Source organism: Streptomyces shenzhenensis, assembly GCF_003688995.1.
GTDB classification, from domain to species: Bacteria; Actinomycetota; Actinomycetes; order Streptomycetales; family Streptomycetaceae; genus Streptomyces; species Streptomyces shenzhenensis_A.
On record NZ_PENI01000005.1, the window covers coordinates 1 to 56,702 of the forward strand.

Genomic DNA, 56,702 nt, shown 5'->3' on the forward strand with positions numbered 1-56,702 from the left:
TGCCGGAGACGAAGACGATGTTCTCCCGGGCCAGGCCGAGTTCGGGCATGAAGCCCTGCACGGCCGCCAGGATCGCGTAGTCGCCGCAGCCCGGGCACCAGCGCACCTCCTGGTCCGACTTGAAGTCGCGGGCCGAGAGCGGAACGTCCGCCTTCGGCACCAGGGACAGTGCCTCAACGGGCATGGACGGCCTCCTTGAGAACGGTGACGAGCCGCTCGACCTTGAACGGCGTTCCGTCGACCTGGCTGTACGATTCCGCGTCGACCAGGTACCTGGCCCGCAGCAGGCCGGCGAGCTGGCCGAGGTTCATCTCGGGGACGATCACCTTGTCGTAACGCGCCAGCACCGCCCCGAGGTTGGCCGGGAACGGGTTGAGATGGCGCAGGTGGGCCCGGGCGACCGGCTCGCCCGCCGCGCGCAGCCTGCGGACGGCGGCGGTGATGGGGCCGTAGGTGGATCCCCAGCCCAGGACGAGCGTGCGGGCGTGGTCGGGGTCGTCGACCGTGAGACCGGGGACGGCGATCCCGTCGATCTTGGCCTGGCGGGTGCGGACCATGAGGTCGTGGTTGGCCGGGTCGTAGGAGATGTTCCCCGTCCCGTCCTGCTTCTCGATGCCGCCGATGCGGTGCTCAAGACCCGGCGTGCCCGGGACCGCCCAGGGGCGGGCGAGGGTCCGCGGGTCGCGCTTGTAGGGCCGGAACACCTCGGTGCCGTCCGCCAGCGTGTGGTTCGGTCCGGTGGCGAACTCCACGCGCAGATCGGGCAGTTCCTCGATGCCGGGGACGCGCCAGGGTTCGGAGCCGCCCGCGAGGTAGCCGTCGGAGAGCAGGAACACCGGGGTGCGGTAGGTCAGCGCGATCCGGGCTGCGTCGAGGGCGGCGGCGAAGCAGTCCGCGGGGGTCTGCGGGGCGACGACCGGCACCGGGGCCTCGCCGTTGCGGCCGTACATGGCCTGGAGCAGGTCGGCCTGTTCGGTCTTGGTGGGCAGGCCGGTGGAGGGCCCGCCGCGCTGGATGTCCACGACCAGCAGCGGCAGTTCCAGGGACACCGCGAGTCCGATGGTCTCGGACTTCAGTGCCACGCCGGGTCCTGAGGTGGTGGTCACGGCGAGGGCCCCGCCGAACGCGGCGCCGAGCGCGGCGCCGATGGCGGCGATCTCATCCTCGGCCTGGAAGGTCCGTACGCCGAAGTTCTTGTGCCGGGACAGCTCGTGCAGGATGTCCGAGGCCGGGGTGATCGGATACGACCCGAGGTAGAGCGGCAGGTCCGCCTGCCGGGACGCGGCGATCAGTCCGTAGGACAGCGCCAGGTTCCCGGAGATGTTGCGGTACGTGCCGGCGGGGAACGCCTCGGCTGCGGGCGCGACTTCGTAGGAGACCGCGAAGTCCTCGGTGGTCTCGCCGAAGTTCCAGCCGGCCCGGAACGCGGCGACGTTCGCCTCGGCGATGTGCGGCCGCTTGCCGAACTTGCGCCGCAGGAACGCCTCGGTGCCCTCGGTCGGCCGGTGGTACAGCCACGACAGCAGGCCCAGCGCGAACATGTTCTTGCTGCGCTCGGCCTCCTTGCGGGTCAGACCGAAGCCCTTCAGCGCCTCCACCGTCAGCGTGGTCAGCGGCACCGGATGCACCGCGTACGCCGCCAGCGAGCCGTCCTCCAGCGGGGAGGCGGCCCAGCCGGCCTTCGTCAGCGCGCGCCCGGTGAACTCGTCGGAGTCGACGATGATCTCGGCGCCGCGCCGCAGATCGCCGAGGTTGGCCCGCAGCGCGGCCGGATTCATCGCCACCAGCACGTCCGGTGCGTCGCCGGGGGTGAGGATGTCGTGGTCGGCAAAGTGCAGCTGGAAGGAGGACACGCCGGGCAGGGTGCCCGCGGGCGCCCGGATCTCGGCGGGGAAGTTCGGCAGCGTCGCCAGGTCGTTGCCGAAGGACGCCGTCTCCGAGGTGAAGCGGTCACCGGTGAGCTGCATCCCGTCGCCGGAGTCCCCCGCGAACCGGATGATCACCCGGTCCAGGCGGCGCACCTCGGGAGCCGGACGAGCCGATGCGTCCGTGCCCCCGGGGGCGCTCGTGTCACTCGTATCAGTCGTGTCAACGGCCACCGGCCGCTCCTTCCCGTCGACGCAGCTGGCTGCCTGCCGCCGCACGGTAGTGAGCGCCGCTTGTGACCGGCCAAAGCCGGTCCGTGAGGCCGTGCGGCCCGGTGGGCACGCCCGGACGCCGTCACGGCAGCCAGTCCGCGTCCCTCGCGATGCGGATCGCGTCGACACGGTTACGCGCGTTGAGCTTGCTGACCACGGTGGTCAGATAGTTGCGCACCGTCCCCGCCGACAACCGCAGCATGGAGGCGATCTCCCGGGCCTCGGCGCCCTCCGCCGCGAGCCGCAGCACCTGGGTCTCCCGGTCTGTGAGGGGGCTCTCGAACTCGCCCCAGGCGGCCAGCGCCAGTTCCGGGTCCACGGCTCGGTGACCGGCCGCCACGCGCCGTACGGCCAGGGCGAGTTCGCCGGACGGTGCGTCCTTGAGGAGATAGCCGGAGACCCGGGCCTCCAGGGCCCGGCGCAGGGTGCCGGGGCGGCCGAGGCTGGTGAGGATGAGGGTGCGGCACTGGGGCAGCCGTTCGCGTAGCTGAGTGGCGGCCGACAGCCCGTCGACGCCGGGCAGGTCGATGTCGATGATGGCGACGTCGGGCCGGTGCTCGAGCGCCATGTCGACGATCTCGTCCCCGCGTTCGACCTCGCAGATGACGTCGAGATCGTCCTGGAGGTTCAGCAGAGCGACCAGGGCGCCGCGGACCATGTTCATGTCTTCGGCGAGCAGTATGCGTATCACTGAGCTCCCGTCTGCGGTCCGTGAGGGGCCGGATCGTGGCGAGGTGTCGTGGTCCGTACTGTTGCCGCTAAGACGTGCGATCATGCGGCCGATCCGTTGGGCGGGAACAGGATGTCCCGTGTTTCCGGTGATGTCTCCGGTGGTTTTCTGGCGGGCGCCTCGGCGATGAGGCGGAATGTGCCGTCCTTTCCGAGGTCCGATTCGAGGCGCCCGCCTATTGCGGTCATACGGGTGCGCAGGTTGCCGAGTCCGTTGCCGCTGTCCGGCGCGGGGTTGTGGTAAGCGGGGTCGACGCCGTCGTTTTCCACCGAGAGCCGGATGACACCGTCGTGTTGGGCGGCTTTGATGCGGCAGTGCGTGGCCTTGCTGTGGCGCAGGAGGTTGGTGACGGCTTCGCGCAGGGTGGTGGCGAGCGCGGTGTCGATGAGCGGTGGCAGCGCGCCGAGTTCGAATTCGGTGTGCACCTGGATGCCGGCGGCGTGCAGCATGGACTGTGCGGTTCTGATCTCCTGCCGGAGCGAGAGGGTGCGGTAACCGCTCGCGGCTTTGCGGACGTCGGTGAGGGACTGGCCGGCGATGGCCAGGATGTCGTCCATCTCTTTCATGGCGCGGGTGGGCTGGGTGGGGATGAGCTGGTGGACGAGTTCGCTCTTGAGCGTGATGGCGGAGAGGCTGAAGCCGAGGAGGTCGTGGAGGTCGCGGGCGAAGCGGAGCCGTTCCCCGGTGACCGCCTGGCGGGCCAGTTCGCCGCGGGTGGTGTGGAGGTGCGTGATGAGCCGGGTGAGCCGGGTGAGCCCGTACAGGACGAGCCCGGTGAGCAGGGTGGTGAGCGTGAGGTGGACGCTCTGGAGCAGGGGCCGGCCCTGGAGGAGGGCCGGGACGAGGACGCTGAGCCCCACCGTCGCGTAGAGGGGCCAGGCTGCGCGGCGCGGCAGCAGGAGCAGGAGCGAGGCGGCGAGACAGCCGGCCATGGTCTCCCAGAGGGCCTGGAAGATCAGGAACGGCAGGTAGGTCAGGAGCGCCTGGAGGGCCAGGGTCAGGCAATTGCGCCGCAGGGACGCCCGGTTGCCGCCCGCTGCGCAGTGCAGGAGCTGCAGGGCGAGGAGCGCCGGCAGCAGGACAAGGCCGGTCGCCTCGGCCGCGGGGGACACCCCGGCGGTCAGGATGCTGGTGGTGCTGAGGAGCGCGCAGCCCAGCAGCGCGGTGCCGAGGACGGTGCGGGCGATCCGCGGAGCCGGGAGACGATGGACGAGTGCGGGCGGGGTCACCGCCCCGGGTCTGCTGCCCCTCGACTCGTCCGCACTGTCGGAACGGTCGTGACTGTCCATCATCCGCACGGCCTCTCGCAACTATGTGCGCCATCCTGCCTGCGGGGGATGATAAGTCACCGTCGTAAAGACTGTGCTGCAATCAGGGACTGGCGAGCTCAAATTTGCGGAACCAACGGCCCTTGGGCGAAGAGTAGAAACGGATTCACCTTTTCCGGTAGTGAACCCGCCGCTTCTCGCTAAGGGTACGGATAGACGAAATGCCGGCCCGGGCGCAAGCGCGCCCAGGAACTTCCGTACGCGGGAACGGCCATTTCGGCCACGGGAACGCCGGGCCCGCGTCCGCTCCTGCCGGGGGAGTCCGGGTCGGCGTGACACCCGGGAGCCGCCCGCCCCGCCCTGCCCGGCGTCGTGCCGGCACGGCGCCCGCGCGCAGACCCGGCCACCGCACGGACCGCCGGCGGGCCGCTCCTGCCCGCGGTGCACAAGCGGCTCTTTAGAGCCCCCTCACAGGATGCGAGCCGAACAGCACGCGTCGGCGTCGGGCCGGCAGTCTCGGAGAGGTCAGCGATGCGCGTTCTTTTCACCATCTTTCCGACATCGGCACACCTGTATCCGGCCATCCCGCTGGCCTGGGCGTTGCAGAGCGCCGGTCACGAGGTCGTCCTGGCGAGCCCCGAGGGCGTGGTCGACCCCAAGGTGATCCCGAACATCACCTCGGCCGGCCTCACCGCCGTGTCGCTGGGCGGCAAGGAGGAGCTCACCGCCTCCCTGGCCCCGCTCATGGCCGCCGCGGGCCCCGACCGGCCCACGCTGGCCCTCGACCCCGACGACGAGCACGCCTGGCGCACCACCAGGGCCGTCCTCGCGGGCATGTTCCACGCGTACTACCCGCGCGAGGCGGCCGAGGGCGGGCGGCGGCCGGTCCTCGACGCGCTGGTGGAGTTCGCCCGTGACTGGCGCCCGGACCTGGTGCTGTGGGACCCGCTGGCGCCGACCGGTGCCGTGGCCGCACGCGCCTGCGGCGCCGCGCACGCGCGGCTTCTGTTCGGCATGGACAACATCGGCCTGATCCGTTCCAGGACGCGGCAGGAGCTGGCCGATCCGTCCTCGGAGCTGACCGAGGACCCGTGGATGCAGTGGCTGGGCCCGGTCCTGGAGCGCTACGGCCTCGACTTCACCGAGGAGACGCTGGTCGGCCAGTGGACCCTGGACCTCACCCAGTCCCGGATGCGCAACCCGCTGGATCTGACCTACGTCCCGGTCCGCCGGGTCCCGTACAACGGGGCCGCCGTGCTTCCCCGGTGGCTGCACTCCCGGCCCGAGCGGCCCCGCGCGGTGCTCACCCTGGGGGTGAGCCGACGGCTGCTCGCCGGCCGGCACAGCGGCTTCCCGATGCGGGAGTTCTTCGACTCCGTGTCCGGCCTGGACCTGGAACTCGTCGCGACGCTCAACAGCGAGCAGCTCGCCGCCGTGGGCACGCTCCCGGACAACGTCCGCGCCATCGAGTACGTACCGCTCAACCAGGTGCTGCCCACCAGCTCGGCCATCATCCACCACGGCGGCGGCGGGACGTTCGCGGCGGCCGTGGCCTTCCAGGTGCCGCAGCTCGTCGTGCCGCTGCCGATGTGGGACGAGATGGTCACGGCCCGCTACGTCGCCCGCCGGGGCGCAGGACTGACCGCCGACCCGGCGGCGATCGACGTCGCCGACCTGCACAAGGACCTGGTCCGGCTGATCGAGGAGCCGTCCTTCCGGCTCGGGGCCCGCGGGCTCCACGAGGACATGCTGGCCGCCCCGGCGCCCAAGGACGTGGTCCCCGTCCTGGAGCGGCTGACCGCGGAACACCGCGGCTGAGGCCCGCACCGTACGAGTCGAATCCAGGACGGGAGGGCGAGCGAGCCGTGCGCATCGAGGAAACCACCATCCCCGGCACGTTCCTGATCGAGCCGGACCACATATCCGACGACCGGGGCGTGTTCTACGAGTCGATGCGGTCCGACGAACTGGAGCGGTCCGCGGGGATCGCGTTCCGGCCCCGGCAGATCAACTACTCGGTGTCCAGGCGGCACACCCTGCGCGGCATCCACAGCGTGCGCATCCCGCCCGGACAGGCCAAGTTCGTCACCTGCGTCCGGGGCGCGCTGCGGGACATCGTCGTCGACCTGCGGGTCGGTTCGCCCGCCTTCGGGCGGCACCAGGTGAACGAACTGGACGCCGCCTCCGGCCGGTCCGTGTACGTCCCGGAGGGCGTCGGCCACGGCTTCCTGGCGCTCACCGACGACGCCTGCATCTGCTACGTCGTCTCCAGCACCTACGTCCCCGGCACCCAGATCGACATCAACCCGCTCGACCCCGACCTGGATCTGCCCTGGGACTGCGCCGGGACACCGCTGCTCTCGGACAAGGACGCGACGGCACCCTCGCTGGCCGAGGCCCTGGCGACAGGCATGCTGTCCGATTTCCAGGCCGCCTGACGCGGCATCACCCCTGTCCCGCCGGCCACCGGCGCACCGGGGCCACGCGTGCACGGCCGAGCGGCCGCGCACCGCGCACCAGACCGAAGAGGCACCACCACATGAACCGAGAGGACCTGCCATGAAGGCTCTGGTGCTGTCCGGCGGATCGGGCACCCGCCTACGGCCCTTCAGCTACTCGATGCCCAAACAGCTCATCCCCATCGCCAACACCCCCGTCCTGGAATACGTCCTGAGGAACATCCTCGACCTGGGCGTGACCGAGATCGGGGTCATCGTCGGCGACCGCGCCCCCGAGATCCGCCAGGCACTCGGGGACGGAGCGCGGTTCGGGGCCCGGCTGACCTACATCCAGCAGGACGCCCCGCTCGGCCTCGCCCACACCGTCGCCATCGCCCGGGACTTCCTCGGCGACGACGACTTCGTGATGTACCTCGGCGACAACATGCTGCCCGAGGGCATCGCCGGCATCGCCGGGGAGTTCGCCGCGCACCGCCCGGCCGCCCATGTCGTGGTGTACAAGGTCCCGGACCCGCGCGCCTTCGGCGTGGCCGAACTCGGTCCCGGCGGCGAGGTGCTGCGCCTGGTGGAGAAGCCGGAGCAGCCGCGCAGCGACCTCGCCCTGATCGGCGTGTACTTCTTCACCGCCGCCATCCACGAGGCGGTGCGGGCCATCGAGCCCAGCGCCCGCGGCGAGCTGGAGATCACCGACGCGATCCAGTGGCTGGTGTCGGCGGGCGCGGACGTACGGGCCGGCCAGTACGAGGGCTACTGGAAGGACACCGGGAACGTCGAGGACGTCCTGGAGTGCAACCGGCACATCCTGGAGAGCCTGCGGCCCCACATGGCCGGTGCGGTCGACGACGCCAGCGTGCTGGCGGGACCGGTCGTCGTGGCGGAAGGGGCGCGCATCGTGCGCTCCCGCATCGAGGGGCCGGCGATCATCGGCGCCGGCACGGTCGTGGAGGACAGCCACATCGGTCCGCACACGGCCATCGGGCGCGGCTGCACGGTCACCGGAAGCCGGCTGGAGTACTCCATCGCCCTGGACGGCGCGTCGGTCACCGGCGTCCAGGGCCTGCGCAGTTCCGTCATCGGTCGCTCCGCCTCCGTCGGCACCAGCGAGCAGAGCACGGACGGTTACCGCCTGGTCGTCGGAGACCACACCCGAGTGGAAGTCGCGGCATGAGGATCCTCATCACCGGCGCGGCCGGTTTCATCGGCTCCAACTTCGTCCGCAACCTCCTCGCGGACCACTACGCGGGCTGGGAGGGCGCCGGGGTCACCGCCCTGGACAAGCTCACCTACGCCGGCAACCGCGCGAATCTGCCGGCCGCGCACCCGCGCCTGGAGTTCGTCCGCGGTGACATCTGCGACGCGGGTCTGCTGCGCGAACTGCTGCCCGGACACGACGCCGTGGTGCACTTCGCCGCGGAGTCCCATGTGGACCGCTCGCTGGAGGGCGCCGGGGAGTTCTTCCGCACCAACGTCCTCGGCACCCAGACACTCCTCGACGCCGTCCTGGACAGCGGGATCGAGCGGGTCGTGCACGTCTCCACCGACGAGGTGTACGGCTCGATCGAGGCGGGCGCCTGGACCGAGGACTGGCCGCTGCTGCCCAACACCCCCTACGCGGCCTCCAAGGCCTGCTCCGACCTGGTCGCCCGCACCTACTGGCGCACCCACGGGGTGGACCTGTCCATCACGCGCTGCTCCAACAACTACGGGCCGTTCCAGCACCCGGAGAAGCTCATCCCGCTGTTCGTCACCAACCTGCTGGAGGGGCGGCAGGTGCCGCTGTACGGCGACGGACGCAACATCCGCGAATGGCTGCACGTCGACGACCACTGCCGCGGCATCCACCTCGTGCTCCAGGGCGGCCGGGCCGGCGAGGTCTACAACATCGGCGGCGGCAACGAGCGGACCAACCGCGCCATCACCGAGCGGCTGCTCGAACTGACCGGCTCGGGCCCGGAGATGATCCGCCACGTCGCCGACCGCAAGGCACACGACCTGCGGTACTCCATCGACGAGTCCAAGATCCGCGAGGAACTGGGCTATGCGCCGCTGACCGGGTTCGACGCGGGACTGGCCGCCACGGTGGCCTGGTACCGGGACAACCCCGACTGGTGGAAGACCGTCAAGTACGGGGCCGAACGTGCGGACGGCTGACAGCGGCGGAGCGGCCGGGCTCCGTGTCGTGGTGCTCGGCGGCACCGGCTACCTGGGCCGCCGGATCGGCGCGGCGCTGTGCGCCGACGGCGCCCTGGTGCACCAGGTGTCCCGGACCCCGGCCCAGGACGGACCGGCGGACCGGCAGCACGTCAGCATGGACCTGCTGGCCGCCGGGCCGCGCGAACTCACCGCATTCTTCCGCTCGGTGGGGCCCGACGTAGTGATCAACGCCGCCGGCCGGGTCTGGCGGGGCGACGAGGCCGAGATGACCGCGGGCAACGCCGACCTGGTCGCGTGCGTCACGGCAGCACTCGCGGGACTGCCCCGCCCGCCGCGGCTGATCCAGCTCGGCACCGTCCACGAGTACGGCGCCGGCACACCGGGCGCCGGCACCACCGAGGAGCAGGAGCCCGCTCCCGTCACACCGTACGGGCGCACCAAACTGCTCGGCACCCGGACCGTGCTGGCCGCGGCCGAAGGCGGCCTGGACGGCGTGGTCCTCCGCCTCGCCAACGTGATCGGCGCCGGGGTGCCGGCCGGCAGCCTCTTCGGCCGGGTCGCCGCGCACCTCGGCGCGGCCGCCCGCGCCCGGCACCTGGGCGAGCGGCCGGACGAGCTGAGGCTCCCGCCGCTGCGTGCCCGCCGCGACGTCGTCGATGTGCACGACGCCGTCGACGCGGTGCGGGCCGCCGCCACCGCGCCCGGGACCGGCCTCGGCGGCCAGGTGATCAACATCGGCCGCGGCGAGGCGGTCGCGATGGACGCGCTGATTCACCGCATGGTCGAACTCAGCGGTGTGGACCTCCCGGTCGTCGAGACCGTTCCCGACCAGCCCGCGCGCACCGACGCGCAGTGGCAGCAACTGGACGTCTCACGGGCGCAGCGGCTCCTGGGATGGCAGCCGCGGCGCACCCTCGACGCCTCGCTGCGCGATCTGCTCTCGGCCGCGGTGCCGACGCCCGTCAACGGAAGGACATGACGATGAGCGACACCTCCCCCAACAAGGAACGGGTGCTGGACGAGGTCCGCAGATACCACCGGGAGACCGCGCCCGACCGGGAGTTCGTGCCCGGCGTCACCGAGATCTGGCCCTCCGGCGCGGTCCTGGACGAAGCGGACCGGGTCGCCCTCGTCGAGGCCGCGCTGACCATGCGCATCGCCGCAGGGCCCAGCTCCAAGAAGTTCGAGTCCGCGTTCGCCAAGCGCCTGAAGCGACGCAAGGCCCATCTGACCAACTCCGGTTCGTCGGCGAACCTCCTCGCCGTCACGGCCCTCACCTCGCACCAGGCCGGGGACCGGCCGCTGCAGCCGGGCGACGAGGTGATCACCGTCGCCGCGGGCTTCCCCACCACCGTCAACCCGATCCTGCAGAACGGGCTCCTGCCGGTCTTCGTGGACGTCGACCTGGCCACGTACAACACCACGGCCGACCGGGTGGCGCGGGCCATCGGCCCCAAGACCCGGGCGATCATCATCGCGCACGCCCTCGGCAACCCCTTCGAGGTCGCCGAGGTGGCCCGACTCGCCGAGGAAAACGGCCTGTTCCTCATCGAGGACAACTGCGACGCGGTCGGCTCCACCTATGACGGACAGCTCACCGGCAGCTTCGGTGACCTCACCACGGTCAGCTTCTACCCGGCGCACCACCTCACCATGGGCGAGGGCGGCTGCGTGCTCACCTCGAACCTGGGCCTCGCCCGCATCGTGGAGTCGCTGCGCGACTGGGGGCGGGACTGCTGGTGCGAACCCGGCAAGAACAACACCTGCTTCAAGCGGTTCGAGTACCAGATGGGCGACCTGCCCGCCGGATACGACCACAAGTACATCTTCTCCCACGTCGGTTACAACCTGAAGGGAACCGACATCCAGGCCGCCCTCGGCCTCGCGCAGCTCGACAAGCTGGACGGCTTCATCGACGCGCGGCGACGCAACTGGCGCCGGCTGCGCGAGGGACTGGACGGCGTGCCGGGCCTGCTGCTGCCCGAGCCGACCCCGCGGTCCGAACCGAGCTGGTTCGGGTTCGTCATCACCGTCGACCCCGAGGCCCGCTTCACCCGCGCCGAACTGGTCGCCCACCTGGAGGAGCGGAAGATCGGCACCCGGCGGCTGTTCGCCGGCAACCTCACCCGCCAGCCCGCCTACATCGGCCGGCCCCACCGCATCGTCGGCGACCTCACCAACAGCGACGTCATCACCGAGCACACCTTCTGGATCGGCGTCTACCCGGGGCTCACCGACGAAATGCTCGACTACATGACCGCCACGATCAAGGAATTCGTGGCCCAGCGCGGCTGAGCCCGACGGACCGCCTCCCACCCAGAGATCAGGACGACGACGATGGAGATAGTGGGAACCGGATTCCTGGCGCGGAGCCTGCGTCCGCTGGCCGGCCGGCATCCGGGCACCGTGGCCCTCGCGGCGGGGGAGTCCAGGACGAGCGGCGCCTCCGACGCGGACTTCGCGCGGGAGGCCGCACTGCTGCGCGACGTCGCCAAGCAGTGCGCGGCCACCGGACAGCGGCTGGTGTTCTTCTCGACGGCCGCGACGGGAATGTACGGGCGCGCCGAGGGGCCCGGCAGGGAGGACACCCCGGTGACCCCCTACACCCCCTACGGCGCGCACAAACTCGCCCTGGAGGAGCAACTGCGCGACTCCGGCGTCGACCACCTCATCCTCCGGCTGGCCCACCTGGTGGGTCCGCACGGGCGGTACCACCAGCTGATACCCACGCTGTTCCGGCAGGTCCGCGAGGGAGCGGTGGCGATGCACCGGGGCGCCTCCCGTGACCTGATCCGGGTCAGCGACGCGATCACGATCATCGACCTGCTGCTCGCCGCGGGCCTGCGGGCCGACACGGTCAACGTGGCCTCCGGATTCGCCGTCCCGGTAGAAGACATCGTCGACCACCTCGCCGGCGCGCTGGGGCGCACACCGCGCAAGGAGTACGTGGACACCGGCGTCCGGTACGACATCTCCACCGAGAAGCTGCGCGCCCTGGTCCCCCAGGTGGCGGACATGGGCTTCGGCCCCGACTACTACCGCCTGGTCCTCAACGACTTCCTCGCGGCCGACCATGCCTGACCCGGCCGCGTACGCAACACGAGAAAGGCGGGGAGTCTCTCCGATGCCGTCCCACATCCTCCAGACGCGTGAGAACAAGAGCCTGCCCGCCCGCATCGCTCTGTCGGCCGCCCACACCCGGGGCGCGCACCTGCGCACCGAGCACTTCGGCGACTGGCTGGCCGAACGGGGCAGGGCCCATACCTTCCGGGTGGAGCGGATACCGTTCGCGGAGCTGGACGGCTGGTCGTTCCAGGTGTCCACCGGGAACCTCGTGCACCGCAGCGGCCGGTTCTTCACCGTCGAGGGCCTGCACGTCACGGAGGAGGGGGAACCGTACGGCGACGGCCCGTACGCCGACTGGTGCCAGCCCATCATCAAACAGCCCGAGGTGGGTGTCCTAGGCATCCTCGTCAAGGAGTTCGACGGGGTGCTGCACTTCCTGATGCAGGCGAAGATGGAGCCGGGCAACCCGAACCTGCTCCAGCTCTCGCCCACGGTCCAGGCGACCCGCAGCAACTACACCAAGGCCCACCAGGGCGCGGACGTCAAGTACATCGAGTACTTCGTCGGTCCTGACCGCGGCCGGATCGTCGCCGACGTGCTCCAGTCCGAGCACGGCTCGTGGTTCTACCGCAAGGCCAACCGCAACATGGTGGTGGAGGCCGTCGGCGACGTGCCGCTGCACGACGACTTCTGCTGGCTCACCCTCGGCCAGATCCATGAACTGCTGCACCGGGACAACGTGGTCAACATGGACTCCCGCACCGTGCTGTCCTGTCTGCCCTTCGCGGACGCCGCGGACGGCGCGCTGCTCTCCGACACCGACCTGCTCTCCTGGATCACCGGCGAGCGCACCCGGCACTCCGTGCGCACCGAACGCGTCCCGCTGGACTCCATCCCCGGCTGGAAACGCGGCGACAGCGCGATCGAGCACGAGGAGGGCCGCTACTTCAACGTCGTCGCGGTGTCCGTACGGGCCGGCAACCGCGAGGTGACGGGCTGGACCCAGCCCCTGTTCGAGCCGGTCGGCCTGGGCGTCACCGCCTTCCTGACCCGCGAGTTCGGCGGCGTCCCGCATGTGCTGGCGCACGCCCGGGTCGAGGCCGGCTTCCTCGACACCGTCGAGCTGGGACCGACCGTGCAGTGCACCCCGGACAACTACGCCCATCTGCCCGAGAGGGAACGCCCCAGGTTCCTGGACACGGTGCTGCGGGCCGGCCCGGACCGCATCCGCTACGAGGTCGTGCACTCCGAGGAGGGCGGCCGCTTCCTCAACGCCGTCAGCCGCTTCCTCGTCGTGCGGGCGGACGAGTCCGACGCCCCGCGCACCCCGCCGCCCGGCTACGCCTGGGTCACCCCCGGGCAGCTGACGTCCCTGGTCCGGCACGGCCACTACCTCAACGTCCAGGCCCGCACCATGCTCGCCTGCCTCAACGCGATCGCGGAGCGGACCCCGTGACCGGACCCGTGCGGATCGGGGTGATCGGCTGCGCGGGCATCGCGGTGCGCCGGATGCTCCCCGCCTTCGCCGCCTGCCCCGACATCGAGATCGCGGCCGTGGCCAGCCGTGACCCGGCCAAGGCCGGGCAGGTCGCCGAACACTTCGGCTGCCGTCCCGTGCACGGATACGCCGAACTCCTCGAACAGGACGACATCCAGGCCGTCTATGTGCCGCTGCCCGCGGCCCTGCACGCCCGGTGGGCCGAGGCGGCACTGCGCTCGGGCCGGCACGTCCTCGCCGAGAAACCCCTGACCCTTGACCACCGGCGCACCGCCGAACTGCTCGAACTCGCCGGCGGCCGCGGCCTGGTGCTCATGGAGAACGTCATGTTCGTCCACCACCACCGGCACCGGGCGGTGGAACGCCTGGTCGCCGACGGCGCGATCGGTGAACTGCGCGCGTTCCACGCGGCGTTCACCATCCCGCCGCTGCCGGACGATGACATCAGATACGACCCGGAGCTGGGCGGCGGGGCACTGGCCGACGTCGGGATCTACCCGCTCCGGGCCGCGCTGCACTTCCTCGGCGACGGACTCGACGTGGTCGGCGCCCGCCTCGTGCGGGGCACCGGCCGGCGGGTCGAGACCTCCGGCGCCGCGCTGCTGGGCACTGCCGGCACCGCCACGGCCCAGATCACCTTCGGCATGGAACACGCCTATCGCTCGTCGTACGAACTGTGGGGCAGCGAGGGCAGCATCACCGTGGACCGGGCGTTCACCCCGCCCGCCGACCACGTCCCCGTGATCGGCCTGCACCGCGGCGGGACGGCCGAGGAGATCCGGCTCGAACCGCACGACCAGGTGGCGGCCACCGTCGCGGCCTTCGCCGCCGCGGTGCGCACCGGAACCCCGCCGGACACCGGGGCGATCCTGCGGCAGGCCGAACTCCTCGACGAGATACGCCGGTCGGCCTCGCGCGACGAACCCGACAGAACTGGATGAGCGGCCGCTGCCCGGACTCTTCGGCGACGACCGGCCGAAGGACACCGGCACGGCACGGAAGGAGACACTTGTGCAACGCCATATCGCTTTCTTCAACTTTCCGGCCGTAGGCCATGTCAATCCCACGATCGGCGTGGTCGAGGAGCTGGTGAGACGGGGCCATCGCGTCACCTGCACGGTGACGGACCACTTCGCCCCCATCGTGAAGGCCGCCGGCGCCGAACCGGTCCGGTACGACTCGGTCTTCGGCGACTTCTACCGGGCCCCCCTGACCGCCGAGGAGAACGCGGGCGAGGGACTGCGGTGCCTGAACGAGAGCACATCGCTCGTGGCCCAGGTCGCACCGTTCTACGAGAAGAACCGGCCGGATGTGATCGTCCATGACTTCATGGCGTGGGGAGCGCGTTTCCTCGCCGCCAAGGACGGCATTCCGCTGATCCGCACCTATCCGGTGTTCGGCGCGAACGAACACTTCTCGCTCCGGGAGAAGTTCCCGGTGGCGGAGCTGAACGACCCGCAGATCATGGAAGCGGTGCAGCAACTCGCCGGTGTGCTGCCCCGGTTCGGCCTGCCGGCCGACCCGATGGGCTTCCTCTCGGCGATCGAGCAGCTAGGCATCGTCTTCCTCCCGCGTGAATTCCAGTACGCGGGCGAGACCTTCGACGAACGGTTCGTCTTCACCGGGCCCTGCATTGCCGAACGCCCCTACCAGGGCAGCTGGCAGCCGTCCTCGGCCGACCGGCCCGTGCTGTTGATCTCGCTCGGTACCTCGGCCAGGGGCTGGCCGGAGTTCTTCACGATGGCCATCGAGGCCTTCGGCGACTCCGAGTGGGACGTCCTGATCACGGTCGGCGAGCACACCGACCCGGCCGGCCTCGGGCCGCTGCCCGCCAACGTCGACGTACGCCGGTACGCGCCGCAGCTCGATGTGCTGCGCCACGCCCGGCTGTTCATCACCCACGGCGGCATGAACAGCACCATGGAGTCGCTGGACAACGGCGTGCCCATGGTGGTCGTGCCGCAGACCAGCGAGCAGCGGGCGAACGCCCAGCGCGTGGAGGAGCTGGGCCTCGGCCGCCGGCTGGCCAAGGAGGACGTCACGGTGCGGAGCCTGCGGGAGACCGCGGCCCAGGTGACCGGCGACGCGTCCCTGGCCGACCGGGTGCGGGCCCTGCGGGAGCGCATGCGGTCCGTCGACGGGCCCGCCGTCGCGGCTGACGCCGTCGAGAACCACCTCGCCCGCCTGGGCTGAACACCGACTCCGCGGCCCGGATCCGGGCCGCGGGCCGCCGCACCGGTGTCGTACGGCCCCCGCTCACAGGCCGTACGACACCGGTCGGCATCGGCCGCCCCGGCGCTGCCCGGGGCGGTCCGCACACTGCCGCACACCGCAGTCGACCGGGCCGCACGGCCTCGGTCCGCGCCGTCCCGACGGCGCCCTGCACCGACCGGGGACGGTGACCGACCGCCATGGACCATCTCGAAGAACTCAAGGAATTCGCCCGTCTGCACGCCCGCGGCCAGGGCATGACGGCCGAGCACGCCACGCGTGTCCTCGCCCGGATCACCGACGACACCGCAGGGAACCCGGACTCCTGGGCCGCGGTGTGGACCGCCGAGGGCCGGGCCGCCGCCGCCCGCGGTGACCTCCTCGACGCGTGCCGGCACTACGCGCTCGCCCGTTTCCCGTACCACGGCGACGCCGACCGCCGCACCGCCCAACGGCTCTGCGTCGACACCTTCGACCGGTGGCGCCGCGGCCAGGACGGCATCGAGCGCCTGGAGTTCGATCACGGCGACGGCACCGTCGCGTGCTGGGCCGCCGGACTCGGCGCGTCCCGACCGCTGCTGGTCGTCATGGGCGGCATCGTCAGCGTCAAGGAACAGTGGGCGCCGCTGCTGCCCCTGCTGCGCCGACTCGGCTTCGCCGCCGTCGTCACCGAGCTGCCGGGCGTCGGCGAGAACACCCTCACCTACGGGCCCGACTCCTGGCGCACCCTCGGCCTGTTGCTCGACCGGCTCGCCGGCCGCGCCCGGGTCGCGGACACCTCGATGCTCGCCCTCAGCTTCAGCGGCCACCTCGCCCTGCGGGCCGCCGCCGAGGACCCGCGCATCCGCCGCGTCCTCACCGTGGGCGCGCCCGTCGCCGACTTCTTCGCCGACGAGGCGTGGTGGCCCCGCGTGCCCGGCATCACCGCCGACACCCTGCGCCGGCTCACCCGCAGCGAGGACCTCACCGAACTCCGCGGCCGGCTCCCCGAGTTCGCGCTCACCCCGAAGCAGCTCGGGCAGCTGCGCATTCCCGTCCGGTACGTCGCCAGCAGCCGTGACGAGATCATCCCGGACACGGAGCAGGCGCTGCTGCGCCGCACGCTCCCCGACGTCCGGTTCCGGACGTTCGACGACGTGCACGGCTCGCCCGCCCATCTCGGCGCGATGCGGCGCTGGCTCGTCTCCCAGCTGCTGTGGCTGCGCGTGACGCGCCGCGGCGCCCGGCCGGTGCCCCGTGCCCCACTCGGCGAGAGACGCTCGTGAGCGGGCACGGGAACGAGGGCGCCGCGACCTCCCGCGGCGCGCGCGGCACGGTGCGACCCTGGCAGACACTGGCCTCGCTCGGCATCACCGAGGACGACCTGACGACCGTCCGCCCCGGGCCGCCGCCCGGCCCTCAGCCCGAGCCCGTCAGCCGCGCCGCCGCCGTCAGCGCCTCCAGCGCGCTGGACTGGGTGCGCCAGTCCGACGGGTTGGGGGAGGTTCCGGACCAGCGCTGGCCGAGGCGGTTGAGCGAGTCACGGTCGGTGGCCCAGATCGAGTCGGCCTGCTTCACGACGTACGCCCGGTAGGCGGCGGACCCGGTGGCGTCCGCCAGGTCGGCGAGGTGGCGCACGAAGATGCCCTTGAACTGCTTCTGGTTGTCGTCGCAGGAGTTCGCGCCGAGGTCGCAGGACTCGGTCAGCACGCCGTCGCGGGTCAGCGCCGGCGAGGAGACCGCGGCGTCGGCCAGCCGCTCGGCGGTCTCCAGGTACCGGCCGTCGCCGGTGGAGCGCCACAGCTGGGTGAAGGCGCCGATGGCCAGGCCCTGGTTGTAACTCCACACGGTCTGGCCGTTGTTGCCGCAGCCCGCGGTCAGCCCGTCATTGACCAGACCGGAGGAGTTGATCATCCCGCTGGCGAGGTACCAGTCGGCAGCCGTGGCCGCGCGGGCGCCCCACACGGTGTCGCCGCCGATCCGCTGGTGCAGCGCGGTGGCCAGCCACAGATACAGGCCGTTGGTCACCGCGTTCTTGTAGGTGCGCTCCCGGTCCCACCACACCCCGCCGCCGCAGGTGCCGGTGTCCCAGTACTGGTGGACGTAGTCGGTGATCGTGACCGCCTCGTCCAGATAGCGCCGCTCGCCCGTGCGGTCGTACGCCGTCAGCCAGGCCACCGCCCACCAGGCCGCGTCGTCGACGGCACGGCTGATGAAGTGGCCCTCGACCGGGTCCGAGCTGCGCGCGCCCGCGGGAAAGATGCCGCGGTTCTGCTCGAAGGTACGGGCGATCGCCCAGTCGTAGTCACCCCGCCCGGTGCGCTCGGCGAAGTCCACCAGCGTGGTGAGCGCCACGGCCGAGTTCCACCAACTGCTGCGCCACCAGCCCTCGTCGGTGCGGTACGACGCCATCAGCGCGTCCGCCGCCGCGCGCGCCCGGGTCGGCGCGGGCCTGACCCAGGCCGTGCAGCTGCCCTCCTGGTGGCCGGCCGCACGGCCGCAGGCGCGGACCGCCCCGCCGTACAGCAGGCCGCGCGGGTCCCGGGTGGCGACCATGACGGTCCGGGCCGAGGCCGCCCCGGACGGTACGCTCGTCCGGCCCAGTGAGGACCCCTCGGGCCAGCTCGCGCCGCCGTCCCAGGAGCGGTCGAGCCAGATCTCGTCGCCCGCCGCGCCGTCCGCGACGACGCCCCAGGCCATGCCGCCCGACTGGTCGACATGCAGGCTGATGGTGCGTCCGAAGAGGCTGGTCGACGGCACGGGTGTGTCGTCGCCCGCGGCCGTGGCGGGGTCGGCTCCGTCGCACCGCGAGCCGTCGCACACCGTCGGATACACCCAGTCGGTGCAGGTGACGGCGGCGGCGTCGGCGCAGGCGCGGATCCAGCCGCGCCGGTGCCCGACCGGATCGGTGATGTTGTACATCAGCGTGCGGGTGCCGGTCCAGGTGCCGGGGATGCTCGCCTTGCCGAGCAGGGGCTCCCAGGTCGCGCCCCGGTCCCAGGACCGGTCGAGCCACACCGAGTCGCCCGGCACGCCGTCGTCGATGCTCGCCCAGGCCATGTCGTCCGGGTCGGAGACATGCAGCCGGAGGATCCGGCCGTTGATGTTCCGGTCCGGCACCGGGAAGCTCTCCTGCCGTGCCCGCGAGGGGTCCAGGGTGTCGCACGCCAGGGCACAGACCGGCGTCGCGGCATGGGAGGGGGCGGGCAGGGCGACGAGCCCGGTGAGGGCCAGGAACAGGGCCAGCAGCCCGCCGAGGACGGGGTGGGTGCGCAGGGACATGAGATACCGCCGATCCCGGTTCACGGTGTCGCGTCGAGCAGGTCGAGGGCGCTCTGCTGGCGCGCCGCGTCCACCGTGTCGACCGGTCCCGACCAGCGCAGCCCGTACTGGTCGAGGGCGTTCCGGTCGCTCACCTGGGCGCGGTCGGCCTGGCGGCGCAGATAGCCGGTGTAGGGATGGTCCGGCAGCGCCGCGTCGAGCCTGCCGAGACCGCGCACGTGCGCGCCCTTGAACGACGGCCCGTCGCCGCCGCAGTCGCCGTCCTCGCACGGGTCGCGCAGGATGCCCTCGGCGGTGTGCAGCGAGGGGGCCGTGGTCGCCGCGTCGGCGATCTGCCGGGCGCGGGTGAGCAGCGCGCCGTCGCCCGTGGCCGTGTGCAGCTCGGTGAGCGCACCGAGCAGGACGCCCTGGTTGTACGACCAGACGGCCTGGCCGTTGGTGCGGCAGGTGGACAGGTCGATGCCGTCGTTGACCAGCTGGGAGCCGTTGATCATGCCGGTGCCCTGGAACCAGGACCAGCCGGCGCGCGCACGGTCGAGATACGTCGTGTCGCCGGGGATGCGGTTGTGCAGGGCCGCGCTGAGCTGGATGTAGAGGGAGTTGGCGATGGCGTTCTTGTACGTCCGCGCCGTGCTCCACCACACCCCGCCGCCGCAGGTGCCGTCCCAGTACGCGGCCATGTGGTCGGCGTCGGCGCGGGCGGTGTTCAGATAGCGGCTGTCGCCGGTCAGGTCGTAGGCGGCGATCCAGGCCAGCCCCCACCAGCCGGTGTCGTCGATGTACTCGTTGCGGAACTGCCCGTCCCGGGCGTTCACGTTCAGGTCGTACGTGCGGGAGACCGCGTAGGCGTAACTGCCCATGCCGGACACCCGGATGTTGTCGATGACGGCGGTCAGGGCATTGGCCGAGTTCCACCAGCCGGTGGTGTCGAACAGGCCGGTTCCGTAGTTGTAGAAGGTCATCAGCCCGGTGGCCGCCGCCGTGCGCCGCTCACCGGCGTTCCAGGTGGTGCGGGCCCACGGGGTGCACGCGATCTCGGCGCGGTCCCCGGCCTTGCCGCAGGCGCGCAGGGCGCCGACACCGTGGTTGTTCCAGTCGTCCACGTTGTACATGAGCGTGCGCCAGTCGCGCCGGCCGGCGGGAACGGCGGTGTTGCCGAGCCTGCTGCCCGAGCTCCAGCTGCGGCCGCCGTCGAAGGAGCGGTCGAGCCATACCTCGTCGCCCGGGCTGCCGTTGTCGAGGGACGCCCAGCCCATCGCGTCGGCGTCGTCGAAGTGCAGGACGATCGACCGCCCGTAGAGGGTCGCCGTGACCGGAGTCCGGTCGCCGGGGGAGAGGGCGGGATCACGGGTGTCGCAGTACCGGTTGCAGACGGTCGCCGCCGCGGCGCTGTCGGCGGCGGACGCCGGCCGCGGGGCGAGGGCGGCGAGCAGTGCCAGGGCGAGCGCCGCGGCCGGCCGCCGGAAGCGGCGCGGCCGTGGGGTGCGGAGCCGTGGTACGGGAGTCATGGGGCCTCCCTGTCGGGACGTGCTGCGGTGACGGATGCGAGAGCGCTCTCGGACGGTAGTGAGAGCCGGGCAGAGCGTCAACGGGGCATGCCGACAAGGGAGTTGCGGCGCGGCCTGGCGGGCCGTCGATCGGTCAGGGCCTGACCAGCAGTTGGATGTCGAAGGAGTACCGGGACGCCCGGTAGACGTGGGTGCCGTACTCGACCGGCCGGCCCGTGTCGTCGTACGCGGTGCGCTGCATGGTGAGCAGGGCGGCGCCCTCCTTCTCGTCGAGCCGCGCGGCCTCCTCGGCGGTGGCGCGGCGGGCGCCGACGGTCTGCCGGGCGCTGTGCAGGGTGATCCCCGCCGAGCGCATCATCCGGTACAGGCCGGTCGACTCCAGCCGCGGCGAGTCGAGTTCGAGCAGGGCGGTGGGCAGGTAGTTGCACAGGAACGCCATCGGCTGCCCGTGGGCGAAGCGCAGCCGCTCCAGGAGCGTGACCTCGGCGCCCTCGGCGAGGCCGAGGGCGGCGGCGGCCACGGCGGTGGCCGGGACCACCGCGTTGCGCAGCACCCGTGTGCTCGGACCCTGCCCGGCCGACTCCAGATCGTCGTAGAGACTGCTCAGCTCCAGCGGCCGTTTCACCTGGCTGCGCACGACCTGGGTGCCCACGCCCCGGCGGCGCACCAACAGCCCCTTGTCGACCAGCGACTGGATGGCCTGACGAACCGTCGGCCGGGACAGTCCCAGCCGCGCGGACAGGCCGACCTCGTTGCCCAGCAGGTTTCCCGGGGCCAGGGTCCCGTGCTCGATGGCCGACTCCAGCTGCCGTGCGAGCTGGTGGTACAGCGGCACCGGACTGGTGCGGTCCAGGGAGAGGTCCAGCGAGCCGAGCGCGCAGGCGGCCGCCGAACGGGAGCGGTCACCGGTCCTGGCCACCGGCACACCTCCTTCCGGAGCGCGGGTACGGCCGTCGCAAGGGACGGTTCGCGAGGGCGAGTTCGAAGAGCGCGTTCAGCGGGGGAAGTCCAGCAGGCGAGTTCAAAGATGCCGGCGGCGGTCGGCGGCCTGCCGCTCGTACTCCTCGCGGGCCCGCACGGCGGCCCGGCGGCCGGCGGTCTCGGCGACCGGGACGTCCCACCAGGCCTCGGCCGGGGGAGCGGTGGGCGCCGGGTCCGTCTCGACGTACACACAGGTCGGCCGGTCGCCGGCGCGGGCCGTGGCCAGCGCCGCGCGCAGTTCGCGCACCGTCTTGGCGCGCAGCACCTCCATGCCGAGGCTGGCCGCGTTGGCGGCCAGGTCGACCGGGAGCGGTGCGCCGGTGAAGCTGCCGTCGGCGGCGCGGTACCGGTAGGCGGTGCCGAAGCGCTCGCCACCCACCGCCTCCGAGAGCCCGCCGATGGACGCGTACCCGTGGTTCTGGATCAGGACCAGGTTGACGGGCAGCCCCTCCTGCACGGCCGTGACGATCTCGGTCGGCATCATCAGATAGGTGCCGTCGCCGACCAGCGCCCACACCACGGTGTCCGGGGCCGCCTGCTGGACACCGACGGCGGCCGGGATCTCGTACCCCATGCAGGAGTAGCCGTACTCCAGGTGGTACTGGCGCGGCGAGCGCGCCCGCCACAGCTTGTGCAGGTCGCCGGGGAGCGAACCGGCCGCGTTGATCACCACGTCGTCGTCCCCGACCACCGCGTCGAGCGCGCCGAGCACCTGGGTCTGGGTGGGCACCGCGTCCTCGTCGTCGGCGCGGTAGGCGGCCTCGACCACCCGCTCCCACCGCTCCTTGCCCGCCCGGTACTCGGCCTCGTAGGAGGGGTCCACCCGGTGCCCGGCCAGCGGCCCGGCCAGCGCCTGAAGGGCGGCGCGCGCGTCGGCGACCACGGTCCGGGCGGCCAGCTTGTGCGCGTCGAACGCGGTGATGTTGAGGTTGAGGAAGCGGACGCCGGGGTGCTGGAAGAGGGTGTGGGAGGCGGTGGTGAAGTCGGTGTAGCGGGTGCCGACCCCGATGACCAGGTCGGCGGTGCGGGCGAGGGCGTCGGCGACCGCCGTGCCGGTGTGGCCGATGCCGCCGACGTCCTGCGGATGGTCCCAGCGCAGCGCGCCCTTGCCCGCCTGGGTGCTGGCGACCGGGATGCCGGTGGCGTCCACCAGGGACCGCAGTGCCTGCTCGGCGCGGCTGTGGTGGACCCCGCCGCCCGCGACGATCAGCGGCCGCCGGGCGGCCCGCACGGCGCGCACCGCCTCGGTCAGCTCGGCCGGGTCGGGGGCCGGGCGCCGCACCGGCCAGACCCGCTCGGCGAAGAACTCCGCCGGCCAGTCGTACGCCTCCGCCTGCACGTCCTGCGGCAGCGCGAGCGTCACGGCGCCCGTCTCGGCGGGGTCGGCGAGGACCCGCGCGGCGTTCAGCGCGGACGGGATCAGCGCCTCGGGGCGGGTGATTCGGTCGAAGTACCGCGACACCGGGCGCAGGGCGTCGTTCACGGACACGTCGAACTCGACCGGGTGCTCCAGCTGCTGCAGCAGCGGGTCAGCGGCGCGCGTGGCGAAGTAGTCGCCGGGGAGCAGCAGGACGGGCAGTCGGTTGATCGTGGCCAGTGCCGCACCGGTGACCAGGTTCGTGGCGCCGGGCCCGATGGACGTCGTCACGGCCTGCGCGGACAGCCGGTCGCACTGCCGGGCGTGGCCGACGGCCGCGTGCACCATCGCCTGCTCGTTGCGGCCCTGGTGGTACGGCATCAGCTCGCCGTACTCGACGAGTGCCTGGCCGATCCCGGCGACGTTGCCGTGGCCGAAGATGCCCCAGGTGCCCGCGATGAGCCGGTGCCGTTCGCCGTCCCGCTCGGTGTACTGGGCGGACAGGAACCGCACCAGCGCCTGGGCGGTGGTCAGGCGGATCGACGGCTGGCTCGGGTGGCTCATCGCAACCTCACTCGGACGGGACGGGCGGCCGGCCGCGGCCGGCAGTGATCGGGGCACAGCCCATCGTGATCAGATCGTAGGGGCGTGACCGACTCGGCCGTGCCTGACGCTCCCTAGGCTGTCCCCCGGGCCGGGGCCTGACGCCTTCCAGGTGTAGGTCCGGGCGGGTTCCGCTGTCAAGAGTTTGTACTTACATTCGGACCTGATTGTGAAATGATGTCTTAACAAAGTATTGACAGCAGGCGCGCCAGGCACTTGGATCCCGTCCCAGCACACCCAGCAAATGACCCGGACCGCCCCGGTTCAGGGACCCGGATCCTCGCGATCCCCTCCCTTTCCCCCGTAGCACAGTGAGGTGCAGGAAAGATGGACCGCTCTTCTCGCTCCCGCTCCCGCAGACTGGCCCCCGTCGTGGCCGTCGCCGCCGCGGCTGCGCTGGCTCTTGCCGGCTGTTCCAGCAGCTCCGGTGGAAAGAAGTCCGAAGAGGGAGGGTCGGGCGCCGCCGCGGGCAAGGCCACGACCCCCCGTATGACGGTCGCCCTCGTGACCCACCAGGCGCCGGGCGACACCTTCTGGGACATCGTGCGCAAGGGCGCCGAGGCAGCGGCGGCCAAGGACAACATCAAGCTCGTGTACTCGGCCGACCCGAGCGCCGGCAACCAGGCCAACCTGGTGCAGAACGCCGTCGACCAGAAGGTCGACGGCATCGCCGTGACCCTCGCCAAACCGGACGCCATGAAGGACGTCATCACCAAGGCGACGGCCGCTGACATCCCCGTCGTCGGCCTCAACTCCGGCCTGAGCGACTGGAAGAAGCTGGGGCTGCTGGAGTTCTTCGGCCAGGACGAGAGCGTGACCGGCGAGGCGCTCGGCAAGCGGCTGAACGAGGAGGGCGCCAAGAACGCCGTCTGCGTGATCCAGGAGCAGGGCAACATCGGCCTCACCCAGCGCTGCGACGGGGTGAAGAAGACGTTCTCCGGCACCATCGAGACGCTGTACGTGAACGGCACCGACATGCCGTCCGTGAAGTCGACGATCACCGCCAAGCTGAAGCAGGACAGCGGCATCGACTACGTCGTCGCCCTCGGCGCCCCCTACGCCCTGACCGCGGTCCAGTCGGTCGGGGACGCGGGCAGCAAGGCGAAGATCGCCACCTTCGACCTGAACAAGGACCTGACCAGTGCGATCTCCAAGGGAACGATCCAGTTCGCGGTGGACCAGCAGCCGTATCTGCAGGGCTACCTGGCGGTCGACTCCCTGTGGCTGTACAAGAACAACGGCAACTACAGCGGCGGCGGTGAGCAGCCCGTGCTGACCGGTCCTGCCTTCGTCGACAAGTCCAACGTCGACAGCGTCGCCCGGTTCGCCGCGAAGGGCACCCGGTGATGAGCATGACCCGACAGGCTGAGCCGGCGGTCGGCACACCGCCGGCCCCCGGCCCCGGGCAACGCGACGGCCGCACCGCCGAGCGTCCCCTGGTGCTGCGCATGCTGGCCCGCCCGGAGGTGGGCGTCTTCCTCGGCGCGGTGGCCGTCCTCGTGTTCTTCCTCGTCGCGGCGCCCGCGGTCCGCCAGGGCAGCTCGATGGCGACCGTCCTCTACCAGTCGTCGACGATCGGCATCATGGCCCTGCCCGTGGCCCTGCTGATGATCGGCGGCGAGTTCGACCTCTCGTCCGGCGTCGCCGTGGTCTCCTCTGCGCTGACCGCGAGCATGCTCAGCTACCAGCTGACGCTGAACATCTGGATGGGCGTGATCGTCGCGCTGGTCGTGTCCCTCGCGATCGGCGCGTTCAACGGCTGGATGGTGGTCAGGACCGGACTGCCCAGCTTCCTGGTCACCCTCGGCACCTTCCTGATCCTCCAGGGCGTCAACCTCGCCGTGACCAAGATGGTCACCGGCAATGTCGCCACCGACGACATCAGCACCATGGACGGCTTCGACCAGGCGAAGGCGATCTTCGCGTCCTCCTTCGACGTCGGCGGCGTCCAGGTGAAGATCACCGTGGTCTGGTGGCTGGTCTTCGCCGCTCTGGCCACCTGGGTCCTGCTGCGCACCAAGTACGGCAACTGGATCTTCGCCGTGGGCGGCAACAAGGACAGCGCCCGCGCGGTCGGCGTCCCGGTGAACCTCACCAAGATCACACTGTTCATGGCGGTCGGCTTCGGCGCCTGGTTCGTCGGCATGCACCAGCTGTTCTCCTTCAACACCGTGCAGTCCGGCGAGGGCGTCGGCCAGGAGCTGATCTACATCGCCGCGGCGGTGATCGGCGGCTGCCTGCTCACCGGCGGTTACGGCTCCGCGATCGGCCCCGTCTTCGGCGCCTTCATGTTCGGCATGGTGAACCAGGGCATCGTCTACGCCGGCTGGAACCCCGACTGGTTCAAGGCCTTCCTCGGCGTGATGCTGCTCGGCGCCGTCCTCATCAATCTGTGGGTCCAGCGCACGGCGACCCGGAGGTGACCCGATGACCAGCGATACGACCGGAACCCATGGTGCCGTCCTCCAGGACACCACGCCCGACGAGAACGGGCCGATCGTCGAACTGCGCGGCGCCGGCAAGTCCTACGGGAACATCCGCGCCCTGCACGGCGTCGACCTCACGGTGTTCCCGAGCCGGGTGACCTGCGTCCTCGGCGACAACGGCGCAGGCAAGTCCACCCTCATCAAGATCATCTCGGGGCTGCACCAGCACACCGAGGGCGACTTCCTCGTCGACGGGCAGCCGGTGCGCTTCGGCACCCCGCGCGAAGCCCTCGACAAGGGCATCGCCACGGTCTACCAGGACCTGGCGACCGTCCCCCTGATGCCGGTGTGGCGGAACTTCTTCCTCGGCTCCGAGATGACCAAGGGCCCCTGGCCGGTCCGCCGCCTCGACATCGCCCGCATGAAGCAGACCGCCGACCGGGAACTGCGCAACATGGGCATCGTCCTGGACGACCTGGAGCAGCCCATCGGCACGCTCTCCGGCGGCCAGCGCCAGTGCGTGGCCATCGCCCGCGCCGTCTACTTCGGTGCCCGCGTCCTGATCCTGGACGAGCCGACCGCCGCGCTCGGCGTGAAGCAGTCAGGCGTCGTTCTGAAGTACATCGCCGCCGCCCGCGACCGCGGCCTCGGCGTCATCTTCATCACCCACAACCCGCACCACGCCTACATGGTCGGCGACCACTTCAGCGTGCTGCGCCTCGGCACCCTCGAACTGAGCGCCGAACGCTCCGCGATCACCCTGGAGGAGCTGACCAACCACATGGCAGGCGGCGCCGAACTCGCGGCCCTCAAGCACGAGCTGGCGCAGGTGCGCGGGGTCGACGTGGAGGAGCTCCCCGAGGCGGACGAGCTCACCGCACCGGTCGCGCAGCCCTCTCCCGAAGGGACATCCTGACCATGGCGAACGCCCTCGACCGCATCCGGGTCGGCTCGGCCCCCGACTCCTGGGGGGTGTGGTTCCCCGACGACCCACGGCAGGTGCCCTGGGAGCGTTTCCTGGACGAGGTCGCCACGGCCGGCTACGACTGGATCGAACTCGGCCCGTACGGCTATCTGCCCACCGACCCGGCGCGCCTCGCCGACGAACTGGCCCGGCGGGACCTGAAGGTGTCGGCGGGCACGGTCTTCACCGGCCTGCACCGCGGCCCCGGCGTCTGGGAGTCCACCTGGGAGCACGTCGGCCAGGTCGCCGAACTCACCCGGGCGATGGGCGCGCGGCACCTGGTGGTGATCCCCTCCTTCTGGCGCGACGACAAGACCGCCGAGATCCTGGAGCCGCCGGAGCTGACCTCCGCGCAGTGGACGCACCTCACCAGGGGCATGGAGCGGCTCGGCCGCGAGGTGCGGGAGACGTACGGGCTCGACATCGTGGTCCACCCGCACGCCGACACCCACATCGACACCGAGGAACACGTCGAACGGTTCCTCGACTCGACCGACTCCGGCCTGGTCAGCCTCTGCCTGGACACCGGGCACTACGCGTACTGCGGCGGCGACAGCGTCAAGCTCATCGAGACGTACGGCGAACGCATCGGCTATCTGCACCTCAAGCAGGTCGACCCGGAGATCCTCGCCGACGTGGTGGCCGGCGGGGTCGCGTTCGGGCCCGCGGTCCAGCGCGGAGTGATGTGCGAACCGCCCGCTGGCGTACCGGAGCTCGAGCCCGTGCTGGCCGCCGCGCAGCGGCTCGGGACGGAGCTGTTCGCGATCGTGGAGCAGGACATGTACCCGTGCGAGCCGGACAGGCCGCTGCCCATCGCCGAGCGCACCCGCCGGTTCCTGCGCTCGTGCGGGGCGTGAGCCCCCGGGCCCGCTGAAACCGGGGTCAGCATGACACGGGAAAGTGCCCGGGTGCCGCCGCCTGTTCGAGGCGGCGGCCCCCGGGCACTTCCGTGCTCGGTCCAGGGCGGCGTCCTCCCGGGACACGCCGTCGGCTCCCGGCGGGAACCCGCGGCCCGCTGAACGCGTTCATACAGTCGACGGGTGTGCACGCCAGGAACCGGCGAACGGGGAGGACCGGGATGACACACACGACACCGCAGGAACAGACGCCGGACGCGGCGGCCGAGGCCGCCCTGCGCCGCTCCCGGTTCGGCACGCTGCCGGAGCGGGTCCACCCGCGGGACACGGTGGAGACGAACCAGGCCACGCCCCGCGACCCGGCCCGGGACGCCTACCACCCCGACGACTGGCTGGTCCGCTACTGCCTGTGAGGCCCATCGGGGCCGGACGGCGGCGGCCGGGGCTCCGTCGCCGGGGCGGTGGCGTCCGGTTCAGACGGTGCGGATCTCCTCGATCGTCACCGGCCGGTGCTCGTGCAGCGACAGGGTGCAGGCCTCCGCGATCCAGCCGGCCTCCAGGGCGTCCGCGATCGTGCACGGGGAGGGCCGGCGGCCGGCCACGACCTCGGTGAACGCGGTCAGTTCGGCGCGGTACGCGTCGGCGAAGCGGTCCATGAAGAAGTCGTGCGGGGTGCCGGCCGGGAAGCTCACCCCGGGCTCGACGGAGCGCAGCGGGAGCTTGTCCTCCAGGCCGACGGCGATCGAGTCCCGGAAGCCGTGCAGTTCCATGCGGACGTCGTAACCGCGGGCGTTGTGGCGGCTGTTGGAGACCACCGCGATGGTGCCGTCGTCCAGCCTCAGGATCGCGCCGGTGGTGTCGGCGTCGCCCGCCTCCGCGATGTAGTCGGCGCCCCGGTTGCCGCCCACCGCGTACACCTCGGTCACCTCGCGGCCGGTCACCCAGCGGATGATGTCGAAGTCGTGCACGCTGCAGTCGCGGAAGATGCCGCCGGAGGCGGCGACGTACGCGGCCGGCGGCGGGGCCGGGTCCAGCGTGGTCGACCGGATCGTGTGCAGCTTGCCCAGCTCGCCGCCCTGCACCGCGGCCCGCGCGGCGACGAAGCCCGCGTCGAAGCGCCGGTTGTAGCCGATCTGCACGGGCACGTCGCTGTCCGCGACGGACTTGAGCACCGTCAGCCCCTCCGCCATGGTGCGGGCGACGGGCTTCTCGCAGAAGACGGGGACGCCCGCCTCGACACCGGCCACGATCAGGGCCGGGTGTGCGTCGGTCGCCGCCGCCACCACGAGGCCGTCCACACCGGCGGCCAGGACCGCCTCCGGCGAGTCCACGACCCGGGCCCCGAACCGCTCCGCGGCGGCCTCGGCCGCACCGGCGAACGGATCGGCTACGACGAGGGACTCGACCGCGTCCAGTCCGGACAGGGTCTCGGCGTGAAAGGCGCCGATACGGCCGAGGCCGAGGATTCCAATACGCATGAACGTGCAACTCCTTGGTACAGAGGGAAGTGAGGGGCGCCCCCGAAGGGGCGCGGGGCTGTATTAAGTTGCGGCTCCGCCGCGATGGGGATCCCGCTGTTCGAGCGATCGGCCACGATGCAGCCGCGCCCCGAAGGGGCGCGGGGAACTGCGCGACCAGCCACGATGCAGCCGCAGCCGACCGACGGCACATCGCGGCCCACCCAGCGGAGCGCCTAGTCGAGGCCGCCGAGGACGTTCTGGTCCCAGTCGATCACGGAGCCGGTGACCACGCCGGACCGCTCGGACAGCAGGAACACCACGAAGTCGGCGATCTCGTCCGGCCGGCCGAGCCTGCCCATCGGCAGCCGGGCCGCGGCCTGTTCACGCCAGTCGTCCCCGGCGCCGTGGAAGGTCCGCTGCGTCGCGTCCTCGCCCTCGGTGGCCGTCCAGCCGATGTTCAGGCCGTTGATCCGGATCCGGTCCCAGCGATGGGCGTGCGCCGCGTTGCGGGTCAGACCGATCAGCCCCGCCTTGGCGGCCACGTACGGGGCGAGGAAGGGCTGCCCGCCGTGCGCCGAGGACGTGATGATGTTGACGATCGTGCCCGGCGCCCGGCGTGCCACCATGTCGGCGACCGCCGCCTGCATGGCGAAGAACGGCCCCTTGAGGTTGACCGCGATATGCGCGTCGAACAGGTCGGGCGTGGTGTCCAGCAGGGTGCCGCGCGAGGTGAGCCCCGCCGAGTTGACCAGGCAGTCGATCCGGCCGTACGCGGCGACCACCTCCGCCACGGCCGCCCTGGCCTGCTCGGCGTCGGCGAGGTCGGCCCGCACGTACCGGGCCGTGCCGCCGTCCGCCGACAGCTCGGCCACCAGCGCCTCGCCCGGCTCGGGGCGCCGCCCGGTCACGGCGACGGTGGCGCCCTCGCGGACGGCGGCCCGCGCGACGGCGGCGCCCACACCCTGGCTGCCGCCGTTGACGAGGACGACCTTGTCGTCGAGAAGTCCCATGAGTCGCTTGTCCCTTCAGCTCTCGCGCCGCCCGGCGGCGGCCCGCAGTTCGTCCCGCAGGGCCTGCGGGGTCCACTCCTCGCGCACCGCCCGCCGTACCACGTCCGCCTGGCTGGGCGGGGCCAGACCGTCGAGCGGCGGGTCGTTGTCGAGGTTGGTGGGGAACGGGTAGCCCTCGGCGCTCGCGGCGATCACCCGGTCCAGCCACGGCTCGCCCACGCCCTCGGCGCGGCGCTTCAGCAGCACCGGGAAGACCGCGTTCACCACAGCCTGCCGGTCCACCGTCTCCATCGCCCGGCCGAACGCCGAGGACACCTGGAGCAGGTTGGCCATCCGCCGTACACCGGCGGAGCGGTTGGCGCCGGCGGCGTGGAAGAGCGCGGGGTTGAAGAAGGCCGCGTCACCCTTGGCGAGCGGGAGCTGGACGTGGTGCTCCTCGAAGTACGCCCGGAACCGCGGCAGCCGCCAGGCCAGATAACCGGGCTCGAACTGCTGCGAGTACGGCAGATACAGCGTCGGCCCCGACTCGACCGGCATGTCGCAGTGGGCCACCGCGCCCTGCAGGGTCAGCACGGGCGAGAGGCGGTGCACGTGCGCCGGGTAGGCGGCGGCCGTCTCGTCGGTGAGGAAGCCCAGGTGGTAGTCGCGGTGCGGGGACTGGGCCGCCCCGCCCGGGTTGACCACGTTGAGCTGTGAGGTGACCTGGTAGCCGGGGCCCAGCCAGGCCGTCGCGACCAGCGCCAGGATGTCGTTGGCGTAGTAGTCGGCGAACGCCTCCGGGTCGTACAGGGCCGCCTTCTCCAGCGCGTTCCACACCCGGTCGTTGGCGCCCGGCGCGGCGAAGTGGTCGCCGGCCGTCGCGCCGGCGGCCCGCTGCTCGGCGATCAGCGCGTCGAACACGGCGGTGACCCGGTCCACGACCGAGGCGTCGGGGAAGGCGCCCCGGAGGACCACGATGCCGGGCCCGTCCGTCAGCGCGCGCACCAGTTCCGCCGCGACCTCGCGCCGGTCGCCGGCCGCGCGCAGCCGCGCGCTGTCGTAGACGAGGACGTTGTGCTCCACCGACGAGGCGTGCGGATGGTCGGCGAGCCGTGTGGCCCGCTCGACGAGCGCACGGAACGCGTCGAGATCGCAGTCCCGTTCGGACAGCCAGGCACGGCCTTGCGCGGTGGTGACGGACATCGGCGTCCCTCTTTCGGTCACGGGGGTGACGTGGTGGTGCCATTCTTGTCAGTACAAACCCCTCGAACAACCAGCAGGCAGCCATCAAAAACCCCTCAAGGAACCGAGGAGTCCGCTTCCATGGGCCACCCCTTCCCGATCCGTGAGATCGCACGTCAGGCAGGCTTGAGCGAGGCCACCGTGGACCGCGTGCTGAACGGCAGGGGAGGGGTGCGGGAGAACACCGCGCAGGAGGTGCACCGGGCCATCGCCGACCTGGACCGGCAGCGCACCCAGGTACGGCTCGTCGGGCGCACCTTCATGGTCGACATCGTGATGCAGGCGCCCGAGCGGTTCACCACCGCGGTGCGCGCCGCCCTGGAGGCCGAACTGCCCGGCCTGCACCCGGCGGTGCTGCGCTCCCGTTTCCACTTCCGGGAGACCGGACCGGCCGCCGAGCAGGTCAGGACGCTGGACCGGATAGCCAGGCGCGGCTCGCAGGGCGTGATCCTCAAGGCGCCGGACGTGCCCGAGGTGACCGCGGCCGTCGGCCGCCTCACCGCCGCGGGCGTTCCGGTGGTCACGCTGGTGACCGACCTGCCCGCCAGCGGCCGGCTCGCCTACGTCGGCATCGACAACCGGGCGGCCGGTGCCACGGCCGCCTACCTCACCGGTCAGTGGCTCGGCGACCGCCCCGGCAATGTGCTCACCAGCCTGAGCAGCGGTTTCTTCCGCAACGAGGAGGAGCGCGAGATGGGCTTCCGCAGCGCCATGCGGGCCCTGCACCCGGAGCGCGCCCTCGTCGAGATCGCCGGGGGACAGGGCCTGGACGCCACGCAGTACGACCTCGTCAGGGCCGCCCTGGAACGCGACCCGGAGATCCGCGCGGTCTACTCGATCGGCGGCGGCAACATCGCCACCCTGCGGGCCTTCGCCGACCTGCGCCGCGAGTGCGCCGTGTTCGTCGCCCACGACCTGGACCACGACAACACCCGGCTGCTGCGCGGGCACCGGCTGTCCGCGGTGCTCCACCACGATCTGCGCCACGATCTGCGCGAGGCCTGTCATCTCGTGATGCGCGCCCATGGCGCGCTGCCGCCCGCCGGGCCCGCCCTGCCGTCCGCGATCCAGGTGGTCACCCCCTACAACATGCCTACGACACCGGCAGGCTGACCCAGGAGCCGCTCTCCGCGGAGCGGGCCATCGCGTCCAGGACGTCGGCGCTGTGCACCGCGTCCGCGAGGGTGGTGCCGTGCGGGGTGCCCTCGGCGATCGAGCGCAGGAACCGGTACGCCTCGATGACCTTGAGGTCGTCGTAGCCCATGGCGTTGGCAGCGCCGGGCTGGAAGGCACCGAACTCGCCCTGGCCGGGGCCGACGTACACCGTGCTGACCGGCTGGTCCTGGTACGACGTGCCGCGGCTGACCGCCAGTTCGTTCATCCGGCGGAAGTCCCAGAACACCGCGCCCTCGGTGCCGTGCACCTCGAAGCCGTAGTTGTTCTGTTCGCCGACGGAGACCCGGCAGGCCTCCAGGACCCCCCGGGCGCCCGAGGCGAAGCGCAGCAGACAGCTGACGTAGTCCTCGTTCTCCACCGGGCCCAGCTCGCCGCCGGAGGCGAGCGCGTGGCCCGCGGTCGCACCCGTGGGGCGGGCCCGCTCGGGGACGAAGATCGCGGTGTCGGCAGTCAGCGAGACGAGGTCGCCGAGCAGGAAGCGGGCCAGGTCGGCGCCGTGCGAGGCCAGGTCGCCGAGCACCCCGCTGCCGCCGCGCTCGCGCTCGTAGCGCCAGGTCAGGGCGCCGTCCGGGTGGGCCGCGTAATCGCTGAACAGACGGATGCGGACATGGGTGACGGCGCCGATCTCACCGGCGGCGATCAGCTCGCGGGCGCTCTCCACGGCCGGGGCGTTGCGGTAGTTGAAGCCGACCGCGCCCTGCACCCCGGCCCCCGCGACGGCGTCGGCCACCGCCCGCGCGTCGTCGGCGGTCAGCCCCACCGGCTTCTCGATCCAGATGTGCTTGCCCGCCTCGGCCATCGCGACGCCGATCTCCCGGTGCAGGAAGTTCGGCGCGGTGATACTGACCGCCCGCACCCGGGGGTCGGCCGCCACCTCGCGCCAGTCGCGGGTCGTCGAGGCGAAGCCGAACTGCCGGGCGGCATCCTCGGCCCGGCCCGGCACCTCCTCGGCGACCGTGATCAGCCGGGGCCGCACACCCAACTGCGGATAGTGGTGCGGGACACGGGCGTACGCCTGGGTGTGCACCCGGCCCATCCAGCCGAACCCGACGACGGCGACACCGAGCGCATCCACCATGACAGCCCCTCTTTGGAACGGTCCATATCCTGTCCAGGCCACCCTCGGAGGCGGATCCGCCCGTGTCAAGCCCTTTGACAAGCGCTCGGACCTCGTGGAACGGTCCATGTCATGAGGCCTCCGACGATTCGCGATGTGGCCGACCGGGCCGGCGTCTCCAAGTCACTGGTCTCCCTGGTGCTGCGCGGCACGGGCCAGGTGCGCCCCGAGAAGCGGGAGGCGGTGCTCCGGGCCGTACGGGAACTCGGCTACCGGCCGAACGCCGCCGCGCGCAGCCTCAGCGAACAGCGCTCGCGCACCGTCGGCGTCCTCCTCAACGATCTGCGCAACCCCTGGTTCGTCGACCTGCTCGACGGTCTGAACTCCCTGCTGCACGCGGGCGGTCTGCACATGCTGCTGGCCGACGCCCGGCTGAGCCGCCGCACGGGCGGCCGGCTCACCGGCCCCTTTCTCGACCTCGGGGTCGACGGCCTGGTGGTGGTCGGCACGCTGCCCGATCCGACGGTCCTCGGCGCCGTCGCGGAGCGGCTCCCGGTGGTGGTCGCGGGCGCCCGGGAGCCGGCGCCGGCGGGCGTGGACCTGGTGGCGGGCGACGACGAGGCGGGCGCGCGCCTCGCCACCGAACACCTCATCCGGCTCGGCCACCGGCGCATCGCCCACATCGCGGGCCACGGAGCCGTCGGCGAACTGCGGCGGCGCAGCTTCGAGGCGACGATGCGCGCGCACGGCCTCGCGGACCGGGCGCTCGTCGAGCCCGGCGACATGACGGAGGAGGGCGGCTACCGCAGCGCGGTCCGGCTGCTCGGCCGCCCGGACCGGCCCACCGCAGTCTTCGCGGTCAACGACATCGCCTCCGTCGGCGTGCTGTCGGCGGCCGGCGAACTGGGCCTGCGGGTCCCCGGGGACCTGTCGGTGACCGGGTACGACAACACGAGCATCGCCCGGCTGCGCCATGTCTGGCTCACCACCGTCGACACGGCCCCGCACGAGGTCGGCCACCGGGCCGCCCGCTTCCTCCTCGACCGCTTCGAGCGGCCCGGCGGCGCCGGCCGGGTACATCTGGCCACGCCGACGCTGAAGATCAGAGGCACCACGGCGCCGCCCCGCGAGCCCGGAGGGTGACCGTGCACACCGTGCGCAGCACGCCCGGATCCCCGTGGGCTACGGGCCGGCTCGATGGTCGCCGCGCTCTTCCGGTACGGCCGGTGCTCATCCTCCCGGGGCGGGCCGGAGCCTTGGACATCGTGAACCTGTTCGCGCCCGGCCTGGTCACCGCCCGCCGGGCCGGAGGGGCGGACGCGCTGCCCGGGAGGGTCGTCGGGGTGGCGAACGCGCTCATCAAGTGACGCCCGCCGAACAGCCTGCCGGCGCGGCTCTGTCCGGGGGCCGCCGGTGCCGCGCCGGCCGTCCTGCCGGAGCGCCCGGCACCGGCACTCGTCCGTGTGCGGTAGGGTTGACCTGCGTGATCACGCGGAGTACACCGCGCGGTACCGCAGCGGGACGTGGCGCAGCTTGGTAGCGCACTTGACTGGGGGTCAAGGGGTCGCAGGTTCAAATCCTGTCGTCCCGACTTTGCGAAGTCGCAGGTCAGGGCCGGTTTCGGAAGCATCCGAAACCGGCCCTTGAGCATTCTTGGGGACCAGTTGGGGGCCGGCGCCCTTGACCGGGGTCAGCGGGTCACGACGATCGGGCAGCGCGGCGAGGACGAGGCGGCCCGCACCCTGCTGACCCGACTCGCCCTGCCCGGACGGGTGTTCACCCTGGCCGACTCTACGGAATCTGATCAACTGCCCTTGGCCTCGCAGTGCCCTCTTCCATGTGATCCACTAGTCGAAATGTGAGTGAGCATGAAACTTTCCCATCGTGCCCGCCTTTCCGGCCTCGTCACCGCCCTGACGGCGGTGACGATCCTCGCCGGAACCGCCGCTCCCGCGCAGGCGATCAACAGGGTGGACTGCGCCGGCCGGACCGATTTCTTCTCGGTCCACAACGACGGGGAGCTCTGCTTTGCGAACGCTGGTTACACAGACGTGGCCATCTATGGCGTACGCCTGGTGTCTGCAGGTAACAACAGTGGGGAATTCGCCATGTTGCGAACGGTGAACGCGCCGGTGCAAAGCGTTGCTTTTTCGAAGTACAACACGATCGCCCCGGATTGGGGCCAAGCTCCGTTTCACAAGGTCAGCAGCATCAAGATATTCTGAGATCTTGCTCCTCAGCCGGAAGAGCGGCAGGTAAAAGCTGCCTCGGTCGGGCTCAAGCCGACGGCATAGTGATCGCGTTCGTCCGCTGTCCTGGTGGGGGAGCACTGCCGTGCCTCGCAGTGTTTCCCCGCCTTCCGAAGAGGTACATCCAGCATGGCATCCGCCCACGTCACGATCGCTGCGCCTCGATCGAGGCGCGTCATCGAAGTGGCCTGCGCCGTGACGATCGCCGTCGGTCTGTCGGTCACCGGCTGCTCCACGAACTCCGTAGGCGGCGCGGCGGATGTGACGCTGACCCCGCCGGCCATCGAGCCGTCCCCGCCGGTGCCCGCTACGGGGCGCGACGGATTGACACGGCTGCCGCTGTCCGCCTACGGCACGTCCGACAAGGACGACGACCTGCTGTTCAGGACGGAAAAGGCGCTGATCGTCCGCTGCATGAAGGACCAAGGGCATCACAGCTACGCAGGCCGGAACATGCACCGGATCGAAGCGAGAACCGACGAAGACAAGGAGGCGGCCAACCCGGTCGGTGCCTGGGGCTATATCGGCCGTGCGACGGCCGAGCAACGAGGTTTCCATGTGGGGCTGAAGATGCCGGCCGGCGGGACGGGCGTGAGCGGCCGGACGGCCAAGGACTACGAAGCCTGCTCGGCCGAGGCGAAAAAACAACTTCCGGCTCTGACGAACACCGATGGCTGGAAACTGACGCACACCCTGTACGGCCAGTCACTCCGGCTGGCGGTTGCCGACCGACGGGTCATCGCCGCACGCGAACGCTGGAGCACCTGCATGACCACGGCGGGGCACCCGGCCCAGAATCCCGAGAAACTCGCCGCCGGCCCCTGGAAGACGGCGAAGCCGACCGCCGGCGAGATCGCCGCGGCAACCGCCGCCGAGTCCTGCACCAGGTCATCGGACCTGGCCGCGATCTACTTCGCCGCGCTCACCGGCTATCAGCGCCAGCTGATAGCCGCCAATGCTCCGGTCTTGACCGACTATCAGAAGCAGGTTCGGAACCTGACCGACAAGGCCACGCGCCTACTGTCCGAGTCTCCCGCGACCTGACCGAGTCCAGCCGGCTCACTCCTGGGGGCCAAGGGGGCGCAGGTTCACATCGGTGGGCCGGCGGGTGGGGCCTTCACCGGGCGGTGTCGTGTCCCTAAAGTGGCATTTGTGGGGTATTGCCGCAGGGGTCGCACCCTGAGGCGGCCTCCTGTCGCACCGGACCCGGACGGAGGGTGAGCCGGATGTTCCAGAACGCCGAGGAAGCCAGGAAGTTCATCGCGGACGCGGACGTGAAGTTCGTCGATGTGCGCTTCTGCGATGTGCCCGGCATCATGCAGCACTTCACCGTGCCGGTCGAGATCTTCGATCCCGAGGACGAGCTGGCCTTCGACGGTTCGTCGATCCGCGGTTTCCAGGCCATCCACGAGTCCGACATGGCCCTGCGCGCCGACCTGCCGACGGCACGGCTCGACCCGTTCCGCACGGACACCACGCTGATCGTCAACTTCTTCATCCACGACCCGGTGACCGGCGAGTGGTACAGCCGCGACCCGCGCAACGTGGCCCGCAAGGCGGAGACGTACCTGGTGTCGACCGGCATCGCGGACGCCGCGTACTTCGGCCCGGAGGCGGAGTTCTACGTCTTCGACAGCGCCCGCTTCAAGACCTCGGAGAACGAGGCCTTCTACCACGTCGACTCCGAGGCGGGCGCCTGGAACACCGGCGCCCTGGAGGACAACCGCGGCTACAAGGTGCGCTACAAAGGCGGCTACTTCCCGGTCCCGCCGGTCGACCACTTCGCCGACCTGCGCGCCGAGATGACGCTCGAACTGATCAAGGTGAACATCCTGGTCGAGAAGCAGCACCACGAGGTGGGCACCGCGGGCCAGGCCGAGATCAACTACAAGTTCAACACCCTGCTGCACGCCGCCGACGACCTCCAGCTCTACAAGTACATCGTCAAGAACGTCGCCTGGCGCAACGGCAAGACAGCCACCTTCATGCCCAAGCCGATCTTCGGCGACAACGGCTCCGGCATGCACTGCCACCAGTCCCTGTGGCAGGGCGGCAGCCCCCTCTTCTACGACGAAGAGGGCTACGCCGGCCTCTCGGACACCGCCCGTCACTACATCGGCGGCCTGCTCAGGCACGCCCCGTCGCTGCTCGCCTTCACCAACCCGACGGTGAACTCGTACCACCGCCTGGTCCCCGGCTTCGAGGCGCCCGTCAACCTGGTCTACTCGCAGCGCAACCGCTCCGCCTGCATCCGCATCCCGATCACCGGAGCGAACCCCCAGGCCAAGCGGCTGGAGTTCCGTGCTCCCGACCCGTCCTGCAACCCCTACCTGGCGTTCTCCGCGATGCTGCTGGCGGGCCTCGACGGCATCAAGAACAAGATCGAACCGCCCGAGCCGGTCGACAAGGACCTCTACGAACTCGCCCCCGAGGAACATGCGAGCGTCCCCCAGGTCCCGACCTCCCTCCCGGACGTCCTGGACGCCCTGGAGGCCGACCACGACTACCTCCTCCAGGGTGATGTCTTCACCGCAGATCTGATCGAGATCTGGATCGATCTCAAGCGGACCCACGAGATCGCTCCGCTCCAGCTGCGGCCCCACCCGCACGAGTTCGAGCTGTACTTCGACGTGTGACCCCGGTGCGGCTGCGGCGTGCGGGCAGAAGATGCGGGAGTGGGCGTTTCGGGGCAACGTGGGGAGGGGCAGGGCCGGTTTCCGAGGCCCTTTCTTGTTCTAGCGAGCATCGCACTAGCCGAAGGAAACGTGATGGCCGTAGCCACAGACATGCTCGTTCCGGCGCTGCGCGAGGTCCGCGAGGCCCAAGCCGCGCTCGCCGACCGTTTCAAGGCCCACCTCTCGGTCACCCCAACGGGGGAGTACCGGGAGGTCCTGGAGCGCCGCGTCGGCGACGCCCGGGGCCATGTGTACCTCATCGACGAACGACTGGAGACGTTGCAGCCCCGCGGACTGGTACAGACCGTCGCCGAGAACGCCTGGCATCTGACCCTGCAGGCGGCCCGGCTTTCGTTGAACGCGGCCATGGTCGTCCCGAGCACCCTGGCGCGGGGCCAGGGGAAGGCCACCGAGCAGCAGTTGCTGAAGAACGCCGAGGACGAGTACGCGGTCACCGCCCTCGCGGTGGCCGTCTCCCGGGCCGCCGAGCGTATCGCCCGGGAGGCCCAGGACCCCGCCAGCGCCGATCTGCTCGGCTCCATCCGCCGCGACGGCGAGGAGACGCTGGAAGAACTCGGCAGCAGCCTCGAACGGCACGCCGAGGCCGCGGTGGCGGCCGCCGAGGACTCGGGCGCCGGCGGTGCCGCCCTGGCGGTACGCGACTGGAGCAGCTGGCTGCGGGAGACGGCCGAGCGCATGCCCGGTGCGGACCGGCTCCAGATCGCCCCGGAAGGAGCCCTCATCTCGGAGCACGAGCTGCCGATTCCCGACTACCGCAGGCTCAGCAGCAGGATGATCCTGGACCGGCTGCCCGGGCTGAACCAGACGGATCTCGCCACGGTCGGCGCCTACGAGCGCTTCCACGCGGCCCGTCCCGCGATCCTGAACCGGATCGCGGACCTGCTGGGGCCCGAGCCGTGGCGGGGCTACGACAGCATGAACGAGGACGAGATCCTCAAGCGGCTCGGCGACGCCGGCGGGAGCCTCACCCGGCGGGTGCTGGAGTACGAGCGCCGCCATCAGGCACGCCCCACCGTCCTCACGGCCGCCGAACCGGTCCACCACGTCTGACCGGTCTCCGTCCGGCGGGGCCCAGCGGTGCCGCGCCGCCGGGGCCGCCACGGCCGTCCTCACGCCCTCGGGCTCACGCGCCGCACCGCGGGGCCCGGGGGCTCTGGTGCCGGTAGGTCCACAGCTGGTCGACGAGGGTGAAGCCGAAGGAATCGAAGAGCCGGGGGGCGGCCTGGCTGTCGGGGGCGTACTGCTGGGCGTCGTCGAGGACGAGCGCGACCTCGGTGGCGCCCAACTCGGCCAGCAGGGCCAGGGCCTGGCCCAGCAGCTTGCGGCCCAGCCCGCACCGGCGGCGGGTGGGCAGGGTCTCGATCCAGTAGAGGGTCGCGGTGCGGTCGGGTCCCACACTGACCACGGCCTCGGCCACCGGTTCGGCGGCCTCGCGGACGATCAGCCGGTAGCCCGGCGGAAAGTCGCAGGGGAAGACGTCGGCGGCCGGCTTGGCCGAAGGGGGTTCGGCGGGAAGCCTGCGGTGCAGGTAGCAGCCCTGGCGGCGGCCGGTGAAGCCGGTCCGCACCAGGGCGTCGTGGGTGGCGGCGCGACGCGTGCGGGGCAGGCCGCCCGGCCCCAGGGGACTCGGCGGGGCCCCCACGAACGCATCGATCTGCGGGCAGTCGGCGAGGGCGGCCAGAGCGTGGCCGAGCAGAGCGCGCAGCGCCGGGGGATCTTCGTACGCGTGCACCCAGCTGATCACCCCGGACTGCACATCGGCCCAGGACAGATAGGCGATGAACCCGCAGGGGCGGTCCTCGGCATCGGCCAGGACATTGATCCGCGGCCGTTCCAGTGCCGCCCAGCCGACCAGCGGGACAGGGCCGCGCCGCGCCGCGGGCCGCTCCTCAGGGGTGTACTGCGGCTGTCCCGGCAGCCGGTCGGCGTCGATCAGTTCCCGCACCCCCGCTTCGTCCTCGGGGCGATAGGGGCGCAGCGTCAACCCGCTCTCGGAGTTGGTCGAAAAGGTCATGCTGCCCGTCCGCACATGTGCTGACGTTTCTACCGGCTACCCCCAGAGTCCTCCGCTGCGGCCCGGCTGTCACCGGGGGATCCCGGTGCCGCGCCGGGGCGGCCCTGCCCCGGACAGCCGCGTCGCGGGGGATCCGCGTCGGCGGCGGCCTTCTGGACCGCGGCCAGCAGCGAGCGCACCTGGTCGACGACCGGGCGGTGCAGGGGGAGCGTCAGATGGCCGACGCCGGGCACGAGCACGTTGCGGACCATGAGGTCGGGATGGTCGATGCGGCCCTTCGCGGCCGGGATGACCGCCTCGTCCTGGTCGCTGTAGAAGGCCACGAACCGGGTGCCGCAGCCTGCTGCCGGCTGGGCGAGCTCGGTCAGCAGCTCGCTTCCCGGCCGTAGCTGGCGCAGGAGCGGATGCGGCGGGGCCAGCAGGGCCGTGGCGGTGCCGCTGTGCGGCGTCGCCAGCGTGATCACCAGCGGCACGTGTACGTCCCCGCCCAGCCGCTGCACGTAGTAGCGGGCGATCAGCCCGCCCAGGCTGTACCCGATCACCACCGCGGTCCGTTCCGCGCTGCGGGCGCACGCCAGCTCCACCTGCTCGCCCAGCGCCCGGGCCACCGCGCGGAGGTCCGGGCTGAAGGCCGGATAGCTCACCGAGACGAACGGCCCCATGCCGAGTCCGCACAGGGCCCGCTGAAGCGGCAGGACGACCGATCCTCCGTCGGCCAGTCCGTGCACCAGCAGCACGGGGATCCCCGCGTCCGCCGCGGACGGCGCGTCCCGGCCCGTCCCCGTCCCGGGCATGGCACGGCCGAGGCGTCCGGCCAGCTGCTCGACGCCCTCCGCGGCCAGATCGAGCGGAAGCCGCACCAGCCGTACGGCAGCCCTGCTCGCCTCGACACCCGCGCCGCGCACCGGCGACAGTCCTGGCACCGACAGATGCGGTCCGAAGGGAATGCCCGTGGCCGCTCACCTTCTCCTCGTGCGCTTTTCATCCATGTAAATACATTGTGCGCCTTGCGGGGATTCTCCGGCCATCGCACGGTTTGCCCGGGATCATCACGCCGCCGCCCTGCCCGGTCGGCGCCATGGCGTATCTCACGTCGGAGGCGGCGCGGCGGGCCGCAGACTCTGCGAAACCCCAGGTGGCGACGGTATCCGGGCATCTTCGGGGTGTCTTGGGGCGGGATGCGCTGTGACGTAGCCGACTCCGATAAATCGACTTGTTGATTTAAATTCCACCAGCACGTGTGCGTTACGAGCACGTTAACCGGCGCCGACGGGCTTCGCCCTGGAGAGGAGCCACTGTGGTCAGCATCCCCCTGCAGCGTGGCGAGTCCACGCGGTTGCGTGTGCTCCCCAAGCCCGTCCCACGGCAGTACCGGGTCGTGCACGGTCACCGTTGGGCCTTCCGCATGGCGGGCAGCGGCCCGGCCGTGCTGCTGATCCATGGCATCGGTGACTCGTCCGACACCTGGGCCGAGCTCATTCCCGAACTCGCCCGGCACCACACGGTCATCGCCCCTGACCTGCTGGGCCACGGTGCCTCCGACAAGCCGCGCGGCGACTACTCGGTCCCCGCGTACGCCAACGGCATGCGGGACCTGCTGGGAGTGCTGGACATCGACAGGGTGACGCCCGTCGGGCACTCCCTCGGCGGCGGTGTGGCCATGCAGTTCGCGTACCAGTTCCCGGACCGGACCGAGCGGCTGGCGCTGGTGAGCACCGGCGGGGTGGGCCGCGGTGTCACTCCGGCGCTGCGCCTGGCCTCGCTGCCCGGGGCCCCGCTCGCGCTGTCCCTGTTGCGGCTGCCGACGGTACGGACCCAGACCGCCCTCATGATCCGGCTGCTGCAACTGCTCGACACCGGGCTCGGCGTGGACGCGCCGGATCTGCTGCGCGTGGTGGACGCGCTGCCCGACCCGGCCTCCCGCGACGCGTTCATCCGCACCCTGCGCGCGGTGGTGGACTGGCGCGGTCAGGTGGTGACCATGCTCGACCGCTGCTATCTCACCGCCGGCATGCCGACCCTGCTGGTGTGGGGCTCGCGCGACCAGGTGGTGCCCGCCGGGCACGCCGAGGTGGCGCACGCGGCGATGCCCGGCAGCCGCCTTGAGATCTTCGAGGGCTCGGGGCACTTTCCGTTCCACGCCGATCCGCAGCGCTTCCTGGCCGTGCTGGAGAACTTCATCGCGACGACGCAGCCGGTCAGCCGGAGCCCGGAGGAGTGGCGGGAGCGGCTGCGCTCCGAGGGGCGCTGACCCGGGGCGGCGCCTGCGTCCCCGGCGATGCTCCCGGCCCGACGGTGGGGCCGCCCGGCCACGGCCGGGCGGCGAGTGCGGCCCAGCGCGGATCGCCGCGTGGTCCGTGCGGACGCCCCGCGCCCCGCCCAGCGCCGTGCGCGGCACCCCGGTGACCGCGCGCCGCCGCGGGCATCGCCCGGGCGTCCTGCGGACGGTGCACGCCGTCCGCGAGGCCGTGCGCGCCTGTCTCCGCGTGCGGCGCGGTCAGTCGAACTCGCTGGGGTTCGGTGCCGGGGTCTTTCCGGCGAGGACGTCCTTCAGCCGCTGGGCACCCGCCCGCACGGCTGCCTCGGTGCTGGTGCGATCGGCGCCGGAGAGGCCGCCGTTGCTGACGGTGGCCCCGGCGGCGCCCACCCGGAGCGCGGCGACGTCCGTGGTGAGCGTGGCCGGCTGCCCGTCGGCGGTGCCCTTCACCGTCACGGTGAGCCCCGCCCGGTCGTCGCCCGCGGTGGGTACCGGGGCGGCCACCACCTGGACCGTCCGCTTGCCGCCGTCGGAGCCGGTCGCGGTGAACTGGTCGCACTTCTGCGGCAGGGTCCGGAACCAGTCCAGGGACTTCGTCAGCGAGTCCTGGCCGTAGTCGCCGACCTGGTACAGCAGCCGGGCCTGCGGATCGGTGAAGCCGGTGAGCGCCGAGGCGCCGGGCGTGCGGCCCAGCAGGCTGTCGGAGTACAGGCCGTCGAGGAGTTTCTGGCAGTCGGCCGCGGCGGCCTTCGCCTTGCGGAACGCGGCGATGTCGACCTTGCCCAGCAGCAGTCTGTCGCGCCAGGAGGCCGCGTCGTTCGCCTGCGTCCAGTCGCCCTCCAGGTCGGCCGAGGTGATCAGCGCGGCCTTCGCGCCCGCCCGGGTGAGCGCGGGAGTGGGGGAGGCGTCGGGGGACCGCTCGGCGGCGGGGGCGGTCCCGGACCCTTCGGGGACCGGCGAGATGGACACCGTGTCGGAGGCCCCGTCGGCGTCCGAGCAGGCACCCGCGGCCAGCAGCGGCCCGGCGGCCAGGACCGAGGCGAGGACGCGCACGGGACGGGACGGACGGTTCACGGGAGCCTCCTCCAGACGCGGTACGTCCCTCCACGCCACCACCCCGCACGCCGACCGACCAGCGCAGCCGGACTGTTCGGGTGAGCGGGGGAGGCGACCGCAGGGTGGACGCCCCCTTGACGCTGCCGTGGACGCGGATCGACACTCCAGGAGGGAATCCTAGTGAAAAGGTAGGGAAAAGATGGGGCGCCATGGGACGAGCACCGGCCGCAGCCGCCGTGCGCCGTCGCTCCCCCTGCTGACCTCCCGCCGGCACATCGATCTGCAGCGGGTCTGCAGCGCGATCAGCCTCCCGGGCTGACCGTCCCGCGCCCCGGCCGACCGGGGCCCCTCGCACCCACCGACCGACGACGCTTCTGCCGCGCGTACGTCCGCGCTCGCATCCGGGGAGACGCATGTCCACGTTCAGTACGCCGCTCGCCGCCGTCCCGCCCGCCCAGCGGCCCGCCCGCTTCCGGGGCAGGATCGGCAGGGACGCGCGCAGCGGCCACTACGCCGTGCCGCGCCGCTACCGGCTCCACCTCACCACCGCCTGTGCCGACGGCCTGCGCATAGCCGTGGGCCACAGCCTCCTCGCCCTCGACGACATCTGTCCGGTCACCTTCCTCGCCGCCGTCCCCGACTGTCCCGGCGGCGGCCACTCGGTGCTGCGCCCGCTGTACGAGGCGAGCGCACACCGCTACACCGGACCGGCGCTCGCGCCGGTGCTCAGCGACGACTGGTCGGGGCGGATCGTCAGCACCCACACCCCCGACATCCTGCGCGACCTCGACCGCTGCTTCGGCGACGGGCGCGGCCGGCTCTACCCGTGCGGCGCCGAGGCCGAGATCGAGGAGGTCGAGCGGCTGTGCGCACAGGGCATCGAGGCGGCCGCACAGCGCGCGGGCCGGGCCGGCGCGGACGCGGCCGAGCGGGCCGCGGCGCTCGACGTCCTGCTCGGCACGCTGGCCGGACTGGAACGGCGGCTCGCCGGGCGGGAGTTCCTCGTCGGCGACGGACTGACCGCCGCCGACGTCACGGTGTGGGCCGCCCTGGTGGAGTTCGACACCGTGCACCGCCACCACCTCGACGCCGCCGCCGTGCACCGCGCGGCCGATCACCCCGCGCTGTGGGCGCACGCCCGGCGGCTGACCGCCCGGCCCGCCTTCGGCGCCCACCTCGACCTGGACGGCATCGCCCGCCGGCACCACGCCCGCTGCGCGGGTCTGGAGGCGGCCGGCTCGGCCGTGCAGATCCTGGACTGGGCGCGGCACGCCGCCGGCGCCCCCGGATCCCGGCGCGGCTGAGCGGGCCGGCGCCGGTCCAGTTCCCGGACGGGCGTTGACATACCTCCGCCCGACTGCCTTACTTACCGCTCAGCACGGTCATGAGTGTCAGCGACAAGCCCTGGCTCGCTGGCCGGCAACCCTCGCGCCGCGGTGGGGTGCCCCAGGTGACGACCGGACCGGATGACGTTTCGGTAAGCGCGAGGGCCCGCAGGGGCCGGAAATGCGAGTGACGGACATGTACGCAGCTGACCGGACGGCCACCGGCCGCCCCCGGAGCTGCGTACATCCGTACGCGGGCCTGCTCGTCGCCGACCGGGCCGTCGACCTGCTCCGCGTGAACAGCGCACTGTGTACCGGTTCGGGCCCTGCCCGGCGCCGGGGCTGACGCCACTTCCGGCCCCCGCGTTCCCGACGCACACCGACCAGCGGTGTGCCGCTGCCCGCCCCGTCCCCGGTTCCCGTGCCCTCCCGTGTGCCGCCCCGCGCCGTAGCGCCGTCGGCGCGGCCACGCGGGGCCCGCCGCGGGCCGGGGGTGCCCCGACTCCGCCGGAGCCCGCCATGACCGAACCCCCGGGCGGCGCCGTGTCCGTCACCGCGCCGCCGCCAGCAGACACATCGTCAAAACCCCTGTCCGCCCAGCGAGTCGTGCCGCTGCGCCGCCCCGGCCGGTGGATCGTCACGGCCGTCGTCCTGGTGGTCGTGGCGCAGATCGCGCACGGACTGGCCACGAACCCCTTCTACCAGTGGGACCGCTTCCGCTACTGGTTCCTGCGCCCCACGATCCTCGACGGCCTGCTCATCACCCTCCAAGTGACCGCGCTCAGCGCCGTGCTGGGGCTGCTCGGCGGCATCCTGCTGGCCCTCGGCCGGCTCTCCGGGAGCCCCGTGCTGCGCGCCGTCAGCTGGACGTACACCTGGCTGTTCCGGTCCGTGCCGCTCATCGTCGTACTGATCTTTCTCTACAACTTCTCGGCCCTGTACCGGACGGTGAGCCTCGGCGTCCCCTTCGGCCCCGCCCTCGTCACCTTCGACGAGTCGAGGCTGGCCACCGACCTGGCGGTCGCCGTGGTCGGCCTCAGCCTCAACGAGGCGGCGTACGCCTCGGAGGTGGTCCGCGGCGGCATCCTCTCCGTCGACCAGGGCCAGCACGAGGCGGCCGCCGCGCTCGGCCTGCCGAAGGGCTACCAGTTCACCCGGATCGTGTTCCCGCAGGCCCTGCGGTCCATCACCCCGAACTACGTCAACCAGCTCATCGGCCTGATCAAGGGCACGTCCCTGGTGTTCTACGTGTCGCTGCTCGACCTGTTCGGCTCGGTGCAGGCCATGGGCAGCACCTACCCCGGCGACATCGTGCCGCTGCTGCTGGTCGCCACCGTCTGGTACCTGATCCTCACCAGTGCCGTGTCCGTCGCCCAGTTCTACGTCGAGCGGTACTTCGCCCGGGGCGCCACCCGCACCCTGCCGCCGACGCCCGTGCAGCGCGCCCGCTCCGGCCTCGCCGAACTGCGCGCCCGGCTGCGCCGGGAGGCCGCCGTATGACCGCCGCCACGCCCGCCGAACAGGCCCCCGTCGCCCTGGAGGTGCACAACGTGCACAAGTGGTACGGCGCCCACCGCGTCCTCGACGGCATCGATCTGACCGTGCGCCCCGGCGAGGTCACCGTCGTCATCGGCCCGTCCGGATCCGGGAAGTCCACGCTGCTGCGGGTGATCAACCACCTGGAGAAGCCCGAGATCGGGCATGTCAGCGTCGGCGGCGAACTGATCGGGGTCAGACGGAGCGGGAAGCGGCTCAAGGAGCTGAGCGAGCGGGCCATCCTGGCCCAGCGCGGCCGGATCGGCTTCGTCTTCCAGAACTTCAACCTGTTCCCGCATCTGACCGTGCTCGACAACGTCGCCGCCGCCCCCGTGGCCACCGGACGGCTCACCCGGTCCGCCGCCCAGGAACTCGCCCGCGATCTGCTCGCCCGGGTCGGACTCGGCGACCGCACGGGCGCCTATCCGCGGCAGCTGTCCGGCGGCCAGCAGCAGCGCGTCGCGATCGCCCGCGCCCTCGCGCTGCGCCCCGGCATCATCCTGTTCGACGAACCGACCTCGGCGCTCGACCCGGAACTCGTCGGTGAGGTGCTCGCCGTCATCAGGGACCTCGCGACCAGCGGCACCACGCTCGTCATCGTCACCCACGAGATCGGATTCGCCCGCGAGGTCGCCGACCGGATCGTCTTCGTCGACGGCGGACGGATCGTCGAACAGGGCCCGCCCGCCGACGTGCTCGACCACCCCCGGCACGAGCGGACCAGGGACTTCCTGAGCAAGGTCCTGTGACCGCCGTTCGTTCCCCGGCACCGCACCCCGGCTCCCGCACACCCACCCACACCGAGCGACGAAGGACAGCCATGCCCACCCTGCTCTCCCGACGCGGCCTGATACGCGGCATCACCGCGGTGGCCGCCGCCACCACCCTCGCCACCGGTCTCACCGCCTGCGGGGGCGACAGCGACGCCGCCACCACCGACACCGCGGGCACGGTCACGGTGGGCCGGGTGTCCAACGGCGCGGCCACACCGACCGAACTCAAGGTCACGGAGGTGAAGTCGATCAGCGCCGCACTGCCCGAGTCCGTCCGCTCCAGCGGCACCCTGAAGATCGTCGTCGGCGCCCTGCCCGACGGCTTCCCGCCGCTCGCGTACGTCGGCTCGGACCAGAAGTCCCTCACCGGCGCCGAGCCCGACCTCGCCCGCCTGGTCGCCGCCGTGCTCGGTCTGCGGCCGGAGATCTCCAACGCCACCTGGGAGAACATGTTCGTCGGCATCGACAGCGGCCGGGCCGACATCGGCTTCTCCAACATCACCGACACCGAGGAGCGCAAGAAGAAGTACGACTTCGCCTCCTACCGCAAGGACAACCTCGGCTTCGAGGTGCTGAAGAAGAGCACCTGGAACTTCGACGGCGACTACCGCAACCTCGCCGGCCGGACCGTCGCCGTCGACAACGGCACCAACCAGGAGAAGATCCTCCTGGAGTGGCAGACGAAGCTGAAACAGGAGGGCAAGCAGCTCACCGTCAAGCACTACGCCGGCAAGAACGCCACCCATCTCGCGCTGACCGGCGGCAAGATCGACGCCTACTTCTCCGCCAACCCCGGGATCGCCTACCACATCAGGCAGACCGCCGCATCGCCGGACCCGACGCGCAGCGGCGGCACCTTCTCCGGCGCGGGCGCCACGCTCCAGGGCCTGATCGCGGCGACCACGAAGAAGGGCAGCGGCCTCGCCCGGCCGGTCGCCGACGCGATCGACCACCTGATCGAGAACGGGCAGTACGCCAAGTGGCTGGCCGCCTACAACCTGTCCGACGAGGCCGTCGCCAAGTCCGAGGTCAACCCGCCGGGACTGCCCCTCGACAACTCCTGACCCGCCGCCGCGAGGGCGACGGAACACACCGGACGGACAGCGTGTTGTGACTGACGACGACATGTGCACTGCGCGGCCGCACGGCCGCCGACGCGACGGGCGGAGGTGACGGACATGATCCGGGTCCGCCGCGCCGTCCGGCTCCACTCCCGGCCGCACATCGATCTGCTGCGCGTGGCCGGCGCGCTCTGTTGCTCCTGATCCGTTGCCCCATCCGCCCCCCCGGACAGCCGGGGCGAGCCGGCGATCTCGTACGGACCTCCAGGAAGGCGCCCACTCGTGTCCTCACCCTCCGCTGACCCCCTGCACCTCGCCGTCGCGCTCGACGGCACCGGCTGGCACCCCGCCTCCTGGCGCGAGCCGGTCGCCCGCCCCCGCGCTCTGTTCACCGCCGGCTACTGGGCCGACCTGGTCGCCGAGGCCGAACGCGGCCTGATCGACTTCGTCACCGTCGAGGACGGCCTGGGCCCGCAGTCCTCGCACTTCTTCGACCCGGACGAGCGCACCGACCAGGTGCGCGGCCGGCTCGACGCGGTCCTCGTCGCCTCCCGTGTCGCACCGCTCACCCGCCACATAGGTCTGGTGCCGACGGTGGTGGCCACCCACACGGAGCCGTTCCATATCTCCAAGGCGATCGCCACGCTGGACCACATCAGCACCGGCCGTGCAGGCCTGCGTGTCCAGATCACCGCACGCCCCAACGAGGCCGCCCACTTCGGCCGCCGCACCGTCCCCGGGATCGACGCCTACGACAGCCCGGCCGCCCAGGAGCTGATCACCGACCTGTTCGACGAGGCCGCCGACCATGTCGAGGTGGTCCGCCGGCTCTGGGACAGCTGGGAGGACGACGCCGAGATCAGGGACGCGGCCACCGGCCGCTTCATCGACCGGGACAAGCTGCACTACATCGACTTCCAGGGCCGGCACTTCGGCGTCAGGGGCCCCAGCATCACCCCCCGCCCGCCGCAGGGGCAGCCGCTCGTCACCGCGCTGGCCCACCAGACCGTCCCCTACCGGCTCGTGGCCCGCCAGGCCGACGTCGGATACGTCACCCCGCACGACACCGGGCAGGCCCGCGCGATCGTCGCCGAGATCCGTGCCGAACAGGCCGCGGCCGGCCGCGCCGGCCAGGTCCTGCACATCTTCGGCGACCTTCTGGTCTTCCTCGACGACGACCCGGCCGAGGCGTCGGACCGCCGCGCCCGGCTGGACGACCTGGCGGGCGAGCCGCACACCTCCGACGCCCGGATCTTCACCGGCACCCCCGCCCAACTCGCCGATCTGCTCGTCGAGTTGGCGGAGGGTGGGCTTACCGGCTTCCGGCTCCGGCCCGCCGTACTCGGCCACGACCTGCCGCGGATCACCCGGGGCCTGGTGCCCGAACTCCAGCGCCGGGGCCTGTTCCGGCGCGCCTACGAAGCCGACACCCTGCGCGGGCTGCTCGGGCTCGCCCGCCCCGCCAGCCGCTACGCCCCCGGGCACCCGGCTTCGCTCGTGCCCCAGAGCACCCCCATCGTCTGAGCCGGAGGGACCGCACCGACATGAGCAAGCCGCTGAAGCAGATCCATCTGGCCGCCCACTTCCCCGGCGTCAACAACACCACCGTATGGAGCGATCCGGCCGCCGGCAGCCACATCGAGTTCGCCTCCTTCGCCCACTTCGCGCGCACCGCCGAACGCGCCAAGTTCGACTTCCTGTTCCTCGCCGAGGGGCTGCGGCTGCGCGAACAGGGCGGGCAGATCTACGACCTGGACGTCGTCGGCCGCCCCGACACCTTCACCGTGCTCGCGGCGCTGGCCGCCGTCACCGACCGGCTCGGCCTGACCGGCACCATCAACTCCACCTTCAACGAGCCCTACGAGGTGGCCCGCCAGTTCGCCAGCCTCGACCACCTCTCCGGCGGCCGGTCCGCCTGGAACGTGGTCACGTCCTGGGACGCCTTCACCGGTGAGAACTTCCGCCGCGGCGGCTTCCTGCCCCAGGAGGAGCGCTACTCCCGCGCCCAGGAGTTCCTCGCCACCGCGAACGAACTGTTCGACTCCTGGCACGGCGACGAGATCCTCGCCGACCGGGCCACCGGCACCTTCCTGCGCGACGCGCGGGCCGGCGCGTTCGTCCACCGGGGCCGGCACTTCGACATCCACGGCCGGTTCAACGTGCCGCGCTCACCGCAGGGCCGGCCGGTGATCTTCCAGGCCGGCGACTCCGACGAGGGACGCGAGTTCGCCGCCGCGAGCGCCGACGCGATCTTCAGCCGGCACGCCACGATCGAGGAGGGCCAGGCGTTCTACGCCGACGTCAAGAAACGCCTCGCCGCCCACGGCCGGCGCCGCGACCAGCTGCTCATCCTGCCCGCGGCGACCTTCGTGCTCGGCGACACCGACGCCGAGGCCGAGGAACTGGCCCGCGAGGTACGCCGGCAGCAGGTCAGCGGCGCCACCGCGATCAAGCACCTGGAGTTCGTGTGGAACCGGGACCTGTCCGGGTACGACCCGGACGGCCCGCTGCCCGAGACCGACCCGAACGTGGACGAGGAGCACATCTCGCGGGGCCGCGCCCAGGTGCGCATGTACCGGGACCCGCTGGCCACCGCCCGCGAGTGGCGGGAGCTGGCCGCCGCGCACCGGTGGTCCATCCGCGACCTGGTCATCCACACCGGCAACCGGCAGACCTTCGTCGGCTCCCCGGCCACCGTCGCCCGCACCATCGACGCGTTCGTCCAGGCCGACGCCGCCGACGGCTTCATCCTCGTCCCGCACATCACACCGGGCGGCCTCGACGTGTTCGCCGACACCGTCGTCCCGCTGCTCCAGGAGCGCGGCGTCTTCCGCGCCGACTACGAGGGCTCCACCCTGCGCGACCACCTCGGCCTCGCCCACCCGGACGACGCGCGGGGCGAGCGGGAGCGGGTGGCCTCGTGAAGTTCCTCGCCATCACGCTGATCGTGCACCGCCCCGATCCGCTCACCGGCGTACGGAAGTCGACGCACGAGCGGTTCCGGGAGGTCCTCGGCAACGCGCTGCTCGCGGAGGAACTCGGCTTCGACGGCTTCGGCGTGGGGGAGCGGCACGAGCGGCCGTTCCTCTCCTCCTCGCCCACGGTCGTGCTCGGCCACCTCGCCGCCCTCACCCGGCGGATCCGGCTGTTCACCGCCGTGACGACGCTGAGCCTGCTGGACCCGGTCCGCGCGTACGAGGACTACGCCACCCTCGACCATCTCGCCGACGGGCGGCTCGACCTGATCATCGGCAAGGGCAACGGCGCCGCGCAGCGCGAGCTGTTCCACGTCACCCCCGAGGACCAGTGGGAGCGCAACGCCGAGAGCTACGAGGTGTTCCGCCGGATCTGGCGCGAGGACAAGGTGACCGCCAGGACCCGCTTCCGGCCGGAACTGACCGACGCCGAGGTCTGGCCGCGCCCCTACCAGCATCCCGTACGGGTCTGGCACGGCAGCGCCACCAGCAAGGAGAGCGTGGACCTCGCCGCCCGCTACGGCGACCCGCTCTTCTCCGCGAACGTCACCCACCCCGTCGAGCCGTACGCCGAGCTGATCCGCCACTACCGGGAACGCTGGGAGCACTACGGCCACGACCCGGCCGGCATCGCCGTCGGCGCCGGCTCGGCGGGCCTGTGCGTCGCCCGGACCACACAGCAGGCGCTCGCCGCCTACCGGCCGGTCTTCGAGAGCAACCTGGCCTTCCAGCGGGCGACGGGCCTGCCCGTCGTCTTCGAGACCCTGGAGGACTTCGCCGAGCGCAGCTCCGCGCTGATCGGCAGCCCGCAGCAGGTCATCGAGAAGGTGCACCGCTGCCACGAGCGGTTCGGACACACCGTGCAGCATGTGCCCGCGGACGCGAGCGGGCTGACGGACACCCAGCACCGGGACTCGCTGGAGCGGTTCCAGTCGGAGGTCGCCCCGGCGCTGCGCGGGGACATCCCGGACCCGCCGTTCGACTGGGGCCCGGTGCTCGCGCCGCCGGACCCCGCGCCCGTCCCCGACGCGCACTGAGGGAGAGCCCGCATGTCCACCGCCACACCCCTCGGCGTCCTCGACCTGGTCCCCATCTCCTCGGGGGCCACGGCCGGCGAGGCGCTGCGCAACACCATCGACCTGGCCCAGCGGGCCGAACGCCTCGGCTACCACCGGTACTGGTTCGCCGAGCACCACCTGAACCCCGGGGTGGCGGGCACATCACCGGCGGTCGTCCTCGCCCTGACGGCCGCCGCCACCTCGGCCATCCGGCTCGGCTCGGGCGCCGTGCAGCTCGGACACCGCACCGCACTGAGCACGGTGGAGGAGTTCGGCCTGATCGACGCGTTGCACCCGGGCCGTCTCGACCTGGGCCTCGGCCGTTCGGGCGGCCGGCCCCCGGGCGAGCCGGCGGCCCCGCCGCCGACGGCGACCCCGGTCGTCGACGGCCGGGCCCCGGGCGGCCTGCTCATCCCGCCCCGGTTCTCCTTCGAGGGACTGCTCGGCTCGCCCAGGATCGCCCTCCAGCGCCGGCTCCTGCAGCTGCCGGGCGCCGAGTCCCAGGACTACGCCGAGCAGGTCGACGACATCCTCGCCCTGCTGGCCGGCACCTACCGCTCCGCGGAGGGCGTCGAGGCGCACGCCGTGCCCGGCGAGGGCGCCGGCGTCGAGGTGTGGATCCTGGGCAGCAGCGGCGGCACGAGCGCCGCGGCCGCGGGCCGCCGCGGGCTGCGGTTCGCCGCGAACTACCACGTCAGCCCGGCCACCGTCCTGGAGGCGGTGGACGGCTACCGGGCCTTCTTCCAGCCCTCGGACGACCTCGGCAAGCCGTACGTCAGCGTCTCCGCCGACGTGGTGGTCGCCGAGGACGAGGCCACCGCCCGTGAACTCGCCACCGGGTACGGCCTGTGGGTGCGCAGCATCCGCACCGCCGAGGGCGCCATCCCGTTCCCCACCCCCGAGGAGGCCCGCGCCCACGTCTGGTCGGACGCGGACCGGGACCTGGTGCGCGACCGCGTGGACACCCAGTTCGTCGGCACCCCCTCGCAGGTCGCCGACCGGCTGGAACAACTCCAGGAGGCAACGGCGGCCGACGAGTTGCTCATCACCACGATCACCCACGACCACACCGCCCGCGTCCGCTCCTACGAGCTGCTGGCCCGGGAGTGGCAGCGGCGGTGAACGGCGCCGGGTCATCGGCGTGGTCGAGGACGTCACCCTCCCCCGAAGGTGACGTCCTCGACCGCTCCCCCGGTGCCGGACTGTGGTCCGAGCGCCCGCATGGCGCGGTCCTGTGCTGTCACCAGCACATGACGGCCGTTTCGCCCGTTCCCCACGCGGAGTACAGGCGGACACGGACGAAGTAGCGGCGGCCCTTGACGAGCCTGACCCTGAGTACGGCGTTGTGCGGTGTGCCCCCGTCGTCCCGGCCGGCGAGATAGCGCGGCTCGCCGTCGCGCTCCTCGAAGACGACCACGACGCTGTCGGCGTCGCCGAAGGTGCCCACCGAGTAGTCGCGGCTCTCCGGCGGCTCGACGGCGAAGTCGGCCTGCCCGCCGGGCCCCAGGCCGAGCGGCGCCGAGCGGAACGGCACCAGCGTGGCCGGCCGGTGCGGGTCCCCCTGGTCGGGCCCGTTCGCGGCCGAGGGCGGATACCAGCGGAGCACGAACTCCTTGTCGGCCGGGGACAGCGTGCCCGGCGGATGCAGGCCCCCGTGGTACTGCTCCGGCTCCAGGACCAGCCCCGCCTCGAAGGGGAACTCCATGACGGACTGCGGGTCCCAGACGGAGCCGTTGACCTCCGAAGGGTCCAGCTTGCGCAGGATGTTGAAGAACGTCCGGTCCCGGTTCCAGAAGTTCGGCGGGCCCGCCAGGTCGGCGTAGACCGCCTCGTCGTCCCAGTGGATGCCGGCCAGCGGACTCTGGTGCTCGTGCTGCATGCCGAGCGCGTGCCCGATCTCGTGCAGGGCCGTGACCCGCTGCCCGGGCCGGGTCAGGTCCCAGCCCAGGTTCATGGTGCGCTCGTTGAGGCCGACCGCGAGCGCGTCCCGGCCCACCTGCGACCAGGATCCGTCACCGCACTGGAACCCGATCCGCAGCTCCGCCTCGCGGCGGTCGGCGACCTCGGCGAACGTCACCCCGATGCCGAGGTCCTGCCACTCCCGGAAGCACTCCCGGACGACATCGCACTGTTCCTTGGCGCCGGCCCACGGCACCCACCGGGTCTCCCCGGTCCCCGGCACGGGGATGACGGAGCCGTCGGTCTCGGCATCGAGGAAGTGGTAGTGCAGGACCGTGCCGTTGACCCACATGCGCCGCCCCCCGACGAGCGCGCTCGACCGCTCGGCGGCCAGCCCCGGCGCGAAGGACGGGGCAGGCTGCTGCGGGAGTGAGCAGTAGCGCTGGGTCATGCGCCCAGACTGCCGTCGGCCCCGCCCGGGCGCCTGAGTCGGGGGCTACTCAAGTCCCCCTGTATCAGGCGTGAGTATCGGGACTCTCCCTGATGTGACGACTTATGTACAGGACGCCAAGACCCTGGGGCTGCCCTGGCCGTTCACCGGCCGGGAGGACGAACTGGAGCTGATCCGCCGCTCCCTGACCGCGGGACGGCAGGGCATCGTGCTGACCGGTCCCGCGGGCTGCGGCAAGACCCGGCTGGTCACGGAGGCCGTGCGCGGCACCGACTGCGTCCGGGTGACCGGGACCCCCGAGACCCGCTCGCTGCCCTTCGCCGCGTTCGCCCCGCTGCTGCCCGAGACGGTCTCGCTGCACCGTGCGGTGCACCTGATGTCCGGCGTGCGCCTCCTCGTGGTCGACGACGCCCATCTGCTCGACGAGGCCTCGGCCGCCCTGGTCCACCAGCTCGCCGTGCACGGCCGCACCCGCCTGGTGGTGATCGCCGCCGACCGGACCCCCGCGCCCGGTGCGGTGGCCCGGCTGTGGACCGGCGAGCTCCTGCCGCGGCTCGCCCTGGAGCCGTTGCCGCACGAGGCGACGGCCCAACTGCTCGCCGCGGGCGTCGCCCTGGAGCCGCTCACGGTGCGCCGGCTGCACCGGGTCTGCCGGGGCGATCTGCGGCTGCTGCGGGACCTGTCGGGCGCGCTGCGCACCCAGGGGCTGCTGACCCGGGTGGCCGGCACGGACGAGTGGGCCTGGCGCGGCCCGGTGCCGATGACGCCCACCGTGCGCGAGCGGGCCGCCGACGTCCTGGACCGCTGCGGTCCCGGCGAGCGCGAGGTGCTGGAACGCCTCGCCTTCGCCGAACCTCTGCCGCTGCACCTGGACGGCCTCGACCTGGACGTCCTCGAACGCGTCGAGGCCGACGGACTGGTCCACGCCGACGACCACGGCTCCGTCCGCCTCGCCCACCCGCTGCACGGCCCGGCGCTGCGTGCCGGTGCGGGGCGGCTGCGGGCCCGGCGACTGGCCTGCGGCGCACGGCAGTTGGGCCCGGCCCTGGCCGCCGAACAGCGCGCCCTTGCGCGGCGGATCGAGGAGACGGACGTACGGGCGCTGCCGGCTCCGGTGGGGGAGTGGCTGATCGGGGAGGGGGTGACGGTACCGGCCGGATACGCGGCGGTGCGGGCCCGGTTCTCGCGGCTGCGGGGGGAGCTGCGGGAGGCGGCGGCATGGGCCCGGGAGGGGCTGCGGGAGACGCCGGGCGACGCGCCGTGCCGCATCGAACTCGCTCTCGCCGCGGCGCAGTCGGGCGGCCCGGGCCGGACCGACGGGCCCGCGGCCGACGGCGGGCCGGCGGTCTGGGCCGCGGCGGCGCGCGGCGACGTGGACGGCGCGGTACGGGCTTTCGTCAATGGCGCTGCTGACGCTGCGGGCGCTGCCGACGCCGACAGAGCCGGCAAGTCCGGTGACTCCGGGGGCTGCCACGACAGCGCGTACGCCCGCTACGACGCCGTACGCCTCGGCGCGCCCGAGCTGGCCGCCGGACGGCTGCCCGGCGGCGGGGTGCTGGCCCGGCACGCCGACGCGCTCGCCCGCGGCGACGGGCCCGCCCTGGACCGGGCCGCCGCTGCCCTGGAGGAGCGCGGCTTCCTGCTGTTCGCGGCCGAGGCCTACGCCCAGGCCGTACGGGCGCACCGCGACCCCGGCGCCGCCCGTACCGCCCGCACCCGCGCCGTCGCCCTCGCCCGCCGCTGCCAGGGCGCCCGCACCCCGGCGCTGTCCGGGCTGGTGCTCGGCGAACTCACCGCCAGGCAGCGGCAGATCGTCACGCTCGCCGCCGCCGGGCTGAGCAACCGGCAGATCGCCGAACGGCTGACGCTGTCCGTCCGCACCGTCGGCAACCACCTGTACGGCGCCTACACCCGGCTGGGCGCCGGCGACCGGGGCGCGCTGCCCTG

50 protein-coding genes, 1 tRNA gene, 1 pseudogene and 1 riboswitch (1 of these 53 running past the window's edge) are annotated in these 56,702 nt (G+C 72.1%); of the genes and pseudogenes, 36 read left to right on the forward strand and 16 right to left on the reverse strand.

The window, feature by feature from the left end; genetic code table 11:
* From CTZ28_RS09745 to CTZ28_RS09760, 4 genes and pseudogenes are all read right to left on the reverse strand, one after another.
* Positions 1–184 (reverse strand): annotated as a pseudogene (locus CTZ28_RS09745) (2-oxoacid:ferredoxin oxidoreductase subunit beta); the annotation flags it as partial.
* Entirely contained in the window at positions 174–2,021 is a 1,848-nt protein-coding gene (locus CTZ28_RS09750; protein ID WP_259471549.1) for a 2-oxoacid:acceptor oxidoreductase subunit alpha, read from the reverse strand. The gene CTZ28_RS09750 and the pseudogene CTZ28_RS09745, both read right to left, overlap by 11 nt.
* Before the next feature lie 199 nt (positions 2,022–2,220).
* A complete protein-coding gene (locus CTZ28_RS09755; RefSeq protein WP_259471528.1) occupies positions 2,221–2,829 on the reverse strand; it encodes a response regulator transcription factor in 609 nt (202 codons plus the stop codon).
* Positions 2,830–2,909: 80 nt separating this feature from the next.
* Complete coding sequence (locus CTZ28_RS09760) at positions 2,910–4,097, reverse strand: sensor histidine kinase (RefSeq protein WP_147481130.1); 1,188 nt, start codon at positions 4,095–4,097, stop codon at positions 2,910–2,912.
* Positions 4,098–4,667: 570 nt separating this feature from the next.
* Between CTZ28_RS09760 and CTZ28_RS09765 the strand changes: the two genes are divergently transcribed.
* The 11 genes from CTZ28_RS09765 to CTZ28_RS09815 all read left to right on the forward strand — a co-directional run bounded on the left by CTZ28_RS09765 (position 4,668) and on the right by CTZ28_RS09815 (position 16,789).
* Positions 4,668–5,954, forward strand: coding sequence for an activator-dependent family glycosyltransferase (locus tag CTZ28_RS09765; RefSeq protein WP_121888899.1), 1,287 nt, complete (start codon positions 4,668–4,670; stop codon positions 5,952–5,954).
* 47 nt (positions 5,955–6,001) lie between these two features.
* On the forward strand, positions 6,002–6,574 hold the full coding sequence (locus CTZ28_RS09770; protein WP_121888900.1) for a dTDP-4-dehydrorhamnose 3,5-epimerase family protein: 573 nt from the start codon (positions 6,002–6,004) through the stop codon (positions 6,572–6,574).
* 121 nt (positions 6,575–6,695) lie between these two features.
* Complete coding sequence (locus CTZ28_RS09775; RefSeq protein WP_121888901.1) at positions 6,696–7,763, forward strand: glucose-1-phosphate thymidylyltransferase; 1,068 nt, start codon at positions 6,696–6,698, stop codon at positions 7,761–7,763.
* The gene (gene rfbB / locus CTZ28_RS09780; RefSeq protein ID WP_121888902.1) at positions 7,760–8,746 is read left to right on the forward strand and encodes a dTDP-glucose 4,6-dehydratase; all 987 of its coding nucleotides are present in this window, start codon (positions 7,760–7,762) and stop codon (positions 8,744–8,746) included. The genes CTZ28_RS09775 and rfbB overlap by 4 nt, the downstream gene beginning before the upstream one ends.
* A complete protein-coding gene (locus CTZ28_RS09785; RefSeq protein WP_121888903.1) occupies positions 8,733–9,728 on the forward strand; it encodes an NAD-dependent epimerase/dehydratase family protein in 996 nt (331 codons plus the stop codon). Before rfbB ends, CTZ28_RS09785 begins: the two co-directional genes overlap by 14 nt.
* Positions 9,725–11,044, forward strand: a complete 1,320-nt coding sequence (gene rfbH, locus CTZ28_RS09790; protein ID WP_121888904.1) for a lipopolysaccharide biosynthesis protein RfbH — start codon at positions 9,725–9,727, stop codon at positions 11,042–11,044. Before CTZ28_RS09785 ends, rfbH begins: the two co-directional genes overlap by 4 nt.
* A 42-nt stretch (positions 11,045–11,086) precedes the next feature.
* Positions 11,087–11,830 carry an NAD-dependent epimerase/dehydratase family protein gene (locus tag CTZ28_RS09795; RefSeq protein ID WP_121888905.1) on the forward strand — a complete coding sequence of 248 codons (744 nt, stop codon included), beginning with the start codon at positions 11,087–11,089 and terminating at the stop codon, positions 11,828–11,830.
* 43 nt (positions 11,831–11,873) lie between these two features.
* Positions 11,874–13,271 (forward strand): NDP-hexose 2,3-dehydratase family protein, encoded by a 1,398-nt coding sequence (locus CTZ28_RS09800; protein ID WP_121888906.1) that lies wholly within the window; start codon positions 11,874–11,876, stop codon positions 13,269–13,271.
* Positions 13,268–14,254: a Gfo/Idh/MocA family protein gene (locus tag CTZ28_RS09805; RefSeq protein WP_259471529.1), complete on the forward strand. Its 987-nt coding sequence runs from the start codon at positions 13,268–13,270 to the stop codon at positions 14,252–14,254. Before CTZ28_RS09800 ends, CTZ28_RS09805 begins: the two co-directional genes overlap by 4 nt.
* Positions 14,255–14,324: 70 nt before the next feature.
* A complete protein-coding gene (locus CTZ28_RS09810; protein WP_183154329.1) occupies positions 14,325–15,506 on the forward strand; it encodes a macrolide family glycosyltransferase in 1,182 nt (393 codons plus the stop codon).
* A 218-nt stretch (positions 15,507–15,724) separates the two neighbouring features.
* Positions 15,725–16,789 (forward strand): alpha/beta fold hydrolase, encoded by a 1,065-nt coding sequence (locus CTZ28_RS09815; protein ID WP_121888908.1) that lies wholly within the window; start codon positions 15,725–15,727, stop codon positions 16,787–16,789.
* 133 nt (positions 16,790–16,922) lie between these two features.
* Here the strand turns inward: CTZ28_RS09815 and CTZ28_RS09820 are convergent, their stop codons facing one another.
* The 4 genes from CTZ28_RS09820 to iolD all read right to left on the reverse strand — a co-directional run bounded on the left by CTZ28_RS09820 (position 16,923) and on the right by iolD (position 23,195).
* Positions 16,923–18,785: a glycoside hydrolase family 76 protein gene (locus tag CTZ28_RS09820; protein WP_121888909.1), complete on the reverse strand. Its 1,863-nt coding sequence runs from the start codon at positions 18,783–18,785 to the stop codon at positions 16,923–16,925.
* 20 nt (positions 18,786–18,805) lie between these two features.
* On the reverse strand, positions 18,806–20,293 hold the full coding sequence (locus tag CTZ28_RS09825) for a glycoside hydrolase family 76 protein (protein ID WP_121888910.1): 1,488 nt from the start codon (positions 20,291–20,293) through the stop codon (positions 18,806–18,808).
* A 133-nt stretch (positions 20,294–20,426) separates the two neighbouring features.
* Positions 20,427–21,212 carry a GntR family transcriptional regulator gene (locus CTZ28_RS09830; protein WP_121888911.1) on the reverse strand — a complete coding sequence of 262 codons (786 nt, stop codon included), beginning with the start codon at positions 21,210–21,212 and terminating at the stop codon, positions 20,427–20,429.
* Positions 21,213–21,314: 102 nt separating this feature from the next.
* A complete protein-coding gene (iolD, locus tag CTZ28_RS09835; protein ID WP_121888912.1) occupies positions 21,315–23,195 on the reverse strand; it encodes a 3D-(3,5/4)-trihydroxycyclohexane-1,2-dione acylhydrolase (decyclizing) in 1,881 nt (626 codons plus the stop codon).
* Positions 23,196–23,561: 366 nt separating this feature from the next.
* Between iolD and CTZ28_RS09840 the strand changes: the two genes are divergently transcribed.
* The 5 genes from CTZ28_RS09840 to CTZ28_RS09860 all read left to right on the forward strand — a co-directional run bounded on the left by CTZ28_RS09840 (position 23,562) and on the right by CTZ28_RS09860 (position 27,894).
* Positions 23,562–24,581, forward strand: a complete 1,020-nt coding sequence (locus tag CTZ28_RS09840) for a sugar ABC transporter substrate-binding protein (RefSeq protein ID WP_121888913.1) — start codon at positions 23,562–23,564, stop codon at positions 24,579–24,581.
* Positions 24,581–25,657 (forward strand): ABC transporter permease, encoded by a 1,077-nt coding sequence (locus CTZ28_RS09845; protein WP_121888914.1) that lies wholly within the window; start codon positions 24,581–24,583, stop codon positions 25,655–25,657. Before CTZ28_RS09840 ends, CTZ28_RS09845 begins: the two co-directional genes overlap by 1 nt.
* A 4-nt stretch (positions 25,658–25,661) precedes the next feature.
* On the forward strand, positions 25,662–26,576 hold the full coding sequence (locus CTZ28_RS09850) for an ATP-binding cassette domain-containing protein (protein ID WP_121888915.1): 915 nt from the start codon (positions 25,662–25,664) through the stop codon (positions 26,574–26,576).
* Between the two features lie 2 nt (positions 26,577–26,578).
* Positions 26,579–27,481 carry a sugar phosphate isomerase/epimerase family protein gene (locus CTZ28_RS09855; protein WP_121888916.1) on the forward strand — a complete coding sequence of 301 codons (903 nt, stop codon included), beginning with the start codon at positions 26,579–26,581 and terminating at the stop codon, positions 27,479–27,481.
* A 221-nt stretch (positions 27,482–27,702) separates the two neighbouring features.
* Entirely contained in the window at positions 27,703–27,894 is a 192-nt protein-coding gene (locus CTZ28_RS09860) for a hypothetical protein (RefSeq protein WP_121888917.1), read from the forward strand.
* 60 nt (positions 27,895–27,954) lie between these two features.
* Here the strand turns inward: CTZ28_RS09860 and CTZ28_RS09865 are convergent, their stop codons facing one another.
* The 3 genes from CTZ28_RS09865 to CTZ28_RS09875 all read right to left on the reverse strand — a co-directional run bounded on the left by CTZ28_RS09865 (position 27,955) and on the right by CTZ28_RS09875 (position 31,133).
* Complete coding sequence (locus CTZ28_RS09865) at positions 27,955–28,959, reverse strand: Gfo/Idh/MocA family protein (RefSeq protein ID WP_121888918.1); 1,005 nt, start codon at positions 28,957–28,959, stop codon at positions 27,955–27,957.
* A 215-nt stretch (positions 28,960–29,174) separates the two neighbouring features.
* Positions 29,175–29,951, reverse strand: coding sequence for an SDR family oxidoreductase (locus CTZ28_RS09870; RefSeq protein WP_121888919.1), 777 nt, complete (start codon positions 29,949–29,951; stop codon positions 29,175–29,177).
* 15 nt (positions 29,952–29,966) lie between these two features.
* Positions 29,967–31,133, reverse strand: a complete 1,167-nt coding sequence (locus tag CTZ28_RS09875; RefSeq protein ID WP_121888920.1) for a phytanoyl-CoA dioxygenase family protein — start codon at positions 31,131–31,133, stop codon at positions 29,967–29,969.
* Between the two features lie 120 nt (positions 31,134–31,253).
* On the opposite strand from CTZ28_RS09875, the gene CTZ28_RS09880 reads away from it, so the two are divergent.
* Complete coding sequence (locus CTZ28_RS09880; protein WP_121888921.1) at positions 31,254–32,285, forward strand: LacI family DNA-binding transcriptional regulator; 1,032 nt, start codon at positions 31,254–31,256, stop codon at positions 32,283–32,285.
* On the opposite strand, the gene CTZ28_RS09885 is transcribed toward CTZ28_RS09880, so the two are convergent.
* The gene (locus CTZ28_RS09885) at positions 32,266–33,426 is read right to left on the reverse strand and encodes a Gfo/Idh/MocA family protein (RefSeq protein WP_121888922.1); all 1,161 of its coding nucleotides are present in this window, start codon (positions 33,424–33,426) and stop codon (positions 32,266–32,268) included. The genes CTZ28_RS09880 and CTZ28_RS09885 overlap by 20 nt on opposite strands.
* A gap of 111 nt (positions 33,427–33,537) precedes the next feature.
* Here CTZ28_RS09885 and CTZ28_RS09890 point away from each other — a divergent pair, with 111 nt between their 5' ends.
* The 7 genes from CTZ28_RS09890 to CTZ28_RS09920 all read left to right on the forward strand — a co-directional run bounded on the left by CTZ28_RS09890 (position 33,538) and on the right by CTZ28_RS09920 (position 39,400).
* Positions 33,538–34,548 (forward strand): LacI family DNA-binding transcriptional regulator, encoded by a 1,011-nt coding sequence (locus CTZ28_RS09890; RefSeq protein ID WP_121888923.1) that lies wholly within the window; start codon positions 33,538–33,540, stop codon positions 34,546–34,548.
* An 83-nt stretch (positions 34,549–34,631) separates the two neighbouring features.
* Positions 34,632–34,772 carry a hypothetical protein gene (locus CTZ28_RS46910; RefSeq protein ID WP_183154330.1) on the forward strand — a complete coding sequence of 47 codons (141 nt, stop codon included), beginning with the start codon at positions 34,632–34,634 and terminating at the stop codon, positions 34,770–34,772.
* A 150-nt stretch (positions 34,773–34,922) separates the two neighbouring features.
* Positions 34,923–34,996, forward strand: a tRNA-Pro gene (locus CTZ28_RS09895).
* A 277-nt stretch (positions 34,997–35,273) separates the two neighbouring features.
* Entirely contained in the window at positions 35,274–35,630 is a 357-nt protein-coding gene (locus CTZ28_RS09905) for a beta/gamma crystallin domain-containing protein (protein ID WP_147481131.1), read from the forward strand.
* Between the two features lie 153 nt (positions 35,631–35,783).
* A complete protein-coding gene (locus tag CTZ28_RS09910) occupies positions 35,784–36,698 on the forward strand; it encodes a hypothetical protein (protein WP_147481132.1) in 915 nt (304 codons plus the stop codon).
* 182 nt (positions 36,699–36,880) lie between these two features.
* Positions 36,881–38,290, forward strand: coding sequence for a type I glutamate--ammonia ligase (glnA, locus tag CTZ28_RS09915; protein ID WP_121888927.1), 1,410 nt, complete (start codon positions 36,881–36,883; stop codon positions 38,288–38,290).
* A gap of 132 nt (positions 38,291–38,422) precedes the next feature.
* The gene (locus CTZ28_RS09920) at positions 38,423–39,400 is read left to right on the forward strand and encodes a hypothetical protein (RefSeq protein WP_121888928.1); all 978 of its coding nucleotides are present in this window, start codon (positions 38,423–38,425) and stop codon (positions 39,398–39,400) included.
* 73 nt (positions 39,401–39,473) lie between these two features.
* Here the strand turns inward: CTZ28_RS09920 and CTZ28_RS09925 are convergent, their stop codons facing one another.
* Entirely contained in the window at positions 39,474–40,364 is an 891-nt protein-coding gene (locus CTZ28_RS09925) for a GNAT family N-acetyltransferase (protein WP_147481133.1), read from the reverse strand.
* Positions 40,365–40,393: 29 nt separating this feature from the next.
* Complete coding sequence (locus CTZ28_RS09930) at positions 40,394–41,287, reverse strand: esterase/lipase family protein (protein WP_147481134.1); 894 nt, start codon at positions 41,285–41,287, stop codon at positions 40,394–40,396.
* A 374-nt stretch (positions 41,288–41,661) separates the two neighbouring features.
* On the opposite strand from CTZ28_RS09930, the gene CTZ28_RS09935 reads away from it, so the two are divergent.
* Positions 41,662–42,615, forward strand: a complete 954-nt coding sequence (locus tag CTZ28_RS09935) for an alpha/beta fold hydrolase (protein ID WP_398655621.1) — start codon at positions 41,662–41,664, stop codon at positions 42,613–42,615.
* Between the two features lie 246 nt (positions 42,616–42,861).
* On the opposite strand, the gene CTZ28_RS09940 is transcribed toward CTZ28_RS09935, so the two are convergent.
* Positions 42,862–43,695 carry a hypothetical protein gene (locus CTZ28_RS09940; RefSeq protein ID WP_259471530.1) on the reverse strand — a complete coding sequence of 278 codons (834 nt, stop codon included), beginning with the start codon at positions 43,693–43,695 and terminating at the stop codon, positions 42,862–42,864.
* 181 nt (positions 43,696–43,876) lie between these two features.
* Here CTZ28_RS09940 and CTZ28_RS49265 point away from each other — a divergent pair, with 181 nt between their 5' ends.
* The 10 genes from CTZ28_RS49265 (at position 43,877) to CTZ28_RS09980 (ending at position 53,527) form a co-directional block, all read left to right on the forward strand.
* A complete protein-coding gene (locus CTZ28_RS49265; RefSeq protein WP_310887597.1) occupies positions 43,877–43,996 on the forward strand; it encodes a putative leader peptide in 120 nt (39 codons plus the stop codon).
* Between the two features lie 94 nt (positions 43,997–44,090).
* Complete coding sequence (locus CTZ28_RS09945) at positions 44,091–44,981, forward strand: glutathione S-transferase C-terminal domain-containing protein (RefSeq protein WP_121888931.1); 891 nt, start codon at positions 44,091–44,093, stop codon at positions 44,979–44,981.
* Positions 44,982–45,057: 76 nt separating this feature from the next.
* Positions 45,058–45,167: riboswitch (SAM riboswitch) on the forward strand.
* A gap of 354 nt (positions 45,168–45,521) precedes the next feature.
* Entirely contained in the window at positions 45,522–46,502 is a 981-nt protein-coding gene (locus tag CTZ28_RS09950) for an amino acid ABC transporter permease (protein WP_121888932.1), read from the forward strand.
* Positions 46,499–47,287, forward strand: a complete 789-nt coding sequence (locus CTZ28_RS09955) for an amino acid ABC transporter ATP-binding protein (protein WP_121888933.1) — start codon at positions 46,499–46,501, stop codon at positions 47,285–47,287. The genes CTZ28_RS09950 and CTZ28_RS09955 overlap by 4 nt, the downstream gene beginning before the upstream one ends.
* 71 nt (positions 47,288–47,358) lie before the next feature.
* Positions 47,359–48,375 carry a transporter substrate-binding domain-containing protein gene (locus CTZ28_RS09960; protein ID WP_121888934.1) on the forward strand — a complete coding sequence of 339 codons (1,017 nt, stop codon included), beginning with the start codon at positions 47,359–47,361 and terminating at the stop codon, positions 48,373–48,375.
* Positions 48,376–48,489: 114 nt separating this feature from the next.
* Entirely contained in the window at positions 48,490–48,576 is an 87-nt protein-coding gene (locus CTZ28_RS49270) for a putative leader peptide (protein ID WP_310887600.1), read from the forward strand.
* Positions 48,577–48,654: 78 nt separating this feature from the next.
* Positions 48,655–49,896, forward strand: coding sequence for an LLM class flavin-dependent oxidoreductase (locus tag CTZ28_RS09965; protein ID WP_121888935.1), 1,242 nt, complete (start codon positions 48,655–48,657; stop codon positions 49,894–49,896).
* Between the two features lie 20 nt (positions 49,897–49,916).
* Positions 49,917–51,296, forward strand: coding sequence for an NtaA/DmoA family FMN-dependent monooxygenase (locus CTZ28_RS09970; protein ID WP_121888936.1), 1,380 nt, complete (start codon positions 49,917–49,919; stop codon positions 51,294–51,296).
* On the forward strand, positions 51,293–52,384 hold the full coding sequence (locus CTZ28_RS09975; RefSeq protein WP_121888937.1) for an LLM class flavin-dependent oxidoreductase: 1,092 nt from the start codon (positions 51,293–51,295) through the stop codon (positions 52,382–52,384). The genes CTZ28_RS09970 and CTZ28_RS09975 overlap by 4 nt, the downstream gene beginning before the upstream one ends.
* A gap of 12 nt (positions 52,385–52,396) precedes the next feature.
* On the forward strand, positions 52,397–53,527 hold the full coding sequence (locus CTZ28_RS09980) for an LLM class flavin-dependent oxidoreductase (RefSeq protein WP_121888938.1): 1,131 nt from the start codon (positions 52,397–52,399) through the stop codon (positions 53,525–53,527).
* A gap of 118 nt (positions 53,528–53,645) precedes the next feature.
* Here the strand turns inward: CTZ28_RS09980 and absR1 are convergent, their stop codons facing one another.
* Positions 53,646–54,755, reverse strand: a complete 1,110-nt coding sequence (gene absR1, locus CTZ28_RS09985) for a beta-glucuronidase AbsR1 (RefSeq protein WP_121888939.1) — start codon at positions 54,753–54,755, stop codon at positions 53,646–53,648.
* A 94-nt stretch (positions 54,756–54,849) separates the two neighbouring features.
* Here absR1 and CTZ28_RS09990 point away from each other — a divergent pair, with 94 nt between their 5' ends.
* A protein-coding gene (locus CTZ28_RS09990; RefSeq protein ID WP_121888940.1) for a LuxR family transcriptional regulator AbsR2 crosses the window boundary here: on the forward strand, positions 54,850–56,702 show its 5' portion. The gene runs 34 nt beyond the window's last position; the window shows 1,853 of its 1,887 coding nt (coding positions 1–1,853); the start codon lies at positions 54,850–54,852; its stop codon lies off the right edge, out of view.

Bases quoted from the DNA above. Each gene is read 5' to 3' on its own strand.
- CTZ28_RS09765 (WP_121888899.1), top strand. From the start codon at position 4,668: ATGCGCGTTCTTTTCACCATCTTTCCGACATCGGCACACCTGTATCCG.
- CTZ28_RS09775 (WP_121888901.1), top strand. From the start codon at position 6,696: ATGAAGGCTCTGGTGCTGTCCGGCGGATCGGGCACCCGCCTACGGCCC.
- rfbB (WP_121888902.1), top strand. From the start codon at position 7,760: ATGAGGATCCTCATCACCGGCGCGGCCGGTTTCATCGGCTCCAACTTC.
- rfbH (WP_121888904.1), top strand. From the start codon at position 9,725: ATGACGATGAGCGACACCTCCCCCAACAAGGAACGGGTGCTGGACGAG.
- CTZ28_RS09795 (WP_121888905.1), top strand. From the start codon at position 11,087: ATGGAGATAGTGGGAACCGGATTCCTGGCGCGGAGCCTGCGTCCGCTG.
- CTZ28_RS09800 (WP_121888906.1), top strand. From the start codon at position 11,874: ATGCCGTCCCACATCCTCCAGACGCGTGAGAACAAGAGCCTGCCCGCC.
- CTZ28_RS09815 (WP_121888908.1), top strand. From the start codon at position 15,725: ATGGACCATCTCGAAGAACTCAAGGAATTCGCCCGTCTGCACGCCCGC.
- CTZ28_RS09820 (WP_121888909.1), bottom strand. From the start codon at position 18,785: ATGTCCCTGCGCACCCACCCCGTCCTCGGCGGGCTGCTGGCCCTGTTC.
- CTZ28_RS09825 (WP_121888910.1), bottom strand. From the start codon at position 20,293: ATGACTCCCGTACCACGGCTCCGCACCCCACGGCCGCGCCGCTTCCGG.
- iolD (WP_121888912.1), bottom strand. From the start codon at position 23,195: ATGAGCCACCCGAGCCAGCCGTCGATCCGCCTGACCACCGCCCAGGCG.
- CTZ28_RS09840 (WP_121888913.1), top strand. From the start codon at position 23,562: ATGGACCGCTCTTCTCGCTCCCGCTCCCGCAGACTGGCCCCCGTCGTG.
- CTZ28_RS09845 (WP_121888914.1), top strand. From the start codon at position 24,581: ATGAGCATGACCCGACAGGCTGAGCCGGCGGTCGGCACACCGCCGGCC.
- CTZ28_RS09850 (WP_121888915.1), top strand. From the start codon at position 25,662: ATGACCAGCGATACGACCGGAACCCATGGTGCCGTCCTCCAGGACACC.
- CTZ28_RS09855 (WP_121888916.1), top strand. From the start codon at position 26,579: ATGGCGAACGCCCTCGACCGCATCCGGGTCGGCTCGGCCCCCGACTCC.
- CTZ28_RS09860 (WP_121888917.1), top strand. From the start codon at position 27,703: ATGACACACACGACACCGCAGGAACAGACGCCGGACGCGGCGGCCGAG.
- CTZ28_RS09865 (WP_121888918.1), bottom strand. From the start codon at position 28,959: ATGCGTATTGGAATCCTCGGCCTCGGCCGTATCGGCGCCTTTCACGCC.
- CTZ28_RS09870 (WP_121888919.1), bottom strand. From the start codon at position 29,951: ATGGGACTTCTCGACGACAAGGTCGTCCTCGTCAACGGCGGCAGCCAG.
- CTZ28_RS09875 (WP_121888920.1), bottom strand. From the start codon at position 31,133: ATGTCCGTCACCACCGCGCAAGGCCGTGCCTGGCTGTCCGAACGGGAC.
- CTZ28_RS09880 (WP_121888921.1), top strand. From the start codon at position 31,254: ATGGGCCACCCCTTCCCGATCCGTGAGATCGCACGTCAGGCAGGCTTG.
- CTZ28_RS09885 (WP_121888922.1), bottom strand. From the start codon at position 33,426: ATGGTGGATGCGCTCGGTGTCGCCGTCGTCGGGTTCGGCTGGATGGGC.
- CTZ28_RS09890 (WP_121888923.1), top strand. From the start codon at position 33,538: ATGAGGCCTCCGACGATTCGCGATGTGGCCGACCGGGCCGGCGTCTCC.
- CTZ28_RS09905 (WP_147481131.1), top strand. From the start codon at position 35,274: ATGAAACTTTCCCATCGTGCCCGCCTTTCCGGCCTCGTCACCGCCCTG.
- CTZ28_RS09910 (WP_147481132.1), top strand. From the start codon at position 35,784: ATGGCATCCGCCCACGTCACGATCGCTGCGCCTCGATCGAGGCGCGTC.
- glnA (WP_121888927.1), top strand. From the start codon at position 36,881: ATGTTCCAGAACGCCGAGGAAGCCAGGAAGTTCATCGCGGACGCGGAC.
- CTZ28_RS09920 (WP_121888928.1), top strand. From the start codon at position 38,423: ATGGCCGTAGCCACAGACATGCTCGTTCCGGCGCTGCGCGAGGTCCGC.
- CTZ28_RS09925 (WP_147481133.1), bottom strand. From the start codon at position 40,364: ATGACCTTTTCGACCAACTCCGAGAGCGGGTTGACGCTGCGCCCCTAT.
- CTZ28_RS49265 (WP_310887597.1), top strand. From the start codon at position 43,877: ATGGGGCGCCATGGGACGAGCACCGGCCGCAGCCGCCGTGCGCCGTCG.
- CTZ28_RS09945 (WP_121888931.1), top strand. From the start codon at position 44,091: ATGTCCACGTTCAGTACGCCGCTCGCCGCCGTCCCGCCCGCCCAGCGG.
- CTZ28_RS09950 (WP_121888932.1), top strand. From the start codon at position 45,522: ATGACCGAACCCCCGGGCGGCGCCGTGTCCGTCACCGCGCCGCCGCCA.
- CTZ28_RS09955 (WP_121888933.1), top strand. From the start codon at position 46,499: ATGACCGCCGCCACGCCCGCCGAACAGGCCCCCGTCGCCCTGGAGGTG.
- CTZ28_RS09960 (WP_121888934.1), top strand. From the start codon at position 47,359: ATGCCCACCCTGCTCTCCCGACGCGGCCTGATACGCGGCATCACCGCG.
- CTZ28_RS49270 (WP_310887600.1), top strand. From the start codon at position 48,490: ATGATCCGGGTCCGCCGCGCCGTCCGGCTCCACTCCCGGCCGCACATC.
- CTZ28_RS09970 (WP_121888936.1), top strand. From the start codon at position 49,917: ATGAGCAAGCCGCTGAAGCAGATCCATCTGGCCGCCCACTTCCCCGGC.
- CTZ28_RS09980 (WP_121888938.1), top strand. From the start codon at position 52,397: ATGTCCACCGCCACACCCCTCGGCGTCCTCGACCTGGTCCCCATCTCC.
- absR1 (WP_121888939.1), bottom strand. From the start codon at position 54,755: ATGACCCAGCGCTACTGCTCACTCCCGCAGCAGCCTGCCCCGTCCTTC.